Genomic DNA, 57671 nt, shown 5'->3' on the forward strand with positions numbered 1-57671 from the left:
CCACAATTGTATTACTGGCGCGACAGCAATCAAAACGAAGTAGATTTGCTGATGCAAGATGGGCTAAAACTTCACGCAATTGAAATTAAAGCGGGCAAAACAATTAACGGCGAGTTTTTTAAAGGATTAACCTACTTCAAAAAGATAGCACCCGATGCCCAACTACATTTGGTGTATGGTGGTGACGACTATCAAAAGCGTAGTGAAGCCACAGTACTGGGCGTAAACCATCTGGAGCAATTGTTCATAGGAACATCATCTTAATAACAGACTGGTTAAAGTTTCTTGTAACTTGCAATCTTGTGTTCCATTTAACCTATTGATGATGAAAATAGCACCGTATCTATTACTTGCGCTGTTGGCCGTCCAATGCAAAACAGCCTCAACTCCTCCCCAAAATTTGCAAGAAACCCTGGCCGATGTTGAAAAAATCAAAGGCCGTACCGAATACATTGAGTCGCCCTACGTAACAGCGGGCGACCGCGTCTATATGGTGGGTCACCAAGACGGTTCTTTTCCCGATTTGGGGTGGCACATTACGGGCGAAATGGGAGGAATTTGGGACCATCCGATTAAATTGATGGATGGATTTTCGGCCCAATTAACCTTCAACAATTCTACCCTTTGCCTTAGTAAAGCCGACACGTTTTACAATTATCCCTTTGCCAATCAACACGTTTACCTTCTTCCCAAAGAAGGAATGCGGGTAGAACGTTTGCAGTTTGTGCCTGATGGGAAAGAAGCCATTGTGGTTCAGTATGCGTTTCATAACTCCGACGCCAAAGAGAAAAAAATCACGTTTCAGTTCAACGGAAAGTCGGATTTGAGGCCTACTTGGCTTTCGGAACGCACCAACACCCAAGACGGAAACGACCAAGCAACGTTTGATGCGGGCTCTAACGCTTGGGTCGTGAAAGATAGCCTCAATGAATGGTTCGTTACGTTTGGGTCAACGCTTACGCCCGTCAAACACGCAACGGAAACCAACGATTTTACCTTAAAATCAGTAGGCAAAGGCACCAATGCTTCGCTGATCTATGAGCTCACGCTTCCTGCCAACGGTTCGCTTGTGCTACCATTCACCGTGGCGGGGTCGTACGAATCGAAGGCACAGGCACAGGCTACGTTGGAAGAAGTTCAAGGAAAAACGGCGGAATTGTTCCGTGCCAAAAAGAAACGATATGCCGAATTAGCGTCACAAACGCAGATTTCGATTCCCGACAAAGACGTCCAACAAGCCTTTAACTGGCTCAAATACAGCACCGATTGGCTCGTACGCGACGTACCTGCGGTGGGTCGTGGGCTTGCCGCAGGTCTGCCCGATTATCCGTGGTGGTTTGGGGTGGACAATGAGTATTCATTGCAAGGTGCTTTGCTCATCGGCCGCTTTGACATTGTCTATAAAACCATTGAGTTGCTCGTTAAAGAGTCGAATCGGGTCAATAAAAACAGCGGGCGGATTCTCCACGAAATGTCCACCAACGGACAGGTTTTTAACGAAGGAAACATCAATGAAACGCCCCAATTTGCGACGCTTATTTGGACCGTTTATCAATGGACAGGCGATAAGGAGTTTTTGGCCAAGTACTACCCTGTGGTAGTGAAAGGCTTAGATTGGTTGATGAAAGAAAACGACAAAGACGGCAATCTCCTCCCCGACGGCTTTGGCATGATGGAAATTCACGGGCTGAACAGCGAAATGATTGACGTGGCGGCCTACAGCCAAAAAGCATTTGCAGACGCGGCACAAATGGCCAAAGAAATGGGGGATGTAACGCTGGTAGCTAAGTACCAAAACATTGCTCAAAAAATCAAAGACAAAATCAATACGGAGTTTTGGGTACCTGAAAGTCAGTCGTATGCCGATTTTATTGGTACAAAAGAGCAAACCCTCCACCTAATTGACGACGCCATCGTAAGGGCCGATACGCTCAAAAAACCTTGGGCCGTCGCCGAAATGAAAGCTTTGAAGGCAAAGGTCAAATCTTTGCCCGCAGGAACGAAAAAAGGCTTTGTCCTCCACCACAATTGGGTCGTAAATACGCCGATGGAAATGGGCATCGCCGATTCGGACAAAGCCTTAAAAGCCCTTGAAACGGGGCATAAGTTTGTCAATCCTTTTGGGATGTTCGTCACGGGTATCGACCGCGACGAATCGGCGGGCAAAGACGTGAGTTCGGCAGCGAAGGGCAAGAAAACATTTACCTATACGGGTGCCGTGATGACCCTCCCAACGGGTGTTCAGGCCATTTCTGAAAACAACTACGGTCGTCCCGACCAAGCCCTCGACTACCTCAAGCGCATGACGCGGGCTTTTAGCTTTGCGCTCCCTGGGTCGATGTACGAAGTTTCTCCCGATTTTGGCATGTTTGCCCAAGCATGGACACTTTATAGTTTTGGCGTACCGATTGTTCGTCAATTCTTTGGTATTCAACCCAATGCCGCCCATAAAATCATTCGGATTCAACCTCAATTTCCTTCCTCGTGGGACAAAGCAAGCCTAGAAAAATTAACCATTGGCGACAATCAGTTAACGGTTCATTTTGAAAAAAGTGGCAACAAACAGACCATTCGCCTATCACAAACCAAACCTGATTGGAAAATCGTTTTTGCCTTGCCAAAAGGAAAGTATAAATCGTGGGAGGTAAACGGCAAAAAAGTAACGGCGACGCAGGAAGGGGCACTAGATGTGTCGGGAAGTAATGGGGAGAAAATAGTACTCGAAGCCTTTTAATGGCATATAACTTCCCTGCACCTTCCCGAAAGTTCAAAACTTTCGGGAAGGCAAAAAAAATACCTCAACCCCATGAATATAAAGACTTTAACTCGCCTTTTTCCTATTATCTTAGCATTGGGGCTGTTGGGTTTCTTGTCCAATTCCCAACAAACTTTGAATCTAGAAAATGCCTTCCCTCAGCTCACGTTTGAGCGTCCTGTTGAGTTTACCCATGCGGGCGACGGCAGCAATCGTTTGTATGTGATTGAGCAAGAAGGACGGATACGGGTGTTTGAAAATAGCCCTTCGGCAAAGTCAGCCGACGTTTTTTTAGACCTTAAAAACAAAGTTTCCTCGGAAGGTGAAATGGGATTACTGGGGCTTGCTTTTCACCCCAATTTTAAGCAAAACGGCTATTTTTACGTCTATTATACCAAACGTAAACCACTGGAATCCATCATTGCCCGCTACCAAGTGGTTTCCAACAAAGTGGATGTTTCGACGGAAACTATTTTACTGCGGTTTGACCAGCCTTACGACAACCACAACGGCGGCAAAATCGCCTTTGGCCCCGACGGATACCTCTACATCGGAACGGGAGACGGTGGTGCGTGGGGTGACCAGCATAATTATGCCCAAAATCGAAGTTCGTTACTGGGAAAAATCTTACGAATTGACGTCAACCAAACAACCCGAGGCGCTTACGGCATTCCAGCCGACAATCCCTACGTGGGCTCGACGGAAGGTTTTCGGGAAGAAATTTATGCGTATGGACTGCGAAACCCGTGGAGATTCAGCTTCGATACCGCTACTAAACAACTTTGGGTGGGCGATGTGGGTCAAAATGAATTTGAAGAAATAAATATCGTGACTAAAGGAGGGAATTACGGCTGGCGACTCAAAGAAGCCGTGCGTTGTTATAACCCTCGAAAAGATTGTGACCCTGCCCAACAACTCATCGACCCCATTCACCATTACCCTCGTTCCGACGGCGTTTCGGTAACGGGAGGGTTTGTGTATCGAGGTTCGCGTGCGCCTTCCCTGCGGGGAAAATACCTTTTTGCTGATTATAGCAATGGCAAAGTATGGGCACTTCGTTTTCAAGGAAATCAAAAAATGGAGGTTCAACTTCTTACCAACGAAGGTGGGGCGGTTTCTGCCTTTGGCGAAGATGCCCAAGGAGAGCTTTACCTTTTGGATCATTCTAGCGGCAAAATCAACCGATTTTCTCCATCAAACTAACCCAAAATCACCCAACGTATGACAACTCCCACCGTTCTTTTAAATCATTTTTACCTGACCCTCGACCGCGAAACATTTCAGGCAATAGCCCAATGTGAGTTTTTACGCCATCAGTTTGCCCCAAACGAAATCAGAACCACCCATCGAACCGACCGAAGTTATACAGGGCTTTATTTTTACGGAGAGAAAACGTATTTTGAATTTTTTGACGTCACGACAGAAATACATCGGCACATTGGTGATTCTGCCATTGCGTTTGCCCTTGAAAACGAAGGAGATACTACTCTTTTAGAAAGTCATTGGCCTGATTCGCACCGACTCAGCATTACTCGCCCTACGGATACCGAACAAGTACCTTGGTTTGAGATGCTCATTCCAAAAGGATTCACGCTTGAACACCCTCTGACCTTCTGGACGATGGAATACCACCCTACTTTTCTTACAAGCTGGTTTCCAACGGTCACTGCTGCCCCTGCATTGGCGCGCCAAGAGGTTTTAGAACGTTACAAATCCCGAATTGGTGAAGTTGGTCACCCCTATTTCAAAAATATAAGTGGCCTGACCATTGGATTACCCGCAGAGGTCTATCAGGCCGTTGATCATTTTACCCACCAATTTGGGTATGCAAAAAAAGCCACGTCTAGCGGTTTTTTCTTTACCGATGTTGAAGATGTAACATACCACATTCAGCTCTCAGAGAATGAGCACTATGGAATTTCGGAAGTAGTTTTTGAGGTGATGGGCCAACCGAGTCAGGCAGATTGGAAATTGGGCAACTCTGAACTTCGATTTTTTAACGACCAAAATGCCGTTTGGAAGTTTTGGTAAAACATCTTCCCGAAAGTTTTTATCTTCCCGAAAGTTTTGAACTTTCGGGAAGATGGAACTCCTAAACGCCTTTCGCGATTTTATCCAAACGAACAATTGACTGCACCATCGAGCGAACGTCGTGGTAATTGATTTTCCAAGAGTGACTCATGTGTTTCCAAATTGGCACCCCTTGGCGCGTCATCAGCGGCCACCACTCTCCAAGTTCGTGATTAATCATTTTGTCAAACACAAAACGGTGGATGTTTTCGTACGCCTCCAAATACTTTTCATCTTTGAGGTAACGATACGCATCCAACATCCCAATCAACATTTCGGCTTGTTGCCAGAACTCTTTCTCGCGGTCGTACACCTCGCCCGCGTGCGAACCTTCAACAAATACACCGCCAAATTCCCAGTCAACGCCGTATTGTAATGAATGGCTGTACGATTTTTTGATTTGCTCGCCGTACGTATCATAGGGTAAACCTAGTACGTCGAGGGCGTGCATCAACAACCACGCAAACTCCGAATTGTGTCCGTAGCTGGTATTGTCTTCTGCGGCGGCTTTCATTCCGTCTTCGGAGAAGCGATCCCAACCCCATACAATATCAAATTTGATTTGTGGTGCTACCGACCAGTCTGCCCAAAACTGCGGGATGCCAGTGCCGTATTCTGGGTGCATGATTTTAGTCACCAACAACTCAATGATTTCTAACAACTTACGACGGTGCACCTCCAATCCTGTACATTCGTACAAGGTCGTGAAGGCTTCCATTAAGTGCATGTGCGCATCAAGCGTTTTACGATCACCACCTGCTGCACCTGGTCCTTTGAGGGTCCAATCGCGGTGGAACATTTCAAAATATCCCCCAAAGTGGGTATCTGCACCGTATTTTTGGAGGAGGTCAAAACATTTCTCAGCGTACTCCCGACCGCGCGAATCTCCCGTGGCGAGGGTATATTCACTCAATGAATAAATACAAAAACTGAGGCCGTAGATGATTTTTTGGTCGTTGGTAACTTCCCCTTTGCGGTTGGTCATCCAGTAAAACCCACCAAACTCCTCGTCCCACATGTTGTTAATGAGGTAATCAACCCCGTGGCGAGCCATTTCGGCAAATTCACCATTACCATATCCCGCACGGTGCACCGACGAATAGGTAAATACCGACCGAGATTGAGCAATCAGCGATTTTTCATCTTCGCCCGAATCATTTCCAAACTGGTCAAAATGCGTTAAAAAGCCGCCATTTTCTTTATCGACAGTACGCTTTACCCAAAAAGGCAATAGTCCATTGTTAAGATACGTCTCAATTTCCTGACGCAAGGATGCAATTTTTTCAGAAGTCATAGTGAAGCGTTTTTTTTCATAAAAACACAAACGTGTGTAATAACTACTTAAAGTGTGCCGATTTGGGCTATTTCATTGAAAAGACTTGGCAAGGTTATGCATATTCAGGCTAAATTTGTTTTAAAAAATAGCCTCAGCGAGGTTTAATCTTAATAGAAAAAGGCAAAAAACCATCCAAAAGCCCCATCGGGGTGACCTATTTCACCTCAATGGACGGGCTTTTCAAACCTACTCCATTCTTTCTCAAAAGATTTATCTCCTTTGAAGCAAAGAATTGTAACTTTATCCTATTCCCAATATTTTTTTAACAAATAAGTAGCAAGTGATACTCTAACAAGCTAAATTCGCAATAATGAAAAGATACCCCTCATTTAAGTTTTAAAAATCATAATGTAAAATACCTTGGCAGTTACAAAAACTAATATCAACCATATAAACATCAAAGTATAATGGTATCACCAAAAAAAATAAGTTATTCAGAAGCTAAAAGTAATTTTTTACCAATTAATCATTTTAATTTAAGGGTGTTTTGGGATTATTGGAGTGATTCAAATAAAGACTTTAATTTTCTTCTTTATGAAGGCAATATAGCTTTAGATTCTCTAAATTTAGACAACGATAGATATAACAATGATATTATTGGAATAATTATAAACGGAAATTTATTAGTCAATAATATTTACAATTTTGAAACCGACTATGGAATTCATTTAATCGTTTTAGGTAACGTTGTTGCAAAAAATATCATTGTAGGGGGACAAGACATAAACATAAGTGGAAACTTGGATATTTCAGAAGTATTTCTTGGATTTTATAATCATGGGGGTATATTTGTTGAAAACAATGTAAGTTGTCCTACTATTATTATTGAAGATTACGCCTTTGTGACCAATGGAGAGGTAAATGGTTCTGTATTTGGAAGTGAATGTATTTATTTCTTAAATGAGCCAAATGAAAAATCAATATGCCCTAATCCTGACTCGTACTTAGAAAATATTTTTGACGAATCCGCATTTGAGACACATGGCTTAAACTTTATAGCTATTGCTCGTAAAGCCGAATTAAACGAGACTATTTTATCAAAATATGTTTATAACAAACAAACAGATTGTATTAACATAGACACAATTTCACACTGGATAAACTACACCCAAAAACCTAACAATACTATTAGTTTAAAAAAATGGGATACTACCATTATTATTACTAAATATCCTAATCAAGAATTAGAAATTCACAAATACAAAGACATTTATAAATATGTTGTCATTAATGAAAAAGTTGAATTCTATTTAAAACAAAAAGAGGATAAAAATTTTATTCACGTTAATGAAGGAAGTATAGCCTACCGAAGGGCAAAAAGACTTCTTGAATATGAATCAAAAATTATAGATTTATATTTTCAATCTTGACATTAAGCCCATTAATAGCCTTAAAAACTTCACTAAACCCAATAAACCTAAACTCCTAAAATTCAAACACTTACCCCCTCCACATTCAGATTAAACTCTTTTAAAAAGAACCTAAGCGAAGCTAAATCTTAGAAAAAATACTCCATTCTTTCTAAGATTTAGCTCCTCTGGAGCAAAAAAATACAACTTTTTTATATGTATCAGCAACTCTAAAGTACCACAGTCGCTGGTTTTCCCTTTGGAACCGTGAGTGTTTTCGAGTTCTTGCCGTATTTAACAAGGATCGTTCCCCCCATTTTAGAAAATACTTGCGCGTGGGTCAACTTCCCGTCTTTCCATTTCATATCTACGACATAACCACCTCTGGCACAAAGCCCCTTGACTTCCCCTTCTTTCCACGCCGAGGGGAGCGCTGGTAAAAGTTCGATGCTTCCATCGTGGCTTTGAAGAAGCATTTCGGCCAAACCTGCCGTTGCGCCAAAATTCCCATCAATTTGAAAAGGTGGGTGAAGATTAAAGAAATTAGGCGCCGATTTTTGTTTCAAAATAATGTTGAAGTTTTTCAATCCTTCATCACCGTTTCTCAGCCTCGCCCAAAAATTAGTCACCCATGCTGCGCTCCAGCCCGTTTGGCTCGCTCCGCCTCCGTTGGCTAAGCGGTATTCCAGCGATTTTTTGGCCGCTTCCACCAACTGCGGGGTTTGGCTGTAGTTAAACGCATTGCCAGGGTAAAGCGCGTATAAATGCGACATGTGGCGGTGCCCAGGCTCCACTTCTTTGTATTCTTTGGCCCACTCCATCACACGCCCGTCCGAACCAATTTTTACGGGTTGGAGCTTTTTGCGGGCTGTTTTTAACTCTTCGATGAAAGCGTCTTTGTCGTTCAGAACCTCGGCGGCACTGATGACATTGCCAAAAAGCTCGTCGATAATTTCTTGGTCGTGCGCAGGCCCCATGCTTATCGAACCTCGGCTGCCATCGGGTGCGACAAAGGCGTTTTCGGGTGAGGACGCAGGCCCCGACACCAGCAGCCCCGATTCGCGGTCAACAACCAACCAAGCTTTGTAAAAACGGGCGGCATTTTTCAACGTGCCATACACCGACTGCAAATAGTTTTTATCTTTTGTAAAAGCATAATGCTCCCACAAATGTTGGCAAATCCAACCACTCGCCCCCGACGTCAAGCCCCACGAAGGGTGTTCACCTGGCGAAGTAAAACCCCACACATTCACAATCGGATTGACACTCCATCCTGGCAGCCCAAACCGTACGGAAGCCGATTTGGTAGCGGGTTTTTCGATGTCCTTGATAAACTGCGTCATCGACAAGTGCAACTCGCTAAGGTTGGTAACCTCAGCAGGCCAATAATTCATCTGAATGTTGATATTGGTATGGTAATCGCCGTTCCAAGGCGTCTGAATTTTGTTTGCCCAAATGCCTTGTAAGTTGGCAGGAAGGGTGTTTTCGCGGGTCGAAGAAATCAACAAATAGCGCCCAAATTGAAAGTACAGCTGCGATAAATGGTTGTCGTTTTCACCCGTTTTAATCGCCGCCAAACGTTCGTCAGTAGGGGTATTATCAGCCGTTTCGCTCAACGTCAACGCCACTCGATTAAAATATTTTTGGTAATCGGCAAAGTGTTCTTTTTTGGTTTGGGTAAAAGGCTGCGCAAACGCTTTTTTCAAATTGGCCGCCGTAATCCCTTTGTAATCACGGCCTTTGTAAATGGGATAATTGGGCAAATAATCGGTTGAAGCCGTGAGGTATAAAATCACTTCATTGGCATTTTTAACCACCAATTTGTTGTCCAAAAACGACTGCGTTCCTCCGCTCAATTTGGCTTTGAGTCGCGTCATGTACTGCATACCGTCGCTGCCCTGACCATTGTGAAGCGCGCCAAACATGCGCAATTCGCCCTCAGCGGCTTCGGTCGTAAAACGTTCTGGACGATTGAGCGTGGCCGTAAAGCTGATTGCCCCTGCTTTGTTGGCCGTTAGACGCACGACCAACGCGTTCAAAGGCCCACTGACAAAATACTCACGTTTGTAGGTCACGCCGTCTTGGGTATAGCTGACATTGGCAATGGCTTCGTTCAAGTTCAAATCTCGATAATACGACTGATAATCAACCTGTTTACCAAAATCCAACCACAAATCACCCAACGTTTGAAAGCAGCCAAAAGGTACATTGGCTCCATTTCCCTGCCCCGAACCTTTGCCGTTACAAATCTGCGTTTTGTTGGTCAAAGCCGTTGCTTCTTTAAATTTCCCTGCAAAAAGTAAGTTACGTATTTCGTCCAAATACTTGGGTGCATCGGGATTGTCATTGTCAAACGGACTACCGCTCCAGAGTGTTTTTTCGTTAAGCTGAATGCGTTCTTTATTGACATCCCCAAACACCATCGCTCCGATGTTTCCGTTCCCAATTGGCAACGCTTTGAGCCATTCTTGGTCGTCTTTCCAACCTTCTTTACTGTCTGGCGTGGTGGCCGAAGCAGGTTGTTTATACCAAAGTTTCAACGGCTGCTTTTGACCAAAAACAGTTCCGACAATGGCGAGGCAAAGGCCGATTTTTACAAGTATTTTATTCATAGAAAGGGATGTTTAGGGTTCTATTTTTACCGATATTTTGTATTGGGGAATCACCTCTAAGGCGTTGAAGGATGGGCCAGTAGCCTTCATACGTTCTACCACCTCCGACGAAATTCCAGTAATGTTGTCATTCCAAGCCGCCAAACGTACCCTGATTTGCCCGTATGGGAGGTGATTTTTCACCCCCAACAACCAAGGCACCCCATTAAAAAGGTGATCGGTTTTCAATTTTTCGCCTTGCCATAGTTCCGCTTGTCCGCCGCGATAATCCACCTTCACAAACACATCGTTAATATAAGCAGGAATCGCTTCTGCGCTACCGATTTCTACTTCATTTGTTGCTAGTTTTTTTATGCGCAATGCAGGCTTCTTTTGGGAAACATTCACCGTATAATTGTCCCAAATCGACGAAAGTGACTTTTTATGAGGCACTGCCAAAGTGAGTGCATTGGCTGGATATACCTTCAAATCAAACGCATTCTTGTTCAATTGACGCATCTCTAACTGACTGTTTTTTAGGAAAATATCAGCCTCTGAAAGCACCAACACTTGCTTCTCGTTTAGATTTACACGCCACGCATTCTCGGCTTCGGTACGCGTCAAAAACACCAACGTAACTCGTTTCCCTTCCTCATTTTTAAGTTCAATGACACTTGATTTTGAGGAAGACAATACGTCAAAGCCACCTTCGCTACGAAGTGCCCAACCAGCAGATTTCATCACTTGAATGGTGGTTTTATCAAGTGCCACTTGTGGATCAACTCCGTTGAGTTTTTGAAAAAACACCATCAGATTCCCCTCATTTTCAACCTTAGCAAATGGTTGAGCGAGGGCATATTTAACCAAAACTCCGTTTAAATTCAGATTAAAGGGCAAAATCGGCGAGGTTTCTCCTTTCAGCGTAAACGTCGGAAAGTTAATCGTTTCATTGGGGAGTTTTATTTGCAAAGACACCTGTTTATCAGGCATCGGCACCCGTACTTGGGCATTACACAAAAACACAAATCCGTGGTTGTCTTTGACCCGACCTATGTACCTGAGTTTCTCCGTATTTAACTCATCGCGGAGTGGATTGTGGGCTTCTACAACCCGCATTTGTACCAGCTCTTTTCCGAAATCATTGGCAAAATGATGTAAAATTTTCAGGTATTTGTACGAAGGTCGCAAGTAGCCAAATTCGCTAATGGGCGCTTGAAAATCATAATTTTCGGGACAGCCAGGCTCTTTGAGTCCAGGTGATTGGGTACCACCGTGAAACATATAATACCCCATCATGTTCATCCCTCGCCCCATTTGATTTTGAAGGTGTGCTTCTACGATGTGAGGTTCCACCACAAAACGGTTGGCGTAGGTCACCTGACTTCCGCAGCCCTGTTCACACATGCCTTTTGGAAAACGATTGGTATCATAAAATACCTTACCAAGAGCATCGGTCATAATCCATTGGTCGTTGCCGTAGAGGAAATCTTTGGTAGCCTTCCCTCCGTCTTTTTCCCAACCACGGTATGGATACCCACCTTGGAGCGGAATCACTTCTTCCTTGGTATCGTCAAAGACTGTATTGGCCGTCACTGACCAAAAAACAGGTTCAATTTTGCTGGAAAGCGCCATTTTTTTAAGCGTTGAGATATGTTCCGCTTGTCCTGACGCATATTCGTTTTCCAACTGCACCCCAATGATTGGCCCGCCATTTTTGAAGTACAAGCCGCTTGTTTGTGTACCAATCTGTTGGAACAACCGAGAAGATTCCTCTAAATATGCCGAATCATTGGAGCGCTTGCCCTTCATTGAATTTATCCAATCGGGGTGTCCGCCGTACAATTGCTCCCCGTGAGACCACGGCCCAATTCGTAGCCAAACGTAAAGTCCATGGTTTCCGCACAGTTCGACAAACCGCCGTAGGTTCCGTCCTTTTTCCCAGTCCCATGTCCCTTTTGGCGCTTCATGTTCGTTCCAAAATACGTAAGTGGCCACAATCCCCAAACCACCACTTTTCATTTTCAGAAGTGCTTCTTCCCAATCTTGGGGTTGTACCCGATTGTAATGAATTTCGCCCATCAGGGGGTACCACGGTTCACCATTTTTGATAAAATACTGGTTATTAGCCGCCAACGTATTACCCGATGGATTGCTCCCTTGCATTGGCAACCGCGTTGGAGTTGCATTTTGCACTTTTGTCATATCCAAAACGGCTCGTTCTTGGGCATACGTCGAGGAAAACCCTGCCATAAAGGTCAAGGTCAAACCTATTTTTTTTAGGACGTTCATAAAATGCAGTTTTTCTTTTTAGTCAACAATCAATAAAAACCCCTTCGTTGGGGCGATTTCCAAAGCACCCTCTTTGGAAAAAGGCTGGCCTTGTTGGAAGTTTTTGACGGCAGGAATGGTAAACTTTGCCTTAGAAGGGTCGATACCGATGACTTTCCAGTCGATATTTAGTTTCACTTTTACGGTTTCGGACGCCCACGATGCCACCGAAATAAGAGCTTTTCCTTGGTGGACATAAGCCGTTGCCAGCACTTTTTCGTTGTCCGTTTTGACGGGGCAGTTTTCCTCCCAATAGCCACTCATTTTAGCATGGGCAATGTCGAACTCATCCCAAATTTTCCAAATATCACGCGGGTCGCAACTCACCCCTTCCGTAAACCACGGATAGCGAACCGTCATGCCATAAACCATTCCTCGCCACGGATTGCCGCCGCTGTGTAGCATATCGCCCATGTGCCCAAACGGAATCCCTGACACTTCGACCATCCAGTTTTCGGGCGACATGTTGTCGTAGTTAAAACTTTCGCCAAACCACAGTTTATTGAGATACGGAAAATACTCGGTGTATTGGTTGGCGGGGCCTTTGGAAAAGCCTGTGTTGGAATGTAAATCAAGCAAGCAGCCTGGTTTGACGGCGTTCATCACTTTCCGCATTCGTTTCAGCATGGTACGGTCAAAGGCCACGTCGTCGAGGTAAAGCCCGTCGATGTCAACGTTTTTGACCAGCCATTGGAGGCCATTGATGTAATAATTGTACCAACGGGATTTGCCACCCGTCCGAATCGCCGCGTCGCATTCTTCGTAACCGTTGATTTTGTTGAACCATTGCACATCATAATGCTCCACCAAATGTTCGCGTAACCACGGAAAACCGCCTCCTTTGCCATCGGCAAAAATCTCATCGTCCAAGCTCCGCAACGCCCACAGCTCAGGAACCTGATTTGTCAGTTCGCGAATTGTGTAATAAATCTTGACTTTCAAGCCTTTACTGTGCCAATAGTCCACAAAGTTTTTCATACTATCGACCGCGATAAAGGGGTAATTGATGTACGGATTGATTGGGTTTGCGTGGTGTACGTTGGTAATTTTAATGCCCGATGCCAAATCTTTCAGCGACGGAGCAGGCTTATTTCCGTCGTGGTAATAGCGGTTGGTAAACTGGTCGTAGGTATCTTGTTTCTTGACGGGTGTGAGTAATAAACGGAACGAAAAATCAAGGCTTTCCCCTGCTTTCATCGTCCGTTCTCCTGAGTACGTTGTAGCGAGCGTTTGCGCGTCATTGCTCAAAACTCTAAACCCTCCTTTGTTAGTATTGTACCAAGACGACGGTGGCGCAGGATGATAGAGGTTCAATAAGGGTCCTGTGTAATCGGCACCCAGCATCTCGCATTGTAACCCCGCTTTTACAGAACCAACCCAGTACGAGTCCTGCGGGCCTTTCCATTTCCATTGGTATTCCGTGGGACAAAATCCCCCAGGTAACCCCATGCCCATAAAATAGGTTGCATTGGCTTTCTCCACGGGAATCTCCAACCGAGCATCTTTTATGTTCAGGGGTTTTTCCGTTTTTAAGCGAATATTGTAAAGCAATGTACCGTCAAATTCCATGCTTCCGTCGCAACGAAGGCTAAATCCACGGCCTTTTCCCTCGGCTACCCACGAAATTACGCCCGCGCTGTTTTTGGCAAATCGAAGGGAGGAAGGAGTGATTTTTTCCACTCCCGCCTCCGTTTCGACCACAAACACAACGGGGTTACGTAGCAAATTTTGTTGATTGACCTTCATCGACGCTGGAAAACCCGACTCGTTGAGCGACACTTCTCCCATGAAGTACGAAATCTGTTTCCCATTTCTTTTCAAAGCCGTGTAAGGCGCAACGGGTTGGTCGTCCATGCCCAAGGTCGAATTTAGCCAACGCAATCGGGAATGTCGCCACGGCTCGCTATCACCTCGGTCGGGAAGCAACTCGTTGAGTACTTCGAGGGTTACTTTTACCGTTTGTGGTGTCTCGTTTTCGGCGGAAATGGTTACGTCAAACGAATTTTTCCCTGGTTTTTCATTGGGTAAAATGTCCACCCCAAACCAAAGCGTTTGTACCTTTCCTTGGGCTACGTCCACTTTTTTTTCAAACGGGCGACCGTCGGCGTCGATGCCTCCTGTGTTAAAGCAGGTTACTTTTTTATTCCCCAAAAACGTCACTTTGAGGTTTTTCAGCTCCTTTTTGGCCGCAAAAACCGCAATTTGAAACGCATAATATTCATTGCGCAATGCTTTCCCAAGAAACACGTTAGCAGGTTTTTGCTCAATCCACCGATAAGGAATATTTTCCGTCATACGAACAGGGAACGTTCTATCTTCTGGAAAAAGCAGGAAGTTTTTGTTTGCACTTTCGATTAATGTCTTTCTTTCCGCCTGCGTCGCGCCTACTTCCATCGGATAAAAACTGTCAAAAGCCGTCCGCGATTCCATTTTCAGCACGGAGGCTTGCGGAAGTAATTTTGCCTCAAAATCGTTGGCCACAAGTCGATGCTTTTCGAGCCAAGCTTGATGGGGTTTGTTTTCAGGAGTCAAGTACTTTCCTTCCCACCAACCGATGTTCTTTTTCCCCGCAAAAGGCATATAATACACGTAAAAAACGCCTGCGTGGTTCGGTTCAAACACAAACTCTCCAACTTCATTATCAATGTTAATACGATGAATATTTGCCACTTCAACCCCCTTCTCATCGGTGATTAAAAGCCGTTTTTCGTGGGGATTGGCGTCACGACGACGCCAATGGATTTTTGTATAAACCGCCTCGGCTGGTTGCGCCACGGTGATGACCGCACGATGATTGCCCTGTTCTTCCACCCAAGGCGTGGTGGTTACGGCATAGGGGTGTATTTGGGCGTGCAGTGTTCCGACAGCGAAACACAAAAAAGCGAAAAAAGGTATGATTGATTTCATGAAGGTGCGGGGTTAAGAACGCTTTTCCATTAGGAGAGACCTTCCAAGTTTCTAAAACTTGGAAGGTCTATGAAAGGTTTAGAACCTTTTCGGCTGCGCATCCCTTCCAAGGTTCTAAACCTTGGAAGGGATTTCACCAATCCATTTTTACTTCCGACTTTTCCATGTGGGACGTAGTCAGCATCGGCTTGTTGTCGGCGGGAAAAGAATTGTCGGTGAGAGTTACATTCTTACAAGCTTCGATGTGGAACGTGGTTTTATCGGCTGTAAAATTCACGGTTTTTGACGAAATGATTTTGTTTTGACGAAACACCAACCCGTCCACACTTTTTGCCGTCAGCAAGGGTGCTACCGAAGTTTTGAAGGTATTATTTTCAATGAGAATGTTTCGGTGAACGTAAAAACCATTGACTAAGTCGTGGTTTTCGGGTGCAATTGCAATCACATAACTACCTGGTGTTGAATTATATCCACATTCTTCAAACACATTGTTACGAATCACTACATCTTGCACAGGCCCTGATTCAAACCAACTGGCCGCATCGTCGGCAATGAGAATGGCGTGCATTCCTGTTTTGTAAAAGTGGTTGTTTTCAATCACCACTTTACGGCGCGTTGTCATCAAAATTCCGCGCGTATTTGTCCGTTCAAAGCGACAATTTCGTATCGTCACTTCGGGTGTCCAAGTAAGGTTTTCGATACACTGCCCCACTGCCACGTTGGCTGCAAAAGGCTTGTCGGTCTCCAATTCCATTTCTCGGTTATTTTTCAAGACGGCATTTTTAAGTTTGGCATAAGCAATGGGTTGCAACGTTTTTGGATTAACAAAAGCAATGCTATCACCCTTAAAAAATGCCTCGAAACCGTACGTTTGGTGGTGCATAAACCGCACCGTGAGTTTGTTGGAACCCGTTTTGGCTACAATCTGCAAATGCGTTCCGTGCACATTGATAGGGTCATCGTGTGCGCCCGAAGTATAGCAACTGTCAACCAACACTTTGCCCTTACATCCCGAAAAATGAAAACAATCGGCGAAGGCACTGATAATGCGACCTGATTCGGGACGAGGAGCTACGTTGACTTTTCGGATGGTGATATTCTCAGAAAACTGCGAGACTACCCCCAATCCGTGCATAAAGTGCAAATGGAGATTTTGGAGTAATACATTCTGACTCAAGCTAATAAATCCGCCGCAATTGTCGCGGTACGGGTCACGAATCGACAGCTTCTCCCCTGCTTTCAGTTTCGTTTTGGAAAAATCTCCCGTAAATACAACCTCTCCTTTTTGTTTTTCTTCGGCTTTGCTTTCCAAAAACACCTTAAACGAGCTGTATTTTAGGGTTTCATCAATTTCATTGAAAACAATGGTGTGGTGATTGTTGCTTTTCCAACCTTCTCCGTAAAAACCCAATTTGCCATTTTTGATAAAATAACGCGTATCAGGATGCAGCTTGGCTTCGACTTTGGTGGGCGATACCGACGTCAACACCAATTCACTCATCGTGGGTCGTTCGTAGTCAAATGAGAGGTTACGAATCGTGATGTTTGAAGACTTAAAAAGGGCAAACGCCACCATTTTACCGTGTAAAAATACCTGCGTTCCGTTGCCTTCAATAGTTAGGTTTTTAAACTCTTTCAACAAAAAAGCGACGTTTTTAACCTTTGGCAAGGTGTCATTTTCGGTACTGTTTGAAATATAGATTTCTTGTTTATAAGCGCCATCAGGCCACAAATCCAAGCGCCCACCCGGCAATACAAGCGTGGCGTTGGGGAATTTTCGACACTGTTCAATGGCCCTGACGAGTGCGGGGCTTGCGTTTTCGTAACTGTCGGGCTTGGCTCCAAAATTGCTCAAAAGTACGCGTTGTTGGGCAATGGCCATTTTGCAAAAGCACAGCATTAAAAGCAAGCCAAGACACTTCGATTTAAAGTTATTCATGGATTTCAGGAAGGATTTTCGTTTTTCCAATATAGTTTTGAAACATCTTCAAATGTTCAGATGCTTTGGTGACAATGGGCTTTTTACAGCCCCAAAAAACATTGTTTTGAATTGTAACACCCGAGGCACCCGCCACCGAAATGCCGCATTCTGCATTTTCACCTTCTATTAGGTTGCCTTCAATGAGGATGTTTTTGTGAATGCCCGCAACCGAAATATCAGGAGCTTTGACGTTGATAGCAATGGCCGATGCCCCGTCGTTGGTTCCGTCGCCGCGCCCGCAACGTAGGATTCGGTTGTTGCGCACAATCACATTTTCAGACCCCGCACCTTCTCGCCAATCTCCCTCGGCACCAATGTGAATGGCCGTACCTGTGCTTTCTTTGAAGGTGCAATTTTCAATCAACACCTGACGGGTTTTGACCAATACCGCCCGCGCCAAATGACTGCCCACGTACGAATTGACAAACTCCAAACGTGGCAGGCGAGTGACGTCGATGAGGTAATAATTTTCTAAGTCGTCGGGCAAAGGTTTGTGAAGCGTAATGGTTGTGTTCCACTCCTTGGGCTTGGGTTCTGATTGGGTAACGGTGTATTTTCCCACCACGGCCAACGTCTTCCGCGAAACAAGTTCGAGCACGTCGCCTTTATCGGGATAATCGAGCACCATGGCGTGCGTACCCCACGCTTTCTCCATTTCGATGACGTACTTTTGCGACGCTAACTTCTTTTTAATCAACTGATAATAACCATGTACGTTGGTGGCATCGTCACCTTGGCCTTCAAACGTACAGCCATCAAAACGAATCGTACCTTTGCAAGATGTAAAGTGGGTAGCGTCCGTGTTGGTCGATTGGTACAAACCTGGACGCGGGACAATGCGCAGGCCATTCATCAAAATATTTTCGGAACGATGCCCTACAATTCCCATACCAGGCTGGGAATGAATCGTGACTTGATTCAAAACCGTGTTAATGGATTCATTGATAAGAATCGCAGGCCGAAAATGAAACATGTGGTTTATCAACGCTACATGTCCAAGGAGTTTTTGGGAATACGAAGCCCAAATCCGAACCGTTTCGGCATCAATCAGTTCGTTCTTTTTTGGAAAATAAATGCTTTTACCTAAAAGTCGGTTTTTACTCAAATCCCAAAACATCAACCGCAGCATCAGCAGGTTGTTTCTAATCGGAAAGTCCTTGGAAAATCGTACGTCAAAATAGCCCTCCCCTTCGTTTACCACCACTCCTTCGCTATGAGGCATGGTTTCGTAATCAATGGCCAACCCTTTAATGGTGAGGTTTTTGCAATTTTCGATTGATACTGGTTCCATCCACCCGCTGACGGCCAACCTCGCACCGTTGGCATCCACTTCGAGGGAGTTAATTCCCTCAAAATGAATGCCTCGGCTGTACGGGTAATACGGAGTAAATACCACGTCTTGCGGATTGCGCCCCATTTTGCCATCCATCACCTCATTCATAAGCTGAATGGCCTTGGGCTCGCTGATTAGGTACTTCCCAGCGGGAAATACCAGTTTTTTCACCCGATTTACCTTACAATAATCCACGGCCTTTTGAATGGCTTCGCGGTCGTTGAGGGTATCGTCGGGTAAGGCTCCAAATTTCGTCACTGAAACTTGGCTAAATGAAAGAAATGTGTGAATAAAGAAAACTGTAATTAGTATAACGCTTCGTCGGAAAGCCATAAGAAATAAAGTTGAACGCATGAAAATAACACCAATCAGGCCTGAAACTGCCCATAAGTACTCAGTCAATCAAAACTGCTTCTCCAGCACCAAGGGACAACGTAACCGAATTGGCTTCTACCTTTACCTTTTGGGATAGTCTTAGCCCTTCCGTCGTTAGAATAGACACCGAAAGTTGATTTTTTCCCCGAAAAGAAGGGGGAAGTTTCCACGCGCGGTTTTGGTAGCCATTTTTACTGTAAGCAATCACTGAAGGCTTTTTTAGCCACAACGCAGGCACAAAAACATCCTCATTTTCGGCCAAAACAACCTCTCCTGCTACCAGCGAATAGGCGTTTTGTTTGAGCGCTGAGGTGGTATTTTGAGAAAAATGAACCGATTTTTGGGAGGTATTATTGACGACAAACTTTCGTTCGAGGCGGTTCAAATAATACCAAATCAGGGTTTTTGTGCAAAATTGTGGTAAGAATCCCGCCAATTGACGCGAATCTTTTGCCACCACATCTTCCCCGTGCATACTTGTTCCAAACAATTTCCCCCACTCGGAATTATCTTGTCCACCACAGTAATAATTTGCAGGCCACTTCACGTATTTATCCAAGCCCGTAAACCACCAAGCCATTGGCTGATACCCCTCAAACGACGACTCTCGTAAAAAATCGACGCCCTCGCAGGTAACATCAATGCCTTTGGAAGCCCAGTAAAGAAAAATCTTGCGCTGGGCGGCCGTTTCATCTTGCACCGTATTGCCTAAAAACGGACTAATTGGCCCCTTTTCGAGCGTTATTTTGTATTTTCCATCGACCAGCTGAGGCACTGGCGGCCACGTATGAAAGGCGTCAATGTGAATGGTTTTGGCATTTTGAAGTGGCAACATTTGGCACAGTTGATCAATGCGTTTTTGGGCAAAACCCGTTTCCCATTCACGCGCTAAACTAATCGGATACCCCCATTCGCAGGCCCGCAGCGTTCCGTCGGCGTTACGGGCAATAATGTTATTTTTTACGTACGTCTCCCACAAAGGACTGTCTTCGTACGCATCAAACATATTGATGTGGAGGCTCACCACGGTATGGTGCTTAGAAGCCTCCTTCATCAACCATTTTAAACTTTCCAAGGCTGTTTTGTCTTCGGGACGTTTTAGTCGCTCATTGACCTCAAACCACGCGGGGTATTTTGAATCATGACCGTTGTATTGCCAACCCACGAGATAGACAATTTTAGGTATCCCGAGGGTCAACTTATCCATTTTTTTGATAACCTCCAGTGCCTGAGCAAAAGTCAGTGCCACCTCGGAGGCTCCGTTGTCTTTCCGCTTAAATTTCCCGTCGTACAAGGCTTGCGACAAAAACAATTTCATTGTCAAGGTTTGGTCGTAACGATGTTTTGGTTGAATGACGGCTTTCAAATTCGTCGGATAACTGATGTGAATCGTGTCCTTTTGCTGGCCAAAACCCGCCACAACAGCCAATTGGAGCCCCAAAATGACGGCCAAAACTTTAAAATGAGTAAAAGCGAACGTTGTAATCATTGAAAACCTAAACAAGGGTTAGAAATAAGGGAGAAGGAAATATTCCCCCTTCTCCCACTCAGTGAAATCAAAGTTACGGAATCTATGGAACCTTAATTTGTAAAATTACCAATCTTCACTACCCAAATGCGGCTATCGCCATTGGCTGCCGTGATTTTGTACTTACGGGGTTGTGAAAAATCGCCTGGCAAACCTGGCTGCGGCGCTCCTTCCAAAGCCTCCATGGTGGCAGCAGGCGAGATATTGGTCATCAATACCAAGCGATTTTTAGACACTTTGGCTTTTTCTTCGGCCGTAAATGCCCCCGACGCCGCGGGTACCGTAACGTTGAAAATCAACGAATCAAGCGAAGCTCCTGCTGTACTTTCTTTTCGCTTAAATTGCTTCTGGGTAAGCGTCAGCGTTACGTTTCGCACCAAAGGGCTTCCGCCCGAGGTTGCTTTAGAATCCTCGAAGCGGTATTCCATAAAAACCTCCGTGATAAGGGCATCCTTAAATTTTGGCAAATTTTCTTCCAGTCCATATTTGAGGCAGGAAGACAAGCTCAATGCCATTCCAAGAATTAGCAAATACTTCATTTTATGTATTGTTTGCATTGTCTTTCTCATTTATTTGTAAACGTTTACCAGTTAGGATTTTGCGTCATGGCTCCGTGACGTACAATTTGCGAATTTTGAATCGGCAACAAGTAACGGCGAGTTTCGTCAAACAAACGCTGATCATTGAGTTGGAAATTAATCACTTCGATGCGGTAGCCTTTGCGCGTTGCGTTGATTTCCATGTACGTCGGTTTTTCCAAAAATTCGGCAATTTTAGCCCCAGGAGCAGCGCCACCGTTGGCGCTTCCACCGTATTTGCCCCAGCGCAATAGGCTCCAGTAATAGTCTTTTTCCTTGAAAAGCTCCACCCTACGCTCCCGCTTGTAGTCTTTCCAAGCATCTTCGGCGGTTGTAGCTGTCGATGGAGGCAAACCACCGTGGCCTTGGCGAGTGATGTTAAGAGTCGTGACAGCCTCCGCAATTTTGTTTTGCATCAACAACGCCTCCGCTTTGTTCAGATACACCCGTCCCATTCGGAAAATCACCCAATGATAATCCACAGGCGTGTTGTAAAAAGGCCGTGGGGAGACGTTGTAAATCCCCTTGCGGAAGTAGGCATTGGTAATTTGGGTACAACAGCCTGAGTTCAGGCTACCTTTAATCATTCGATTCAGGTTGCCGTTACGGTTGGTTGTCACCAATTCGCCGTACCAAGCCGTTGAATCATACACAATCGACGCCGCCAAACGCTTATCGCGGTTGTTGTAAATGATCGCATTGATGCTTCCTGAGCCCGTTACTACGGCACTGTCGAGGAATGGCGATTGTTTTTTGGTTACATTTTTCAAAAACTGAGACGACTGATCCCATTTTACCGCCTTAGACGGAGCGGCTTCATCAATGACAAGGTACTCGTCGATGATGTTTTGGGTAGGTGAATATTTACCCCAATCTTCAAACACTTTGTCCAATTTGAACAATGGCGTAGCGTTCCGCAATTTCAAATCGTCGTTGTTCACATTGGGGATGGCCTCTTGCATATCAGCAATGTTTGACACGACAGTATTGGACTTGTCGCGGTAAGTAGCGAGCAAGATTTCGGGTGAAAAGCGCGCTTTTTCGTTAAACATTCCTTCATAATCAGCTTCCAACGGCTTGCCCGTTGCAATGACGGCGTTGGCTGCGTCAATGGCTTTTTGGTAATAGGTGTTATCACCCGTGTAAGCCGCTGCTTGCAAAGCTGCTTCGGATTTTAAGGCATAAGCCGAAGCCTTAGACGCAAGCCCCGCTGGCGACGAAGCAGGCAGGCCAGCAATCGCGTCGTCTATATCTTTCATAATCAAGTTATAGGTTTCGGCGATGTTGGCCGTTTGAGGCAACGCGTAATTCGTTTCGTTTTCGGTCAATACTTTTTCCACCCATATTACCCTTCCAAAACGACGCGCAAGCCAATAGTAGGTCATAGCCCGCAAAAATTTGCCATGCGCTACCAGTTCTGCCTTATCTCCGTCGCCCAAGGCAGTTGAAGCCGCTGCTTTTTCAATGATGAGATTACAACTACGAATTCTGCTAAATTGGTTGAATCCGTAATCGTCGTCTCGCGTAATTGACTCTCTTGTAAAAGCGTTTCCATCGCTTTGAATAATATTGCTAGTTCGTACTTCTTCCTCAACGGTATTGGTATATAAACCTAACACTGATGAATATACGCCGTTGACAAAAAGCATGGCGTTGCCCTTCGAGCTCCACACCGCTGTCTCATCAAATTTGTCGAACGGTCGGGTGTCGTCCAATTGCTTACAAGAGTAAATACCAACACAAAGGACTGTTAGTATCAAAACTATTTTTGTGATATATCGTTTCATTGCTTTCAGTTGCTTTGAGTTAAAAACCTAGATTTACCGATAAGGCATACACGCGTTGAGAGGGATAATCGTAGTTGTTGTTACTTCCCGTTTCGGGGTCAAGGCCGTATTGCTTTATCTTCGAAAACGTGAGTAAGTTGGTAGCACTCAGCGTCACCCGCAGGTCTGAAATGAATTTTAAGTCTTTAGAAAGATAATTTTTGAAATTGTAACCTACCTGCAAGGCTTTCAAGCGCAAATAGCCCGCGTTTATCACCCAAAAATCGGAAGTGACGGCATTGTGGCCACCGTTGACCGCAGCCCCCGAAATCAACCGAGGGAATTGCGAATTGCCCGCCCCTGGCTCCCAGTGGTTTTTGGTTTGAAACTCATAGCGAATATTGGTTGAATAATTACTCTGGATGACGTCGCCCAAATAAATACTTCGCTTGCCGCTGCCTTGCCAAAGCATGTTCATAAACCAACCTCCGTACGTTAAATCGGCCGTAAAACCGTACGTTACCCGTGGAAATGCTGACTTTCCTACCCTTCTAAAGTCATCGCCGTCGATTTTTCCGTCGCCGTTTACGTCACGGTAAATAATATCACCAGGAGCAACGATTGACGCCATTCGGCGGGGGCTGTTCATGATGTCGGTAGCATTTTGGTACAAGCCCGCCGACAAATAAGCCGTTTGTAAGAAACCAATTTGGTGATACGATGTCGTATTGGGATTTTTGAGCGTTGTGCTGTCCTCGTTGGGGTTTACTTCCCAGAGTTGGTCAAATTTCACAAAATTTGAGCCTAACGTATATTTCAACTTCCCGATTTTATCGCTGTATTTGACCGTAAAGTCAAAACCTGCTCTTCTAAATGCCCCGTTTGATTTGCGGGTTGGCAAAGCCGTTCCAAGTGGGTCGGTATAGCCAACTCCCGAAGGTGATGCCAAGTAGCCCGTGGTACGCAAGTAAAAATAATCTAGGCTTCCGCTGAGTTTATTTCCCAACGTTCCAAAATCAAAACCAGTGTTGAATGATTGTTGGTCGTACCAACTGATGTCGGGGCTTGGGATACTCGGGGCATTGAGGCTTGGTTGAAGCACACCACCTACCACGTACCCACCACCTGTGGAGTAACCTGGTACGTAGGCAAAGCTATTCACGCCTGAGTTTTGCCCTACTGAGCCGTACGATATTCTGGCTTTCAATAGATTAATGATGTTTTTTTCCATCAAACTTCCCATAAAATTTTCGTGGGAAATGAGCCAACCCAAAGCAGCACCTGGAAAAAATCCTTTTCTTTTCCCTGCGGGAAACAAGTCGCTTCCGTCGTATCGAAAACTTCCTTCAAACAAATATTTTTCTTTGAAATCGTAACGAACGCGTCCTAACCAACCATTTCTAACGTTTTCAAAACTAGAACCGTTGTTGGTAGCCGTTGACTGTGGCCCCGCAAAAATCTGGTCAATCCCAAACACGTATGAGTTACGCCCCGTGCTGAAATTTTCGTTGTAGCCGTAAGCTTCTTCGTAGCCGAACATAGCCGAAACGTTATGGCTGCCAAACTTTCGTTCGTAGTTTCCAAACCCTTGCAATACATAATTATAGCCCGTTGTTGTCGAAACTGCTAAGTTGGGCTGGTTTGAGCTGGCGGGTGTTGAGCTACCAATGGCATATTGGGGCGCTGTGATGTTCCACGATTTGCCAAAAGCCTGCACCTGACTCAAGTTTCCGTTGGCACGAAACGACAAGCCTTCTACGCCTGGCACTTTCCAGTCAAGGTTCAGCAAGGCATTAAGATTGCGGTCTTGGTTACGAACGTAGCCACTGCGGGGATCTATTTCGACAATGGGGTGATCTCCTTTGTTGGCGTATTTTGTACGTTCCAAATCCGCATACGCTTTATCGGTAGGAGGTGCATTTTGGATGTGGCTCCACACCGCAAAATAACCACTTCCATAGCCGCTTGCATTGTCGCGGCGAGTTTCGTCCACCCCGTAAATGGTCATGCTGGTTTTTAAGCCAATTTTGGCAAAATCGCCCGTTAAGCTCAGACGATAATTGTATCTTTTCAGCCAGTTGGTATTAAATTGATACAACGTTCCTTGGTTCAAATAGCCCAATGAAGCATAGTATTTGATTTGTTCATTGCCTCCATTGAGCGACAAATTGTGGTGTTGCTGCGGGGCAAATTCTTTCAACACGAGCTTTTGCCAATCGTTGTTTGGGAAATTGAGCGGGTCGGTTTGGTCGCGGTACTTTTGAACGTCGCTCTCAGCATAACGCCCCTGATTGCCTTCTTTTACATCCACTTGATTTACCAATGACACCAATTCGTAGGAGCTGATTTTACGAGGCAAATACGTAGGTTGCGACAAATCTTGTCCAAAGTTGTAGTTGATGGAAAGTTTTTTGTTGTTTCCTCTTTTGGTCGTCACCAATACCAAGCCATTTCCCGCAGCCACCCCATAAATCGCCGTAGCGGGGCCGTCTTTAAGGAAAGATATGTTTTCAATGTCGTTGACCGCCAAGGTCTGAAACTGAAATTCAGTAGAAATAATGTCGTCGATGACATAAACGGGCGTGCCACCTCCCCTAAGCGAAATCGAAGGTTTTTTTCCTGGCCCACCTCCGCTGTTGGTAACAATAATACCAGGAATACGCCCTCCCAAGGTTTCTCCTACCGAAGAAGCCCCAAGGTTGGTAATTTTTTCGGCTTCTAGGGTCGAAACAGACGTAATATTTTTTTCCTTTTTAATGGTGCCATACCCCACCACTATCACTTCTTCAAGGGCCTTGGTGTCAGTTGCTAGTGTAACCTTGATAGTTGTACGATTATCAATCAAGACTTCTTGGGGTTTGTAACCGATGTATGAAAACACCAACACGCCTTTGCCATCGGTAACGCTTATTTCGTAATCGCCGTTGGCGTTGGTGGTTGTCCCACGGGTAGTACCTTTGATTGTAATGCTGACTCCTGGCAATTTTTCGCCTTTTTCGTCGGTGACGGTTCCTTTTACGCTCCAGTCCACATTCGCAAGAACTTGCGGTTTGGACGATTCTTCACTTTCGTATAAAAAACCCGTTTTGGGGCCAATTTCTTTGCGTAGCACAATTTTCTTGCTCACTACTACATACTTAATACTCAGCGGCTTGAGCATCTTAGTGAGTATTGTAGAAAGCGATTCGTTTTTTTCGATCACACTTACTTTCTGATTGAGATTTAGCGTGCGCGAATTATACGAAAACTTGACGTGGGCTGTTTTTTCAATTTCAGACAACGCACTTTCGAGGCTCACGTTGTTGAGAACAAGCGTCACTTTTGAGTCAAGCATTTCTTGCCCTTTCGCGGGCGTGGCCATTGCGATTCCCACAAAAACAACAGCAAGTATCATTTGAAACACCGATATTTTCACGATCTGAAAAAGGAGCCGTTGGTGAATAAAACTTTTTTCCATACTTTTGATTGTTAATTTTAATACTATTAGACTGGTATTGACATGACGTTCCCGCCCTTTGCAGAGGGTTAAGGAAAACTAGAAGCGTTGGAATGTTGCAGCATTTCGACGCTTTTTTTTGCTACTTTTTTTAGTGCATAGACAAGGGTTTAGGGGTGGTTAGTTACATCCAGATGAAATAATTGTTACCTGATTTCCATTCATTTCGTAGCGCGTATCACTTCCTAAGCTTTCACAAATAATTTTTAGCTTTTCGGGAAGGGGTTCATCACTGAGGGAGGTCGTCATGTAGCAATCTTTCAATTTCTCTTTTGGGTATTCTATCTTCACCAAATAGGCCTGTTCAATGGTCGTAAATATCTGGTGTACAGGTATATCACGAAACTCAAAGCTCAATTGTTCAATGGTATTGGTTGAGGCAATAAGCGGTTTGTCTTGGGTAATGTCCAAGATTTTTTCAAACAAAAGGTTGTTTCGTACAAATCTTGCCGCCTGATTGGGCAAAAGCATGATTCCTTCTTTGGTATCCGTTTGTATTTCTTCGTTGGGCATCACTTTTACTTTTCCCGTACGCACGACCACTTCTACGTTGGGCTGGGAAGGATAAGCGATTACCCGAAAACTCGTCCCATAAACTTTCGTCACGACTTCGTTGGCATATACATAAAATGGCTTATTGGGGTTCTTGCTGATTTCAAAAAAGCCCTCTCCCGAAAGGTAAACTTTCCGTTCGTTGCCACTAAACTCTTTGGGATAGCTAAGTTTACTTTTGGGCTGTAATAAGACCGAACTGGCGTCAGCAAGGGTAATAAGTTGCGGCTTATTGGAATTATTGGTTTGTTCTATCAACCCTTCGGTATCTTTCTCCACCAAGTCTTTATAGGTAATGACAGCCTGAGTTGGATTTTTTTGTACCAAAAAATAAGTCATTGCTGCTGTCCCAACAAGCAACACCGCCGCAGCTACTCGAAACCAACCCATTCTCCAAATTGGCTTCTGAACTTGTTGCGTCTGTATTGCGTCCCAAGTATCCTGCAAGCTTCGCTGGATTTCTTGGGCCGAAAGCTCCGTTTCTTCTATTTTCATTGACAAAACCCATACCCTGGCTTCGGCAACTAATTTGGCCCTTTCAGGACTTTCCAAGGTCCATTCTTCCCAATGTGTATGGTTTTCCTTGAACCTGACCCATCGCTGGAAAGATTCGTCGGAAAGAAAGTCTTCAACTTTGGTGTATAAATCGCGTGGTTGCATCTGAAAATTAATTTCAAATGCAGAGAGGACAGAAGGTTTAAAGAGTACTCACTTGTTTAGATTTTTTTTTGAAAAAATTTCACAAAGCAAGGTAAGCACCGATTAGGAGCAGAGAAATCGAGCCTTTCCACTCCTTCCGAAGATGTAAAATAGCGCGATGAAGCAGGTTTTTGACTGATTGATGATTGATTTCTAATACCTCCGCAATTTGCTCCAGCGATAAACCTTGGTGGTATCGAAGGTATAAAGTTTCTTTTTGGCGAGGTGGCAACGTATTGAGAAGTTGATTGAGCTGGCGAACTTCCAAATCCAACGTTTCATCGTTAATCATGGAATGTTCAATCGAAAACTTGAGCGAAAACTCAAGGTCTTCCAATGGGGTCGTTTGCCGAAAAATGCGGTCTCGTTCGTACAACCGCGCGATGCGTTTGCGCACACTCGAAAATAAATAGGCTTTTACCACCACCTCATCACTGAGTGAATGCCGATACAGCCAAATATCCACAAACACATCCTGAACACAATCTTTGACTTTCTCGTGCGAAGGCATTAAAGTCTTTCCATAATTTACCAAAGGGTTCAAATACTTCTCAAACAGCGCAGAAAAGGCGGCTTTGTCGTCAGCAATCAACTGATTCCAAAGCTTCAAATCGCTTATGATTTCGGTATTTTTTTGAGGAAGAGGCACCTGTAATTATCCTTTTGGTACTTTTATCAGCAAATGTAGCATCTTTTCAATATCAAAAAACAATCTAGCACGATTTTATTTAATATATTTTATTAAACAAAGGCTATATATTATTATATTTTAATTTCTAGTCAGGTTAAACGCATTAAAATTTGGAGTGGCTATTGATTGCTCCAGAGGAGCTACTTCTTAATGCGTTTAATCTGATAGTTTCCGTTTCAACCTTGGAAAGGCTATTTGGGCCGAAACACCTTTATGACGGCTTCGTTGGCTTCCAAAAATGGCCCACCAATCAAGTCAATGCAATACGGAATAGCAGGAAAAACAGCATCTAAACATTGACGAATCGCCGAAGGTTTTCCTGGCAAATTGACAATCAGCGTTTTGCCCCGAATCCCTGCCGTTTGGCGGGATAAAATGGCCGTGGGCACGTACTGCAAACTCACCTGCCGCATCAATTCCCCAAAGCCAGGCATCATTTTATGGCAAACGGCCTCGGTAGCTTCGGGAGTCACATCGCGGGGCGCGGGGCCCGTTCCGCCGCACGTAACCACCAAACAGCAACCTTCTTTGTCGGCCATTTCGACAAGGGCTTGGCTAATCAAATGTTGCTCGTCGGGAATGACCCGATACACGGGTTCCCAAGCACTGGTTAGGTATTCGTTGAGCGTTGACACAATCGCCTTCCCTGGAATGTCTTCATATACACCCGCACTGGCGCGGTCGGAGACGTTAATAATGCCTATTTTAATCATCATGGAACAGTTTGTTTATAGCAACCGTTTAAAAAGAAAGCCCGTTCAGTTCGGTAAATCCGAAGCTAACTTGATAAATTTGGGCAAAAATAACAAGGTCATGAATACTTTCGCCAAAGATACACTGCGATTACACGAATTACGCCATACAAGCTGCCGTGAAGATATTTTAGAAATTTTACAAAACCGCGCTTCTGCGCTTTCGCACGGAGATTTGGAAAATGGCTTAAAAGACCGCTACGACCGCGTTACCATTTACCGTACCCTAAAAACGTTCGTAGATAAAGGCATTATTCATAAAGTGTTGGACGAAGACGGCCTTCGCTACGCTTTGTGCAAAGATGCTTGCCAAGAGCACAATCACCACCACGACCACGTTCATTTTAAATGCCAAATGTGCGGTAAAACCACTTGTTTGGAAGACATTCACGTACCGTCTCTGGCCCTACCCGCAGGTTTCAAATCCAAAGAAGTAAATTTATTGATTCAAGGTACTTGTTCGATTTGTAATAAGTAACTTTTTACCGTTAACTAAAACAAGTTGATTTTCTGAGCATTAGCAGCAATTTTTGTCGTAAAGAATACCCTCACTTCAAATTTCTATACGACAATGAAACAGTTATCCATGCTAACCGCAGCACTTCTTTTTTTGAATGTGCTTTCTCTGAATGCTCAGTCCATTACCCTGACGCCCAATACAAATGGCAATCCCCAAGAAGGCCGATTGTATTATGATAATTCGGCTAAAGAACTTCGGTTCTGGAACGGGTCGGTTTATGTACCAGTTGGTAATTCAGGTAGCCCAACGCCAGGCTGGGTCAATTCGGGAACAAACCTCTTCAATGCCAATACGGGCAACTTGGGCGTAGGCACCGAATCGCCTACCTCAAAGCTTACGATACGTCATAATTTCTCCAATATCCTATCCCTTCAACACCTCAACGCGTTAAGCACGGGTTTAACCAATTCTATTGTATTTGGAGGCAGTAACTACACTACTGGAATTATCTCTACCATCGGCACGTCAAATTCGGCAGCCCGCATGGCTTTTTCTACGGGCTATTCGTTTTCAGGGGGCGTTTTCAACATGCAAGAACGGCTAAGCATTGCCAATGATGGAAAAGTAGGAGTCAATCAGCCCTCGCCCCAAGCAACATTGGATGTGGGTGGAAGCATTCGTTTTTCGGGGAGCAACCCTGCGGCGTTTGTAGTAACGGCAACCTCAGGAGTCAATACCTATTCCGCACTCCCATTTTCGGGTTCACCTTCCTTGATTACGGCCGCTGGGGGTAAATGTTACGCCATCAGAATCGACCACCCGATGTGCAACAATAACGCCAATGCCATCTTGATGGTAACGGCTCAAGTCTCAACCTTCGGTGGGGTTCAATACAATAACGGCTATTGGTACCTGATACCAAGCAGCAACGAACGCTACACGGTAGGTAGGTTCAGCGCCCGACTCGACTGTACCAACACGGCGGCTTGTGTGGATGCCCTTTTTATTGGCGACCGGGAGTCGGAATATTTTTTCAATGGCAATAAATTCAACGTGCTTATTATTCAAAATTAAGTGCTGTCCGTGCTTTCGGTTTCTCAAAACCGAAAGTGAGGTTTCTCAAAACCTCGTTTAAATCGGTCTTTGCTGTTGTGCTGTCGGTTTCTCAAAACCGACAAAGAGGTTTCTCAAAACCGACAAAGAGGTTTCTCAAAACCTCATTTTAATTGGTTTTGAGAAACCTCTCGCGTCAGATTTGGCCCAATAAAGTCGGTTTTGAGAAACCGACTTCACTTGTTTAAAACCGACTTCACCTGTTAGTGTCGGCCTCCTCGACCGCCGCCACTAAACCCACCTCGGAATCCTCCACCTCCATAGCCATAACTTCTTGGTGCCGAAAACGACTGATACGACTGACGAGTTTGGGGTCGTGCTTGATACGTCCGCGCTGATTCGTTGCGGTAGTTTTGGCGCCCTATATTTCCAGCCGACATACGAGGACTAGCAGGACGTGGCATGTTCAAAATTCGGTTTTCGGGAGAAAAACCAGAACGATGAGCGTAATAACCAGCAGGGTAACGACGCACGTAAAAAGAGTTGTTTAACCAAGGACGTCGAATGCCTTGATTAAGCATGACGATATAGGCCGAATTAAGGTTTATCCCAGCATACATACTTGGCAAAAAGGCCGATGAAGCCCAAATACCCGCATTGTTGTACCAAAATAATTGAGACGACAAGTCGTAATACATGCCGTAATCGGGCAAATAATAGTACTGAACACCCGCGACCGCAGCGCCTTGAGGAGCCCAAGTGGGAGGTACGTAGCTTTGGTAAGTAGTACCCGAAGCGATTGTATAGGTATTAGGCGAACAAGAATCGAGGGTAAAAAGGGTAACGAAAGCGACTACCCCTATGCCGATAAATCGACGTACCCCTTGAAACGGAGCGTGCTTTAGCGTTTTCATGACACAGTTTGTTTTAATGGATAATACTTGGTAAACATTTTACGGACACTCGAATTGATTTGGTTTTGGATGCGGTTGATTTTACCGCTCAACGTGCCCTGGGCCACCCCTTCCCAAAGTACTTCTTTGGTTTTGGCATCCAGAATGTCAATGACAAGCGTTCCTTCGGTGTATTGGGTTTGGTAAGGATAACCTCCTCCACCCCAGCCCATCATGCCGTAAGGGTAAAAACCGCCCCAACGCCCCCATCCACCGAAGTAGGGATAAAAACCACCTGAGTAATTGGTGCGGCGTTGTTGCTGGGTGTAAGTATGAAACTGAATGAGTGCATCAGGTGCCTCTTCGTCTTCCTTCATTCCACGGGTGAGCAACTCCGTCCCCACTGACTGCTTGACGGTGGCCGAAAGCAAATCGCTATTATACATCGGATTAGGCCCCGCTTTGACGTCAGGACGTAACCAAGCAAAGGTTTTGTACTTACCCAAATCAGCAGCGGGGTTGATTCCTGCACTTACTTGGGCGAAAGCAGCTGAAACAGTCAGGGCAATCATCCCGAAAACCACTGACCCCATTTTTACGAACTTTTCCATTGTTTTCTAGCTATTAATTGGGTTATTTTCATGACCAAAACAATACCACAATTCTGTAGAAAATCTGTAGAAAACTGCATTTCACCGTATTTTTTTAAGTTTTAATCACTTTTTTATCTCAGTTCATTATTAATTACCCGCAGATGCCGCTGAATAGTACAAACGCAGATTTCCGCTGAAAAAAGACTTTGTCAACCCATTCTTCTGCGGCATTCTGCGGCTCTACATCTGCGCTTATCTGCGGGTAAAACTTTAAACACAGGCTTACACAACACTTCCTCCTCAAAATGCGTAAATGTGTTTGTAAGAAAATTTGGTAGAGATTATGAAAATCTTAATCATTGAAGACGAAGAATCTGTAGAAAACTGCATTTCACCGTATTTTTTTAAGTTTTAATCACTTTTTTATCTCAGTTCATTATTAATTACCCGCAGATGCCGCTGAATAGTACAAACGCAGATTTTCGCTAAAAAAAGACTTTGTCAACCCATTCTTCTGCGGTATTCTGCGGCTCTACATCTGCGCTTATCTGCGGGTAAAACTTTAAACACGGGCTTACACAACACTTCGTCCTCAAAATGCGTAAATGTGTTTGTAAGAAAATTTGGTAGAGATTATGAAAATCTTAATCATTGAAGACGAAGAATCATTGGCACATCCATTGCGCGAATACCTAGCCAGCGAAGGCCACGTGTGTGAGTGGGTTTCGACTTATCAGGCTGCCGAAGAAAAAATTGGCGTGTATGACTACGACTGCGTGTTGGTTGACATCATGCTTCCTGGCGGCTCAGGGCTCGATTTGGTCGATTTGCTCAAAAAAACGCAGTCACAGGCGGGAATTATCATCATTTCGGCCAAAAATGCCCTCGACGATAAAATTTTGGGGCTCGAACTCGGTGCCGACGATTATTTGACCAAACCTTTTCATTTGTCCGAACTGAACGCCCGCATCAAGTCCATCCAGCGACGGCGGCAGTTTGCGGGCAACCGTGAAATCAAATTCGGCGATATTCGCATGGTGCCCGATTCTAAAGAAGTATGGGTACATGATTCGGAAATTGTCCTCACCCGCAAAGAATACGATTTATTAATGTATCTGGTGGCCAATGCCAACCGCGTGCTGAGCAAAGGAGCCATTTCTGAGCATCTTTACGGCGATGAAATTGACCAAGCTAATAGCTTTGATTTCTTATATTCGCACATGAAAAATCTCCGAAAAAAACTATCCGAACATGGCTGCCCCGACTACATTCAAACGGTGTATGGGGTAGGTTATAAATTTGCCGCATGACGCTCATCACCAAAGCCACTCGCTCTTTTTTACTTGCTTGCCTTGTCGCCTTGGCCGTGGGGGGCGTGAGTTGCTTTTGGTTTTTGCACAAAATCATGGACAACGAAGCCTCCGAGCAGTTGCTCCACGAAAAAGAACAAGTGGAAGAGTATGTCAATGAAATTGGGGTTTTGCCCAAACGCTGGTTCTCCATTTCCGACAGCCTTTGGGCCGTTCGCACGCATCCTCCCGTGCCGATGGTGATGGGTGACACCGTTTTGTTTAGTACCATCCAAAAAGAATACCTAGCGTATCGTCAACTTAGTTTTGGGATTGCGACGCTCAACGGCTATTACCAAGTCAACATTCGAAAAGCATTGTACGAAACTCAAGGGCTTAAACAAGCCCTTTTGCTCGCCTTTTCGGGATTGAGTCTCGTCTTAGTCGGGCTGCTGTTTTTTATCAATTACCGTCTTTCAAGAAGCCTGTGGAAACCATTTTACCGCACCCTTGATACCCTCAAAACGTTCCAATTGGCACAAAAAGAGCCTTTAAAGTTTCGGAGAACGAGCATCACTGAATTTCAAACACTCCAGTCTAATCTGACGAAATTGACCAATCAACTTCGACAAGATTACCAAAGCCTTAAAACGTTTACCGAAAACGCCTCGCACGAACTCCAAACGCCGTTGGCCGTCATTGCGTCCAATTTAGACTTACTCATTCAAGCCCCCAACCTGACCGAAGAACAACTCGAACGCATTGGTAATCTGATTGAAACGGTGGGCAATTTATCCAAAATGAACCACAGTTTGTTGTTGTTAACCAAAATAGAAAACGGTCAATTTACCGACTCCGTGGAGCTTGATTTGAGTTCGTTGCTTTCAGAAAAAATCGACCTCTGGGAACCCCTCATTCAAGACAAGGGCTTGACCCTTCACCAACAGATTGCTCCCAATGTACGCCTCAACATCCATAAATTGTTGGTGGATGTGTTGTTGAACAACCTACTTGGAAATGCCCTCAAACACAACCAACCCAACGGCAGCATTCGGGTTGAACTTACCCAAAACACCCTTATTTTAACCAATACAGGCCCCCAACCTACCCTTCCCGTTGACCAACTTTGGGAAAGATTCAGCAAAGGTTCTTCCCGAACCGATTCCGTTGGGTTAGGGCTGGCGCTTGTCAAACAGATTGCTGATACCTACCATTTCCCTATTTCTTACCACTTCCAAGACGGTTGGCACCGCGTCCAACTCTCATTTAACATTTCTTAACACTCGGCCCTTCGTTTCTACAGAATCTCTACAAAATCGCGCCGTAATCTTGTTGCATCAATCGGCCACAAAGGCGTTGACAAACGATTCTTACAACCTAAAAAAAACGAAAAGCCATGAGTCAACATTGGAAACAGCTCGCCTTGGTAGGGTTAATCTCAGGGGGAGTTTCAGTGGGAGCCTTAGAATTGCTCCACCAAACAAATCAAAATGTCATATTGAAAGAAGCACCGTTAGCTTCGTTGGCCAAGCTCACTTCCGCAGGAGGCCCCGCTGGCGTGCCAGGTGATTTTACCTACGCCGCCGACGTTTCGATGCCTGCCGTCGTACACATTACCTCGACCATCAAAACGAGGGGAGAAAGTGCCCAAAATCTTCAGATTCCCGAAGCTTTCCGCGAGTTTTTTGGCGACCGCGCTCCCAATAGCCAGCAAGGCCCTCAAAAGCAGCAGGCGTCTGGTTCGGGCGTCATTATTAGTCCTGACGGCTACATCGTCACCAACAACCACGTGGTTGAAGGCGCTGAGGAACTGGAAGTTGTGTTGAACAACAAACACACGTACAAGGCCAAGGTGATTGGCACCGACCCTTCGACCGACTTGGCGGTGATTCAGATTCCTGCCAAAAACTTGCAGGCATTGACTTTTGCTAATTCTGACGCGGCAAAAATTGGTGAATGGGTGGTAGCGGTTGGGAATCCATTCAATTTGGAATCGACTGTAACGACGGGGATTATTAGTGCCAAAGGCCGTGGATTGGGTATCATTGGTCAAAAACAACAAAACGAATTTAGCGGCCCTGCGCGTAAAGGTGATTCTCCGCTTGAGTCCTTTATCCAAACGGATGCCGTCGTAAACCCTGGCAATTCGGGTGGTGCGTTGGTTAACCTCAAAGGTGAATTGGTAGGTATCAACACCGCAATCGCGAGCCCAACGGGTAGTTATGCAGGGTATTCGTTTGCCGTTCCTTCCAATTTGGTCAAAAAAGTGGCGGGCGACTTGATTAAGTACGGCAACGTACAACGTGGTTACTTGGGCATTATGCTCGACGAATTGGACAGCAAAAAAGCCGACGAATACGGCGTAAAAGAAACCGAAGGGGTGTACGTAAAATCGTTTTCGCCCAACAGTGCCGCCAAAGAAGCGGGTCTAAAACCTGGGGACGTGATTGTGAAAGTCGATGGTAACAACGTAAATACTGTACCTCAATTGCAAGAATTGATTGGTCGGAAACAACCTGGGGAATCGGCAAAACTCACCATTAGCCGCGACGGCAGTGTCAAAGACGTAGCCGTAACGCTTCGTAACCGCGACGGTGGTAATCAATTGTTGAAACCCGATGCCGCCGAAGTTGTCTTAAATGACCTTGGGGTTCAGCTCAACGACTTGTCGCCTCGTGAAAAAACAGTTTTGAAAGAAAATGGCATTGAAGGAGGTGCCAAAGTAGGCAACATCGAAGCTGGAAAGCTTTCAAGAGCAGGCGTACAAGAGGGATTCATCATCACCAAGTTGAACGGCAAAGTGATTCGTTCGGTACAAGAATTCAAAAACGCCATTGAAGGTAAAAAAGGAACAAGGGTTCAAATCGAAGGGATTTATTCCGACGAGCCCACCGACAGTTTTACGTTTGGATTTAACGTTTAAACGTAAATTCATGGCTGTGTTAAGAGAAGTAAACGCACTCGGCAGTTTGTCGAGTGCGTTTCTTTTATGACTATCGAGGACCTTTTTTACCCTCGTTACGTTTGGCATACCAAGGACGTTGTCCACTCTTTGCTTTGGCAGCACCTCCTTGTTCGGGAGCATTGCCCGACGGTTTGGGTCTCGACCTTTGGAAATTGTTTGATTTTTGAGTTGCGGCCTGTGGCTTTGGCTTAGCAACCTCATTTCCAGGCTTCTGACTCTGAGGATACGGATGTTCTTCGACAACAGGAATAACCTTATCAATCAATTTTTGAATATCTTTCAACGACTTACGTTCTTCCGTTTCGCAAAATGAGTAAGCCGTTCCCGAAGCTCCCGCCCGCCCTGTTCGTCCAATTCGGTGAACGTAGGTTTCGGGGATATTCGGTATTTCGTAATTGAATACGTGTGCCAATTCGTCCACGTCGATACCACGCGCGGCAATGTCCGTGGCTACCAAAACACGGGTAGTTTTTGCTTTAAAGTTATTCAACGCATTTTGGCGGGCATTTTGTGATTTATTTCCGTGGATTGATTCAGCTTTGATGTTATGTCGCATCAACACTTTCATCACTTTATCGGCGCCAAATTTGGTACGCGTAAACACCAATGCGTTTTCTATTTTCTTTTCTTCCAACAAATGAATCAACAAATTGGCTTTGTTTTCTTTATCCACAAAATACACCCACTGTTGAATCAAATCGACCGTTGACGATACGGGCGTCACTTCTACTTTTTCGGGTTCATGCAAAATAGTATCGGCCAATTTGACAATCTCGGGTGGCATCGTGGCCGAGAAAAACAGTGATTGACGGCGCGGAGGCAGCACGGCAATAACCTTCCGAACGTCATGAATAAAGCCCATGTCGAGCATTCGGTCGGCTTCATCCAACACAAAGATTTCGAGGTATTTAAGGCTTACAAAACGTTGGGCCATCAAGTCCAGCAAGCGCCCAGGCGTTGCCACCAGAATGTCCACACCGTTGTGAAGGGCATCCGTCTGACGAGCTTGTTTTACCCCGCCAAAAATAACGGTATGTTTCAAACCCGTATAACGGCCATAAGAGGCCAAACTTTCCCCGATTTGAATCGCTAACTCGCGGGTTGGCGTCAGAATGAGCGCTTTAATGGCACGTTGTTTGGAATTTCGATGCAACTGCCGCTCCGACAAAAGTTGAAGAATTGGAATGGCAAAAGCGGCAGTTTTCCCCGTTCCCGTTTGGGCACATCCGAGCAAATCTTTTCCGCTTAAAACAATCGGAATGGCTTCGGCCTGAATCGGGGTTGGAGTTTCGTATCCCTCGGCCGTTAGTGCGCGGCGAATAGGGTCAATTAATTGAAGTGAGTCAAATGTCATGTAATCTTGTATAAATAAAAAGCGTGGAAAGTAGCTACTTCCCACGCGCATCGGGTAACTATACCGCAAAGATAGGTAAATAATTACAACGACTTAATTTTTAAATTCTTCCAGTTCACTTTGATGCCTCCACCGTCGTGAATTTGAAGGGCAATTGACCCGTTTCCAGCGCCAATTTTCTCGTCGTTGATGTCCACCATTTCGTGTCCGTTCAACCACGTACGAACGCGCGGCCCTTCTGCTCTGATTTTAAGGGTATTCCATTCGCCAAATTTCAAAAAGCCTTCTTTCTCATCGGGAATCTGAATCAACCAACCACGGCCGTACGATTCGTAAATTCCGCCCGTATCGTGGTTTGGAGGGGCTACTTCTACCTGCCAGCCGCTAATTTTAGTGCTACCATCAGGAATATTTGAACGAATAAACACACCACTGTTGCCGTTGGCACCTTGTTTGAAATCGACCGAAAGTTCAAAGTTCTTGTAGGTTTTGGTCGTTGCTAAGTACCCATAACCTTTGTCAGGACCACTTTCACAGATCAATTCGCCGTCTTGAACGTACCATTTTTCGGTACCATATACCTTCCAGCCTGTGAGGTCTTTACCGTTAAATAAATTTTCTTTTTTTTGAGCCATGGCCCCCGTTGTCAACGCCAACGAGCAGGCAGCAATTAGAAATGGATTGCGTAGTTTTGAGAGAAACATTGCTTTAAAGGATAAACGGTTCGTGTAAATAATTGTCATTGCAAAACAAGTCTTTTTTAACGTGAAAACCTCATTTTTTCTTACCTCCGCCCTCATTATTGGTAGCTTTTTTTCAATAAAAGCGCAAGATAATGCCCCCATTAGCCTTCAAGAACTTTGGAAATCGGACACGCTCCTTCGCACGCCCGAGTCGGTTTTGTACGACCCCAAAGGAAAACAATTGTTTGTGGCCAACATCAACAAAATGAACGTTGATAACCCCGACGGTGACGGATTTATCTCGATTTTGAGCACCGATGGAAAAATCAAAAACCTCAAATTTACGACAGGGCTTAATGACCCCAAAGGCATGGGTATTGTAAAAAAATCGTTGTTTGTGGCTGATTTAAAAGACCTTGTCGAAATCGACTTAACCTCAGGAGCTATTCTGAAACGTCACGCGGCCGTTGGTTCGGTGATGCTCAATGACGTTAGCGTAAGTCCCAAAGGCGAAATTTTTGTCAGTGATTCGCGGGGTCATAAACTGTACCGATACGCCGATGAAAAATTAGAATTGTTTCTGGATGACCCCAATTTGCAAGGCCCTAACGGCGTTTTTGCCGAAAAAAAGCACCTGATTGTCGCTTCCGCAGGAACAGGCAATTTGTGGAGATTGGATTATGACACCAAAAAATTCAGTTCGTGGGCCATGACCAACAAAACCGCCGATGGGATTCTTCGTCATGGTGATAACTACTTGATTTCGTGCTGGCACGGTGAAATTTATTGCGTCAAACCAGATGGTAAAGTATGGAAACTCATCGACAGCAAAAGTCCGCAAGTGAATACGGCTGATTTTGGGTTTATTCCGAATAAAAAAACGGTTTTAGTCCCTAACTTTTATAAAAATACGGTGACTGCTTACGTGATAAAATAGTATTTTTGAACCATATAAGACATATAAGGGATTATAAGAAAACCTTCTATGCTCTTATATGTCTTATATGGTTCAACACATCCAAAAATGGAAATTTTCCTCAGTCTCTGTTTGGGCGTCGGCTTAGCGGCTTGTTCAGGTTTTCGGGTGTTTGTGCCCCTACTCATCACCAGCTTGGGCATTCATTTTGGCCTCGTCAATGTCGATACAGGCTTTGAATGGATGGGAACGTGGGCGGCCATCGCAGTACTAGCCAGTGCAACCGTACTTGAGATTGGCGGCTATTACATTCCTTGGGTCGATAATTTGCTAGACACCATCGCCACCCCCGCCGCCGTAGCCGCAGGCACGCTATTGACCACTTCTTTCATCGAAATTGACAACCCATTATTACAGTGGGGCTTAGGAATCATTATGGGTGGAGGAACGGCAGGCTTCATCCAAGCAGGAACGAGCCTGGTCCGACTGGCTTCCACCAAATTCAGCGGGGGGCTGGCCAATCCCGTCGTCTCTACCGTCGAAAATATCACCGCCATCGGCTTTTCACTTTTTACCTTTTGGTTGCCCGTGGTCGCTTTTGTATTGGTCGTTTTATTTATCGTTTGGTTATTACAAAAGTTACTAGCTCGAAAAAGTAAAACCACTTAAATCTAGGCTTTTAGCCTTATACGCGTCTCTGCCTGCAAAAAAAGAAACATGAAAACCAACCGTCGCGACTTCGTCAAACAACTTGGAATTGTATCGGCTTCTACGGCCGCTGTTCCTCACTTCAATATTATTAAAAGCCTAAACGACAACAAAATCCGAATTGCTACCATCGGAATGGGGATTCAGGGTTTTCAGGACACCAAAGCCGCCTTACGCACCGATATGTGTGAGCTAGTTGCGGCGGCTGACTTGTACGATGGACGGCTCGCCCACGTAAAAGAAACATTTGGTAATCACGTATTTACCACCCGCGACTACCGCGAAGTGCTCGAACGAAAAGACGTGGATGCGGTTCTCATCGTGACACCCGACCACTGGCACGACCGCATTTCGATGGCCGCCCTCAAGAAAGGCAAACACGTTTACTGCGAGAAACCGATGGTGCAAAACATCGAAGAAGGAGCGGCTGTCATTGCCGCCGCAAAAGCCGCAGGAAAGGTCATGCAAGTTGGTAGTCAACGCATTAGCGGGGCCGCTTTTCAAGAAGCAAAACGATTGGTGGAAGCGGGCGATATTGGAAACATTAACTTTATCGAATCCACCAACGACCGTTTCAACGCCATTGGCGCGTGGCAATATTCCATTCCAACCGATGCCTCTCCCAAAACCATCGATTGGGAAACCTTTCTAGGCGACGCCCCCAAACGTGCATTCGACCCCGTTCGCTTTTTTCGCTGGCGCAACTACCGCGACTACGGCACGGGTGTAGCAGGCGATTTGTTTGTCCACCTCATTACGGGCGTTCACTTTGTGACAGGTTCGTTGGGGCCTAGTCGAATCTATTCCTCAGGACAACTTTCGTACTGGAAAGACGGCCGCGACGTACCTGATGTAATGGTGGCAAGCATGGAATACCCCGCGCAAGGCAAATTTGATGCCTTCCAAATGGTGTTACGGGTTAATTTTGCCAACGCAGGTTCCATCAAAAACGTTACCCGCATCGTTGGCAACGAAGGTGAAATTACGTTTGGCGGTGATTCGCTCACCCTTACCAAGCGTAAATTGCCAGCTGCACCAGGCTATGGCAATGGCGAAAGTTTCGGTACGTTTTCGGACGCCCAACAAAAAGAATATCTAGCGGCCTACGACGCCAAATACCCCGCCGATTCGCGCACACCTGAGCCTGTCAAAGAAGTAAAATTTGACGCTCCCCAAGGCGATGACGCCCATAAAAACCACTTTGCTAACTTTTTTGAAGGCATCAAAGATAATAAACCAGTGATCGAAGGGCCGTTGTTTGGTTTCCGAGCGGCGGCGCCCGTGTTGGCCTGTAACAAAAGCTATTTTGAGAAAAAAGTAGTAAAATGGGATGCCAAAAATCTCAAACTTTTACCGTAGCGAATGCTCTTACTCATTCTAACTACAACGACTTTGGCGATTGGGATTAGGATTTTGGTAAACCCTTTATCCAACGTTTTCCAAAAATACCTAACCCAGCGCCAAGCCAATCCTTTGTTTATTGTCACTTGTACCTACGGGGTTCTCAGTTTGGGTTGTCTCGGTTACTTATTGGCAGCTCCCCCCTCCAACCTACCCAACTCTTTTTGGCAAAACTCCCTTATTTTTAACATGTTAGCAGTAGGAGGCAATTATTTTTTGGTCAAATCCCTCCAACACGGCGATTTATCAGTTTTGGGCCCAGTCAATGCCTACAAGTCGTTAGTCAGCCTAATTTTTGGATTGTTTTTATTGGGAGAAATTCCCAATCGTTGGGGTGTTGTAGGAATGTTATTGATTGTCGCGGGAAGCTATTTTGTCTTGAGTCAATCGGGTTCTACACATGCACTGAGCTGGAAATTATTCCAACAACCCGAAGTACGTTACCGTTTTTTCGCCCTGTTTCTTTCCGCCACGGATGCCTTATTTTTGAAGAAAATCATCATCGCTACCAACCCCACGTTGGCGTATGTTTCATGGTGTATTGGGGGCTTTTTTTTCTCGTTAATTGGGTTGCTTTTTCTACAAAAAAACGAACCACTTTTAGCTCAATTTCAAGCGTTTAAAGCTTATAAATGGCATTTCTTAGCCTTAGCTATTTCAACGGGGTTGATGCAACTTTCGACCAACTTTGCCTTTGAAGGCATTCAAGTAAGTTACGCCTTAGCTTTGTTTCAAATTTCAGCCTTGGTAAGTGTGTTTTTTGGCGTTCATTTTTTTCAAGAAACCCAGTTGTGGAAAAAACTAGCAGGGGCGTCGGTCATGGTGCTAGGTGCTGTGTTGATTATTTTGTTCAAATAGGTCAGACGGTAGTCAGACCGTACCTAGCTAATCGGTCAGACGGTAGTCAGACCGTACAAGCAAGCCAATTTATTCGGTCTGACTATCGTCTGACCTATGATACCGATGATAATCCTAAGCCCGCTTTGTCTGTTAGACTTAATAAGCCATTCTCCAGCACAAAACCACCCGAAACCACGTCTTCGGCGAGGTCAAAACTTCCGTCTAAATCCAAAAAACGGGTAGTGGGGCAGGCAAAAGCAGCGTGCAAAGCCGCCGTAATGCTAACGATGCTTTCGTCGTTACAGCCCCAAAAGAGATCAATAGCTGCGTTTTTGGCAATGGTAGCAATCTCAAAAGCATTGAGGATTCCGCCGCACTTCATGAGTTTAATATTAAAAACGCCAAACGGCTGAGGGTGTTGCGCCAGTGTTAACGCCGCCTTGGCATTTTTGAGCGATTCGTCCGCGACGAGGTTCTTTCTTAATTCGGCATCAAGCGATAAAAGCGAAGCCTCCTCTCCTACCACTAGCGGTTGTTCGATGACCTCAATCCCCACTTTTTCGGTTGCTTTGCTAAATCGTTTCAATTCTTCCAAACTGTAGCCTTGGTTGGCATCCACCCGAATTTTAAATGAAGAACCGTAGTTTTCGTGCAGTCGTAAGACCCGTTCAACATCTTCTTCCACCACCTCTCCCGTCTTGATTTTCAACACTTTAAAGCCTAACCTTCGGTATTCTTCGGCTTCTTTCAGCGTTTCTTCTACCGACATAATCCCGATGGTAACGGAGGTAGGAAGTGAGGTTATTTTTTGACCGTATAACGCCACAACGGGGATTCCAAGGTACTGCCCAAACGCATCGTGAAGCGCAATATCCACCACGGCTTGCGTACCAGGAAGCATTGGAAAAACTTGACAAGTTTCAAATATCAATTGCCTAAAATGACGAATATCCCGACCGACAAACCTTTGAAAAAAATCCGATTGCAATTGGGCAAACGTCTGCGTTCCTGTTTCTCCGACCACTTCTTCCGCTGGGCTGGCGGCTCCAAGCCCGACGATGCCGTTTTCAAGTTCGATTTCCAAGAAAACATTTTCCGCGTCCGTAAACGTATAGCCCGCAATGGCATAAGGTTTACTCAATGCCAATTTCTTGAGGAAAGGTCGGACGCGGGCAATTTTCATAAAGTGTTGATTTTATACCAAAAGTAGTTGAAGCTGCTCCACAATTTCCTGAACCCCTTGTTCCAAAGGCAACACCACAGGAACAGCCAACCGTAAACGGTATTCTTGCTGAAAATCAAGGGCTTCCTTTTCTGTGCAACCTTCCGTATTTAGGGCTAATGCAAGTACTTTTGACCCGAATTTTTCAATGATTTCAATTTCAGACTCCACCGACGGGATTTTACCCCAATGCGCCTCATTGTCAAAATAAATACGTTTTGGGGCGTGTACCAACACCACGTACTTGGCTTGACCCGAAATCAAAAACTCCAGTCCACACGGGCCGCTGGGGTTTCGGAGCGACGATTGGCCTTCTACCAAAATCAGGTCGGCCTGGGTTTCTTTCCAACACGAAACAATGGCGTGTTCGACCTCACCCGACACAAAATCGTTGAGGGTTGAGTCAAAAATAAAACCGTATTTTCCGCCCTGCAACCAACCCGTTTGCCCCGTATAAATCATTTGGGCGTTGATGTTTTGTGATCCACAAGCTTGACGAATCAACCTTGCCGTGGTGCGTTTGCCTAGTGCACAATCCATCCCAATTACCGCTACAATTGGACAACTTACGTCGTAAATTTCTCCCGTCCAAAAATGCAAATCTTTGCGGGCTTTGGGTTTACGAACGTCGATAAGTTGAACATTGTGTTGGGCAGCAAGCACCGCAATTTCAGGTTTTTCCGACAAATATTCGTGCAAACCATTCACAATAGAAAGCCCCTTTTTGATGGCATCCTCTACAATCGTGAGCATATCAGGTGGCAAAACCCCTCCCACTGTCGCTACCCCAATGATTAGATAATCAACTGACGGTAACTGCTTTAAACTCTCCGACAAGCTACTAAAAATGGGGATATTGCGACTTTTGCCGTCCAATACCTCACCTGCATCTTGTCCAGCGGTGGGTGCGTCAATCACTCCCACGATGGTGTATCGCTCCGTGCCACGAATCAGACCGTGAGCCGTTTTGGCGTCGTTGGTACTTAGAAGGCCATTGGTTAAAATGAGCGCATTGTTACTTTTCATTTTATTGCGCTGATTTGATAAATGATTGAAGTTGAGCCGTGTATTCGTCGATTTGCTGCTGTTTTTGTTCCGCCGTCCAGCCCAATTCTTGCGCCATCAAATCGGCCACAACGGGCAGGGCTTCCATAACAGCCTCCCAATCCAGAATTTCCAAACGCGTACGTCGCGCAAACACATCCCGCAAGGTCAAGGCCATTTCTTCCCGAACTTGGTAAATAACCTCCGCTTGAATAAATGGGTATTTGTCCACCAAGCGCTGCGCCCAAAGAATATTTTCTTGCGTCAGACGCGCAACTTTGTGCGCCCGACTTCCGTACTTACGAATGAGATTTTTGGCTATATCTTTGGCCAAACGATATACCGTTTGAATAATTTTCCAATCTTCAAACGCATAATCTTCACCACCAACTAAGAGATGTTGAGCCGTTGTACATTCACGGTCAACGCTCAGCAATTCACAGGCTTTGTCGATGGTATCTTTGGCCATATAACGGTAAGTTGTCCATTTTCCTCCCAACAAACTTACCAAATTCGACGCAGGATCGTGTTCAACTTCGTGGTCACGAACCAGCTTTTTGGTAGAGGCCGACTCACTCGCCGCCAGCAAAGGTCGCAGTCCACCAAAGCCTGCTTTTACCTGAGACTTATCGGGGCGTTTGGCCAAATAACGAGTAAGCGTATCCAACAGGAAATCAACCTCTTTGTCATCCAAAATAGGTTCTTTGTCCAAATCTTTATAATCCGTATCGGTTGTTCCTAACAACAACTGCCCCTCAAACGGAATCGCAAAAACGACACGCCCATCGCTCGTTTTTGGAATCAGCATGGCATCATCACTTTTCAGCACTTCGTACGGCAACACTACGTGCACCCCTTTACTCGGACGAATACGTTTTGATAATTTAGGATTGGCCATCAATCGAACGTGATCCGCCAATGCCCCCGTACAATTGATAAATAATTTTGCTTTTATCCCAAACGTAGCCTCCCCTTCGGTGGGTCTTACTTGCGCTTCGGTCAGCTTGCCATTGGTATCTTTTTTTACCCCCACTAACTCCGTATAATTGGCCACGGCAACCCCTGCTTCTTCGGCTGCGTGGGCCAAGGCAAGGCAATAACGCGCGTCGTCGAGCTGTCCGTCAAAATACAAAACCGCGCTGTGCAATTTTTTAGCATCCAACGAAGGCATTCGCAAGAGGGTTTCTTTTTTGCTCAACCAACGGCTTTTGGGCAACGCATCTCCTTTGGCAAAAAAGTCGTACATCCGCAATCCAATCGTAAAATACAACCCTTCAAACCAGCTAAAAACGGGCGTCAGTAGGGGCAACGGTCGGGCCAAATGCGGGGCATTTTGGAGCACAATTTGGCGTTCTTCTAATCCGTGACGTACCTGTTTTAACTGAGCAAAATCTAAGTTTTTAAACGCTTGTTCAAGGTAACGTACTCCCCCATGAATCAGCTTGGTCGATTTCGACGAAGTTTCGGAGGCAAAATCTTTTTTTTCAATCAATGCCACCTTAAAGCCGCGCAGTGCCGCGTCGAGCGCACAACCTGCCCCGCTGGCCCCGCCTCCAATGATACAAATATCAAACGTTTCATTTTGAAGGCGTTGCAAATTTTTTGAACGATTCATGGGAATGAGTTTTTAGTGTAACGTTATAGCTTTTCTAGTCGGGCAACGCCTTCCGTGATACCCACGACGTGGCAGACCAGTTTTTTGTTAAACTGCGCGCGGTAGGCCACCGTCATCTTTTCGATAAAAGAGTCCACTTGCGCTGTTTCGACGATATTAATGGTACAGCCGCCAAAGCCACCGCCCATCAAACGAGCCCCTAAAACTTCGGTCAGCGCAACCGTTTGTTCTACCAAAAAATCAAGTTCTACGCAACTCACTTCATAATCCTCACTCAATCCCGTATGCGTTTCGTACATTTTTTTACCAAAAGCCACTAAATCACCCCGTTGCAAATCTTCACACGCACTTACCACTCGCTCAATTTCGCCCGTCACGTACCGACAACGACGATAAACATTTTCAGAAAAATCGGCTTTATGCGCTTCCACTTGGGCCAACGTCACATCCCGTAAGCTGGCAATAGTCGGGTAAAATTGCTGTAAAATGGCCACACCTTGCTCACATTCTTGGCGGCGGGTATTGTAGGCTGAATCGGCCAACGTATGTTTTACCCCCGAGTTGCAGAGCACCAACTGATAATTTTCAAAATCGAAGGGAAAATATTCAAACGTCAAATCGCGGCAATCAAGGCGAATGACGGAATTAGCTTTGCCGTGGATAGACGCAAACATGTCCATAATCCCACACTGAAGTCCAGCGAAGTGATGTTCAGCCCGTTGCGCAACAAGAGCGAGTTGTAAACGCGGGATTGCCAACCCAAATAACTCACTTAACGCCCATCCCATTCCACTTTCCACTGCTGCCGACGACGAAAGACCCGCTCCGTTTGGTACATCACCCCCAAAAGCAACCTCAAAACCAGTCGGAATGACATACCCGTCCGTTATCAGTTCGCTCGTCACACCAATGAGGTAATTGGCCCAACTTTTGGGGCATTTATTGAGCGAATCAACGCTAAACTCAAACGTATCGTTCAAATCTGCGGCATATACCTTACAAAGTCGGTCGGTGCGGGGGGCGATGGCGAAGTAAATCGCTTTGTCGATAGCCGCGGGCAGCACAAACCCATTGTTATAATCGGTATGTTCGCCAATAAGATTGATGCGACCAGGGGCACGCACGACGAAAGAAGGAGTTTTTCCAAAAATTTGTTGAAAGTCCTCGACAATTTTTTCTGAATACAAATACACGCTAAATAGTTGGTTTGTGGGTCTTTAGTAAGTCACAAAAATAGGCAGATTCGGGAGGGATACACAATTTTTGGGGAGAATGTTGTTAAAAGTCGCAAAAACATTTATTTTTGCACCCGCGTTCGACAAGAACAGGTCCCGTAGCTCAGCTGGATAGAGCAACAGATTTCTAATCTGTCGGTCTTAGGTTCGAATCCTAACGGGGTCACTCAAACAACAGTTCCCATCGCAAAAGTGCCTTAAATTTATTTTAGGGCACTTTTTGTTTTTCTAACCAGCCTCCTCTTCTCAAATCAAACTGCTCTTTAATTCCAAAATGGTACGATTTAAAGCATGATTACTTAGTAGATCTACTGGATCCTAAAACGTTTCAATTCCAAAATGGTACGATTTAAAGTAACCAGTACGTTTTCCGAGTGCGTCAACGGCATAGGTGTTTCAATTCCAAAATGGTACGATTTAAAGATGCGGTATCCGTAGTCTTTGTCTTCTACAGGGTCGTTTCAATTCCAAAATGGTACGATTTAAAGTGTTGTTTAAGTTCTGCGTAGTGCTTTACGCTTTCGTGTTTCAATTCCAAAATGGTACGATTTAAAGGTCTATGGCGATGTACAAGGTGTTGCATGGTTGCTGTTTCAATTCCAAAATGGTACGATTTAAAGCTCTCCCTCCTTGGTTGACAAATGGGTTGTATGTTAAGTTTCAATTCCAAAATGGTACGATTTAAAGTGGTGATGCCCTCGGAGCGCGGTCGTAAAATCATTACACGTTTCAATTCCAAAATGGTACGATTTAAAGCGGTTATCAATAACGAAGTGAGCTACGAGATTATGTTTCAATTCCAAAATGGTACGATTTAAAGTCTCGAAGGATTCCACGGTGCAGTTTTCGGTATTCTGAAGTTTCAATTCCAAAATGGTACGATTTAAAGCTTCTTTAGCTAACCACGCGGGATGATACTCTTTTAGTTTCAATTCCAAAATGGTACGATTTAAAGATGAAGAAAAAGGCGCAATACGACCACCAAAATATGTTTCAATTCCAAAATGGTACGATTTAAAGTTGTCGGCTAAAATTTCAGGATTGCAACGCGCATTCACGTTTCAATTCCAAAATGGTACGATTTAAAGGGCGCCCCATTCTAGCACTCTAACCGTAGGTTCTAAGTTTCAATTCCAAAATGGTACGATTTAAAGTTTTTTCTTTGGAAGGATTCAGCGCGGTTTATGAATAAGTTTCAATTCCAAAATGGTACGATTTAAAGTACTAAAAGGCTCAAAGGGTGGACGCATCGACTTGTTTCAATTCCAAAATGGTACGATTTAAAGTCTTTGCAATTTTAAAAGGTCGGCGATTCGTATGCCCGTTTCAATTCCAAAATGGTACGATTTAAAGTACGGTCAAGGAGCCAATGGGAAGGGGGGAGTTGTGTTTCAATTCCAAAATGGTACGATTTAAAGGATGAATAAGTTTTGTCGGCAGGTAAAGGCGTTACAGTTTCAATTCCAAAATGGTACGATTTAAAGCTCCTTTACACGAAAACAATGCAGCGACGAGCGCCATGTTTCAATTCCAAAATGGTACGATTTAAAGTCTACCGCGCCCTGCACGATTTGCTTTTCGATTCGCCTGTTTCAATTCCAAAATGGTACGATTTAAAGACGGCTTTTTCTGTTTACAAAAACTGATGGTCGTTACGTTTCAATTCCAAAATGGTACGATTTAAAGCCTCGTCAATACCCTCGACATCGACGAGGTCTTCGTGTTTCAATTCCAAAATGGTACGATTTAAAGTTGAGCCATGCGAAATTACAGAGGCAAAGGATTTGTTTCAATTCCAAAATGGTACGATTTAAAGCAGAGCCGACCAAAACTAACACTCCGTCAATCTAGTTTCAATTCCAAAATGGTACGATTTAAAGAAAAGCCTACGCCTGTAACCCGTCGAAAGAACTGTTGTTTCAATTCCAAAATGGTACGATTTAAAGAATGACCTTTTATGAACGAGACGCCGTACTTTTGCTGTTTCAATTCCAAAATGGTACGATTTAAAGCTAGGTTCGTAAGATTACATCCTTTGACTGTTTTCCCGTTTCAATTCCAAAATGGTACGATTTAAAGAACTCGAAATCGAGGGCATTTTGTACTACCAAGTCGCGTTTCAATTCCAAAATGGTACGATTTAAAGTGGTCGATGGTGACGTATGAAAACTTCGAGGCGTGTTTCAATTCCAAAATGGTACGATTTAAAGATAAATTCAGAAAGGGCGTCGGGTGTTAGTTTTATGTTTCAATTCCAAAATGGTACGATTTAAAGTTGTCAAAGAAGTACAGGATTTTACCCTCTTGCTCTGTTTCAATTCCAAAATGGTACGATTTAAAGATTTGCGGATCGATTTGTCCACGGATACGGTCGGACAGTTTCAATTCCAAAATGGTACGATTTAAAGCCAACAGGGGTGACATTTGATTTAAGAGGCGCAACACGTTTCAATTCCAAAATGGTACGATTTAAAGAACGAGATGCCACGCCCGCGTGTTTGTCGAGACATGTTTCAATTCCAAAATGGTACGATTTAAAGTCTTGCCGCCCCTCGCGTGTGTGTACGTGCGCTGTTGTTTCAATTCCAAAATGGTACGATTTAAAGCCAGTCGCAATTTTTATCTGAGCGGCGAGGATACGCGTTTCAATTCCAAAATGGTACGATTTAAAGCACTCAAAGAGCGCTACGCAACAGAGCTAGTAGGCGTGTTTCAATTCCAAAATGGTACGATTTAAAGTCAGACCATCGTCGAATCCTTTCGTCAGGGAGCTTTGTTTCAATTCCAAAATGGTACGATTTAAAGGGAACGCGATTTATTTTATTGATTTTCAATTATTGTTTCAATTCCAAAATGGTACGATTTAAAGATGCCCCTTTTTCCGTAATCGCCCATGTAGTCAATGTTTCAATTCCAAAATGGTACGATTTAAAGACCCAAACCCCGTACTTTCCTATTCAATCGCCTAGTTTCAATTCCAAAATGGTACGATTTAAAGGGAGGAGGGGAGGCCAAGGGTTTTGCAGGCTTTTTGTTTCAATTCCAAAATGGTACGATTTAAAGACGGTTACTGATTTAGGGTCTTTGATAGACTTCACTGTTTCAATTCCAAAATGGTACGATTTAAAGCAACTAGCGGAACTACTGCAAATGCGCTATTCTCGTTGTTTCAATTCCAAAATGGTACGATTTAAAGGAAAATCTGCCAACAATCAACAGTCTCGAACTGTCGTTTCAATTCCAAAATGGTACGATTTAAAGGTGCAATAGAAAATAACAGGTACTATGTTGGCCTGTTTCAATTCCAAAATGGTACGATTTAAAGAGGGAATTATGTTCGTTCTGGAGAACGAAGGATTGTTTCAATTCCAAAATGGTACGATTTAAAGTGGCGGATGTCCGCCACACCTTTACGATATTTACTCGTTTCAATTCCAAAATGGTACGATTTAAAGATGAATTTAACATTTGATGAATACTTTGGAGAACTCGTGTTTCAATTCCAAAATGGTACGATTTAAAGCGAAAATTGGGCGGACTTATGCAAGGCGCTAGGGATGTTTCAATTCCAAAATGGTACGATTTAAAGCCGTTGGAAAAACGGCTATTTTGGCTCAATTTTAAGGTTTTTTGCGGTATTTTTCAACAAAAAAATCGTCGATGGCCAATGACTCGATTTTACTAGACCATCGACGACTGCTCATTATCAAACACTTACGTCAACTTCAAGGGTTTTTATAGTCAATATGTCAACGAACTTTTGAGCCGTTTTGCGACTTCGACGACTTTGCCCTCAAAGAAAGTTATCAATGGAACTTCGTTCTACCCCAATAATTTCTTTGTCGAGCCACCGCTCGTTCCGACTCTTAAATAGGATGACGCTGTCTTGGTCCTCATTCATAATCGCCCGCGCACCCATCAACATTTCTTTCAACTTCGCCTCCGTGATTTCTCCTTCAAACACCGAATTTTGAATCCAGTTCAGGTACTTGCGGCAGTGTTTCAACATCTTTGCCACTCGTTTTTCTCCAATATCATACACCAATATTACATACATAGCGCTTTCCCCTCCCTACTGGAGAGGGACAGGGTGGGGTTACCACATCATTTTAAAAGGTTTATACACTTCCATGCCCAGCAGATGCTTTTGTAGTTTGTAACACTCTAGTTTTACTAAATGCTTATAACTCACGCTTCTACCCAACGAACGATGTTTAAATGTCTCTTTCAATCGCTCTTCAAACGCTTGTACAAATACCTTTTTTGCCCCTTCTTTCAACACACAGCGGTTTATATCCTGCCGAAAATCGCTGGCTTGTAGCTGTTTTTTGTTCAAAACGGTAAAAATCGTGCGATCGACCAACATCGGTTTGAATATCTCCGACAAATCCAATGCCAACGAATACCGCCTCGCCCCAGGTTCGTGCAAAAAACTGATGGTAGGGTTGAGTTGGGTGTGGTAAATTTGGTCTAAACATACCGTGTAGCACATCATGTTCCCAAACGAAATCAACGCATTTACCTCGTTTTGAGGCGGTTGCTTGCTGCGGTTTCCCATGTCAAAATCGTTGATTATTTCCCCAAATGCCCCGTAATAGGCTTGTCGGATGTTTCCTTCGATGCCCATCAACTCCGCAATGTTTCCCGCATTGGAAATCAAAGGCGTATAACTTTCGATTTGTCCGAGCTGCTTCGCTACGTCTTTACCGCGCCCTTGGTAGTACTTCAGGTTTTTGGACATGTTAAAAGCCGCCCCTTCAACCAACGTCTTGGCTACGACCATCCGTTTTTTGTCGGAGAGATAATGACGCGTTTGTTCTACCTGCATTTTGCCTGCCAACAAATACTCTTTGGCCATAAACGACCCCGTATAATGTTCGTAATAGTCGAAAAAATGAACCGATACGTGGTTTTTGCCCAAAAAATTATACATCGCGCTGTTAGCGTCCAAACTCCCAAAACAATACAGGTTATCGACTCCTTCAATGGGAATGTAGCGCGGCTGTCCTTCGTTACCGTCCTCGTCAACGGGCAAAAAACAGAGCGTGTTGTCTTTACGGCTCAAGCGGCCAGGGTTAAAGAGATAATAGCTTTTTTTCATTTTTTGTCTTCCAATGGTTGTTATTCGTCTCCCACCCAGCAAAATTCAAAATAGCTACACGCCTTACATTTTGAAATCGGCAACTTCGGCGGACACTGTTCTTGTTCGAGCACTTCCCTGATTTTTTCGATATTGGCTTCAATTCGTTGTACATCCTCTTCACCAAGTGTCACCCGTTCAGTTTGGCGTAATTTGGGGTATTCAATGACGCCGTGGCTGGCTTCTACGCCATTTTTTTGCAACAAGTAGAGATAAAACTGCACTTGCGCGACATGCGCCCATTCTTTGGCTACCGATTTTTTGGTTTCGTGAACAATCCCACGTTTGGCGTCAAAAAAGTCGATTTTGGCCGTTAGGACTACCTTTTCGTTCTCAAGGGGGAGCGATATTTCTAGTTCTTCGTTTTTGTCGGCCCGAAAAGGGTAACTCTCCTCCCCTATCAGCTTGCCTTCATACACCACCTCCGAGGTGTGTTCCATTCGGATGGCATGGTAGTGCAGCCACATTTCTCGCTTGCAAATGTGGAAAATGTTCATGAGCGTAGCGTTGATGTTCATAGGAAGAAATTTTCGGTTACGTCGATTGCTTTTTCATTTAATCCACCGCTTAAAGTATAAACAGGCGTTTCCAGGTTCAATGCTTGTTCTGTTATTTTCTTAAATCCCAATTCTTCTTTTAAAAAGCCCTGGCTTTCTAAATTTGGGATAATTTTTGAATGGGCAAACAAAGAAAATGTAAACTTAGACATAATACCCTGCAACGTGCGCAGTTGATTTTCTGCTTTCAAATCGAAACCTTTCCGCTCATTTTTGGCTTTAATTTGGCGAAAAACCAAATTTCGATACAGTTCCCAAACTTCTTTTCCCTCTATTTCTTCCTTCGCTGTGGGTGAAATTTTGAATGAATTTAGGAAACCTAGCTCATGTTCCGAAAAAACTAGCTCCATTTTCTCGTCTTCACTACTATCAACCCTAATAGGAATTGCAAGAGGCACAAACACTGACTCATTTTGCTGGCTAATAATTTTAAAACCGCTATCAACCTCTTCAAATCTCAATTTTTTAACAGCGGGTTCATAGCCATTTGTAAAGTTATCAGCCCAATTGCCTTCATTAATCTTATCAATTTTGGAAAACACCTTTTCGTATAGAAACTTAAAATCTTTGTCTCTCAAAATTGTCTGTTGCTCTTCAATGGGGATTTTTTTTGTCTCTTGAAAACGATGATCTGCTTTGTAAAGAACATCTGCTTCGTCCACATCAAACAAAAAGACCTTACAGCCTTCTTTGCTTGCGTTTCGATTGACACGTCCTGCTAATTGTTCGTCACTATCAAGCAACGAACGGTTTTTAAAACCTAAATCCATGTCAATATCCACCCCAGCCTCCACAACCTGAGTGGTTATTAACAAAATGTTTTCTCCCTGCTTGCTGCGTTTGATTTGGTTAATAATTTGCCTACGTCGGGGCTCTACTATTGTCCCCGACAAAACCAAAAGTGAATCAAAACCATTGTTGGCCCTGTCGCTAATAAGTTGCTGAAAATCAGAAGCAGATTTTTTGTAAATAAACTCTACGATAGTTCGTACACTCCCTTTTTCTTTCGCATAATCTTGTGATTTTTCAATAACAGCGTTTGCTAGTTCCTCCAACTCAATCTTACCTTGCATCAGTTCAAAATCGAACGTAACGCGTTCGGCGAAATTTGGGTTCAAAATGTACTTTCGAGCATTAGGTAACAATTCAACAAAATCAGGTTTTTGAGATAGGCCAATGTCCAAATCACTGATTTTTGGTAAAGTCGCCGACATCAACACAAAACGAATGTTAAAAAACTCAGCATACTGGCTGATAAAATAGAACATCTTATCCCACAATTTTGGGTTATAAGATTGCACTTCGTCAATAATTACTACTGAATTTGCTAGTCGGTGCAATAAATAATTCGTCTCTTTCCTGTTCGTTTTCAGAACTTCAAAAAATTTGACATGCGAAAGAACCGTAATCGGGTAAAGCGCAAACAGATGATCAATAAAGTCCTTTTTATCGTCCCCGTATTCGCCATCTTTTTGTTCCTCTTTCGAAAGTTTACTGTAAAAACCCGCCTTAGAGTGCATTTCAACCAATTCGTCGTCCTTCAAACCGAGCGTCTCTTTCAACGCTTTGTACGTTTGCGTGATAAGCGTTGTGAAAGGGAAAACATAAAATACTTTGTTCAGTTCTGGATTGGCTATCAACAGTTCTGTTAGCGTTATCATCGAAAGGTTCGTCTTTCCGCCTCCTGTCGGTGCTTCTATGTAAAAAAGGCGTTTGTGCGTATTTCTCCGTACCGTTTGAATCAATTCAACTGCCATTTCTTGGCGAAGACAATTCAAATTGTCCTTTGACTTTTCGGTTGGAAAGGTAAAGCAGTAACCTTCCAAGGCATCATAGGCTTGCTTATTATGTCCGTTTGAACGTAAATACTCCGTAAACTCAACTATTCTTTCTCGTTTCAAAACACCAAAATCATTCGTAGGTGCTTCGCTCATGTACTCATGTGTGGCTAAATAGTCCGAGGCGGTTAACAGAGAAAAGCTAAGTTTAATGAGAGCAAATAGGGGGAAAGCGGTAGAACCATTCTTAAAATAATCTTGCCAATAATGCTCAAACTGTTCTCCAAGAAAATAGTCCGACATTTCTTCATCAAAACCCACGCTGTACAACCTTAAATATTTACTTAACTCATTGTACCATTCGTGCAAGGAATAACGTCGAAAATCTTCCAAAGGGTCACTTAACGTAGGCTTATGATGACAAAAAATTGGGTATGACAAGCCATACATACATAAGGCGAGTAGCCCTTCTTCTTCTTGCGATAGTTCTAATTCAACCAGTTTTTCAAGGTGGTACGCTAAAAAAATATAAGTACCCAGAAACGAATGCCCGTAAGGAGGGCTCAATGTCAAAGAAGAGTTTTCAGAAAAATGGACACTATTTTTCATTCTCATTACCTGAAAATTCTCATTTACTTTCCCAAAATCATGAAAAGTAACAACATTATAAAACATCAACTTAATGAAGTTTCTTACCTTTCCTTTTTCATTGGTAGAGTTTACTTGAGATGCTACTCCTTCCACCAGTTCATCTATAATATCCTCCATTTTATGCTCACTGCATAGTGACTTGAAGTAGTCAAATACAAGTTCGCAATGTTCTGAGAGAGTTTCAGGGAGTAAATTACTCACACCATCATTATTGGACGGCAAATGCGCCCAATAATGATGATGCTCTTTCAATGTCAAAGCTATCCTAATACGTTCCTTTTCGTAATTTTCAATTGTCAGCATTTTACACAAACAGTTGAATTAGTTTTTCTTTCAGTTCTTGGTTACTTATTACGTATAAATCGTAAATCGTCGATTCCTTTGAAAATAGCCAATCGGAGTAAGCAAAATCAAAAAGCACATATTGAAACAGTTGCTCATTAAATTTTTGAGGCAAACGTTCAAAGTAAGTAAAACTTCCTTTTCGCTGAATTTCATTTCGAGTTCTAAATGAGGGTTTCAATACGACTCTTTGATTTTTAAGAGGGTCTTCTCTGACAAAAACAGAACTCACTTCAAAATCGACAGAGTAATCAAAGGCTTGAAACTCATACTCCCGAAACGTATTTTCTCCTTCCTCATTGAGCCAAGAAGCTTGAAACTCATTCTTACCCAAATAAGGGATATATTCCGCCTTCCCTTCTTTGAGGTTTCGATAAAGATGTTCTTGCTCGCTCTGTTCTAAATTTAATAACACATAGCATCGGTATGCAGGTCGAATAAGCATCGACTCCTCCACCAACAGATTCCCGTCGAGGTTGGCATAACCTACGGTGTTGGTGTATTTTACAGAGGTTTTTTGAAAATTACCGCGTTCATGGTACCCTTCTAATGGTTCGATGCCCACAGGAATACCTTTTAACTTTTGATAATATTCTGGAAATTCTCCTTTCTTCTGATAACCTGCTAACCCTATAATAGCCCCCAAAATCCCCAATAAAGCTGGTTTATGAATCATGTTGTACGATAACAACAAACCATCGTTATAATCAGGTTTTTTGAAAAATCCAAAATCGGCACGCAGGTCAAACGACACTAATCTTTCAGTACCCATACCTTTATTAGTTCAGTTCGAGTTGCTTCGCATTCTGGGGTGCATTGATAACCGTTGTCACTTCTTTGTTGAAATACAACTCAATGGTTTCTATTTCAGCAGCGATGTGCGGTTTTGACAGTAATGAAGCCACTTTGGCTAAATCTACTTCTCTATTTTGATTGTCACTCACCAATACATTTACCAATTCCACAAAAGATGGCAACACAAGTTTAGAGCCTTCTTTCAACTTTACCCAAAGCAACAACTCATTTTCTACCCCTGCTTTAGAAGCCGAATCATAAAAGGTAGCTCCGCAACGAAGTGCTTCTTTCAATTTGGCAACGTCATCGGTGGTGAGCCCTTCACTCCCTGCGGCTTTATTAAAATCTTCCAGATTACGCGGATTCACTGACAGATGATGTACGTAATGACCTTCTTTAAGTTTGAATTGCGTACCGAGGGTTGTTTGCATGGAATCAGTACTTTTTTCGTTTGAGTTCCGAAAAGGCGATGAAATCTGTTCAGAATAAATAATCCCTTCTACAAACTTATTAACTCCGTGCGTAAACTGAACTGGCCCGTGTAATGAAAGATTAGCATCTTTACTGGCAAAAGTTCCCCCAAACAAACGTATATCAATACAATTTAAAAGATTTCCTAAAATTTGTTTGCGCACTTTTACCGCTCCATCTTTCCCTTTTTCAGCTACAGGAAAAGCCCCAAAATGATTGACATAATTTTGATCAAGGTCACGGGGTTGCATCTCGTCATTGAGGCTTTTAAAATAAAATACTTTTTCATTAGCAAAATGCTTGCTAAGATAATTACGCACTGTGTATTTCAAGGCTTTATCTGTGGCATAAACAGTCCCGTCGGGAAGGGTACGCGGTTGGTGGGTAAAATCCGCGTTGTAATTTGCATTAATGGCTTTTACAATAACACAGCCAAATACTCGGTTGTTGAATGCTGTACTCATTTTGATATATGATTATGTGGTTTATTCTTCTGTTTCGCTTTGAGTTTCTTTAATTTCATTGTTCTCTTTATCGCTAAAAAGCTCATTTTCTGAGAACACCCCTGCCAAAATAGAC

42 protein-coding genes, 1 tRNA gene and 1 CRISPR repeat array (1 of these 44 running past the window's edge) are annotated in these 57671 nt (G+C 44.2%); of the genes, 15 read left to right on the forward strand and 28 right to left on the reverse strand.

Features of this window, described 5'->3' with window-relative positions:
* From AC23N5_RS09410 to AC23N5_RS09425, 4 genes are all read left to right on the forward strand, one after another.
* Positions 1 to 264, forward strand: a 264-nt coding sequence (locus AC23N5_RS09410) for a DUF4143 domain-containing protein (protein WP_487755361.1), incomplete at its 5' end; no start/stop codon positions are given.
* A 58-nt stretch (positions 265 to 322) separates the two neighbouring features.
* Positions 323 to 2734, forward strand: coding sequence for an alpha-L-rhamnosidase-related protein (locus tag AC23N5_RS09415; protein ID WP_487755362.1), 2412 nt, complete (start codon positions 323 to 325; stop codon positions 2732 to 2734).
* Positions 2735 to 2806: 72 nt separating this feature from the next.
* Positions 2807 to 3958 carry a PQQ-dependent sugar dehydrogenase gene (locus tag AC23N5_RS09420; RefSeq protein WP_487755363.1) on the forward strand — a complete coding sequence of 384 codons (1152 nt, stop codon included), beginning with the start codon at positions 2807 to 2809 and terminating at the stop codon, positions 3956 to 3958.
* Between the two features lie 18 nt (positions 3959 to 3976).
* Positions 3977 to 4786: a DUF5829 family protein gene (locus tag AC23N5_RS09425; protein ID WP_487755364.1), complete on the forward strand. Its 810-nt coding sequence runs from the start codon at positions 3977 to 3979 to the stop codon at positions 4784 to 4786.
* A 61-nt stretch (positions 4787 to 4847) separates the two neighbouring features.
* Here the strand turns inward: AC23N5_RS09425 and AC23N5_RS09430 are convergent, their stop codons facing one another.
* A complete protein-coding gene (locus tag AC23N5_RS09430) occupies positions 4848 to 6119 on the reverse strand; it encodes an AGE family epimerase/isomerase (protein WP_183972774.1) in 1272 nt (423 codons plus the stop codon).
* A 449-nt stretch (positions 6120 to 6568) separates the two neighbouring features.
* On the opposite strand from AC23N5_RS09430, the gene AC23N5_RS09435 reads away from it, so the two are divergent.
* The gene (locus AC23N5_RS09435; protein WP_487755365.1) at positions 6569 to 7531 is read left to right on the forward strand and encodes a hypothetical protein; all 963 of its coding nucleotides are present in this window, start codon (positions 6569 to 6571) and stop codon (positions 7529 to 7531) included.
* Between the two features lie 209 nt (positions 7532 to 7740).
* Here AC23N5_RS09435 and AC23N5_RS09440 read toward each other — a convergent pair whose 3' ends face one another.
* The 12 genes from AC23N5_RS09440 to mog form a co-directional block, all read right to left on the reverse strand.
* Positions 7741 to 10122, reverse strand: a complete 2382-nt coding sequence (locus AC23N5_RS09440) for a glycoside hydrolase family 95 protein (protein WP_487755366.1) — start codon at positions 10120 to 10122, stop codon at positions 7741 to 7743.
* Between the two features lie 12 nt (positions 10123 to 10134).
* Positions 10135 to 12390 (reverse strand): beta-galactosidase, encoded by a 2256-nt coding sequence (locus AC23N5_RS09445; RefSeq protein WP_487755367.1) that lies wholly within the window; start codon positions 12388 to 12390, stop codon positions 10135 to 10137.
* Between the two features lie 18 nt (positions 12391 to 12408).
* Positions 12409 to 15336, reverse strand: a complete 2928-nt coding sequence (locus AC23N5_RS09450; RefSeq protein WP_487755368.1) for a glycoside hydrolase domain-containing protein — start codon at positions 15334 to 15336, stop codon at positions 12409 to 12411.
* A 133-nt stretch (positions 15337 to 15469) separates the two neighbouring features.
* Complete coding sequence (locus tag AC23N5_RS09455; protein ID WP_487755369.1) at positions 15470 to 17275, reverse strand: right-handed parallel beta-helix repeat-containing protein; 1806 nt, start codon at positions 17273 to 17275, stop codon at positions 15470 to 15472.
* Positions 17268 to 18908, reverse strand: coding sequence for a right-handed parallel beta-helix repeat-containing protein (locus tag AC23N5_RS09460; RefSeq protein ID WP_487755370.1), 1641 nt, complete (start codon positions 18906 to 18908; stop codon positions 17268 to 17270). The genes AC23N5_RS09455 and AC23N5_RS09460 overlap by 8 nt, the downstream gene beginning before the upstream one ends.
* A 136-nt stretch (positions 18909 to 19044) precedes the next feature.
* Positions 19045 to 20514, reverse strand: a complete 1470-nt coding sequence (locus tag AC23N5_RS09465) for an endo-alpha-N-acetylgalactosaminidase family protein (RefSeq protein WP_487755371.1) — start codon at positions 20512 to 20514, stop codon at positions 19045 to 19047.
* Between the two features lie 92 nt (positions 20515 to 20606).
* Positions 20607 to 21092, reverse strand: a complete 486-nt coding sequence (locus tag AC23N5_RS09470) for a DUF5018-related domain-containing protein (RefSeq protein ID WP_487755372.1) — start codon at positions 21090 to 21092, stop codon at positions 20607 to 20609.
* A gap of 44 nt (positions 21093 to 21136) precedes the next feature.
* Positions 21137 to 22918, reverse strand: a complete 1782-nt coding sequence (locus AC23N5_RS09475) for a RagB/SusD family nutrient uptake outer membrane protein (protein WP_487755373.1) — start codon at positions 22916 to 22918, stop codon at positions 21137 to 21139.
* A gap of 19 nt (positions 22919 to 22937) precedes the next feature.
* Entirely contained in the window at positions 22938 to 26354 is a 3417-nt protein-coding gene (locus tag AC23N5_RS09480; protein WP_487755374.1) for a TonB-dependent receptor, read from the reverse strand.
* 159 nt (positions 26355 to 26513) lie between these two features.
* Positions 26514 to 27605 carry a FecR family protein gene (locus AC23N5_RS09485; RefSeq protein ID WP_487755375.1) on the reverse strand — a complete coding sequence of 364 codons (1092 nt, stop codon included), beginning with the start codon at positions 27603 to 27605 and terminating at the stop codon, positions 26514 to 26516.
* 79 nt (positions 27606 to 27684) lie between these two features.
* Positions 27685 to 28293: an RNA polymerase sigma factor gene (locus AC23N5_RS09490; protein WP_487755376.1), complete on the reverse strand. Its 609-nt coding sequence runs from the start codon at positions 28291 to 28293 to the stop codon at positions 27685 to 27687.
* 233 nt (positions 28294 to 28526) lie between these two features.
* Positions 28527 to 29048: a molybdopterin adenylyltransferase gene (mog, locus tag AC23N5_RS09495; RefSeq protein WP_487755646.1), complete on the reverse strand. Its 522-nt coding sequence runs from the start codon at positions 29046 to 29048 to the stop codon at positions 28527 to 28529.
* Positions 29049 to 29148: 100 nt separating this feature from the next.
* Here mog and AC23N5_RS09500 point away from each other — a divergent pair, with 100 nt between their 5' ends.
* Positions 29149 to 29565 carry a Fur family transcriptional regulator gene (locus tag AC23N5_RS09500; RefSeq protein WP_028525574.1) on the forward strand — a complete coding sequence of 139 codons (417 nt, stop codon included), beginning with the start codon at positions 29149 to 29151 and terminating at the stop codon, positions 29563 to 29565.
* A gap of 93 nt (positions 29566 to 29658) precedes the next feature.
* Positions 29659 to 30621: a hypothetical protein gene (locus tag AC23N5_RS09505; RefSeq protein WP_487755377.1), complete on the forward strand. Its 963-nt coding sequence runs from the start codon at positions 29659 to 29661 to the stop codon at positions 30619 to 30621.
* A gap of 242 nt (positions 30622 to 30863) precedes the next feature.
* Here AC23N5_RS09505 and AC23N5_RS09510 read toward each other — a convergent pair whose 3' ends face one another.
* Complete coding sequence (locus tag AC23N5_RS09510; RefSeq protein WP_183972747.1) at positions 30864 to 31514, reverse strand: hypothetical protein; 651 nt, start codon at positions 31512 to 31514, stop codon at positions 30864 to 30866.
* Entirely contained in the window at positions 31511 to 32104 is a 594-nt protein-coding gene (locus tag AC23N5_RS09515; protein ID WP_487755378.1) for a DUF4136 domain-containing protein, read from the reverse strand. Before AC23N5_RS09515 ends, AC23N5_RS09510 begins: the two co-directional genes overlap by 4 nt.
* A gap of 617 nt (positions 32105 to 32721) precedes the next feature.
* On the opposite strand from AC23N5_RS09515, the gene AC23N5_RS09520 reads away from it, so the two are divergent.
* The 3 genes from AC23N5_RS09520 (at position 32722) to AC23N5_RS09530 (ending at position 36298) form a co-directional block, all read left to right on the forward strand.
* Entirely contained in the window at positions 32722 to 33396 is a 675-nt protein-coding gene (locus tag AC23N5_RS09520; RefSeq protein WP_487755379.1) for a response regulator transcription factor, read from the forward strand.
* Entirely contained in the window at positions 33393 to 34655 is a 1263-nt protein-coding gene (locus AC23N5_RS09525) for a sensor histidine kinase (RefSeq protein WP_487755380.1), read from the forward strand. The genes AC23N5_RS09520 and AC23N5_RS09525 overlap by 4 nt, the downstream gene beginning before the upstream one ends.
* A gap of 116 nt (positions 34656 to 34771) precedes the next feature.
* Positions 34772 to 36298, forward strand: a complete 1527-nt coding sequence (locus AC23N5_RS09530; protein WP_487755381.1) for a Do family serine endopeptidase — start codon at positions 34772 to 34774, stop codon at positions 36296 to 36298.
* 70 nt (positions 36299 to 36368) lie between these two features.
* Here AC23N5_RS09530 and AC23N5_RS09535 read toward each other — a convergent pair whose 3' ends face one another.
* Both AC23N5_RS09535 and AC23N5_RS09540 read right to left on the reverse strand, forming a co-directional pair.
* Positions 36369 to 37694 (reverse strand): DEAD/DEAH box helicase, encoded by a 1326-nt coding sequence (locus tag AC23N5_RS09535; RefSeq protein WP_487755382.1) that lies wholly within the window; start codon positions 37692 to 37694, stop codon positions 36369 to 36371.
* 83 nt (positions 37695 to 37777) lie between these two features.
* Complete coding sequence (locus AC23N5_RS09540; RefSeq protein WP_183972735.1) at positions 37778 to 38398, reverse strand: 3-keto-disaccharide hydrolase; 621 nt, start codon at positions 38396 to 38398, stop codon at positions 37778 to 37780.
* 61 nt (positions 38399 to 38459) lie between these two features.
* Between AC23N5_RS09540 and AC23N5_RS09545 the strand changes: the two genes are divergently transcribed.
* The 4 genes from AC23N5_RS09545 (at position 38460) to AC23N5_RS09560 (ending at position 42260) form a co-directional block, all read left to right on the forward strand.
* The gene (locus AC23N5_RS09545) at positions 38460 to 39314 is read left to right on the forward strand and encodes an SMP-30/gluconolactonase/LRE family protein (protein ID WP_487755383.1); all 855 of its coding nucleotides are present in this window, start codon (positions 38460 to 38462) and stop codon (positions 39312 to 39314) included.
* An 87-nt stretch (positions 39315 to 39401) separates the two neighbouring features.
* On the forward strand, positions 39402 to 39962 hold the full coding sequence (locus AC23N5_RS09550; protein WP_487755384.1) for a DUF4126 domain-containing protein: 561 nt from the start codon (positions 39402 to 39404) through the stop codon (positions 39960 to 39962).
* Positions 39963 to 40010: 48 nt separating this feature from the next.
* Entirely contained in the window at positions 40011 to 41360 is a 1350-nt protein-coding gene (locus AC23N5_RS09555) for a Gfo/Idh/MocA family protein (RefSeq protein ID WP_183972729.1), read from the forward strand.
* Positions 41361 to 41363: 3 nt separating this feature from the next.
* Positions 41364 to 42260 (forward strand): EamA family transporter, encoded by an 897-nt coding sequence (locus AC23N5_RS09560; RefSeq protein ID WP_487755385.1) that lies wholly within the window; start codon positions 41364 to 41366, stop codon positions 42258 to 42260.
* Between the two features lie 94 nt (positions 42261 to 42354).
* On the opposite strand, the gene AC23N5_RS09565 is transcribed toward AC23N5_RS09560, so the two are convergent.
* The 4 genes from AC23N5_RS09565 to galK are packed head-to-tail and all read right to left on the reverse strand — an operon-like array spanning position 42355 to position 47316.
* Entirely contained in the window at positions 42355 to 43425 is a 1071-nt protein-coding gene (locus tag AC23N5_RS09565) for a mandelate racemase/muconate lactonizing enzyme family protein (RefSeq protein WP_487755386.1), read from the reverse strand.
* Between the two features lie 12 nt (positions 43426 to 43437).
* Positions 43438 to 44490 carry an N-acetyltransferase DgcN family protein gene (locus AC23N5_RS09570; protein ID WP_487755387.1) on the reverse strand — a complete coding sequence of 351 codons (1053 nt, stop codon included), beginning with the start codon at positions 44488 to 44490 and terminating at the stop codon, positions 43438 to 43440.
* Position 44491: 1 nt separating this feature from the next.
* A complete protein-coding gene (locus AC23N5_RS09575) occupies positions 44492 to 46123 on the reverse strand; it encodes a glycerol-3-phosphate dehydrogenase/oxidase (RefSeq protein ID WP_487755388.1) in 1632 nt (543 codons plus the stop codon).
* A gap of 23 nt (positions 46124 to 46146) precedes the next feature.
* Positions 46147 to 47316: a galactokinase gene (gene galK, locus AC23N5_RS09580; protein WP_487755389.1), complete on the reverse strand. Its 1170-nt coding sequence runs from the start codon at positions 47314 to 47316 to the stop codon at positions 46147 to 46149.
* A 134-nt stretch (positions 47317 to 47450) separates the two neighbouring features.
* On the opposite strand from galK, the gene AC23N5_RS09585 reads away from it, so the two are divergent.
* A tRNA-Arg gene (locus AC23N5_RS09585) sits at positions 47451 to 47524 on the forward strand.
* A gap of 94 nt (positions 47525 to 47618) precedes the next feature.
* Positions 47619 to 50947: a CRISPR direct-repeat array (repeat unit 30 nt; unit sequence GTTTCAATTCCAAAATGGTACGATTTAAAG).
* A 204-nt stretch (positions 50948 to 51151) separates the two neighbouring features.
* On the opposite strand, the gene cas2 is transcribed toward AC23N5_RS09585, so the two are convergent.
* The 7 genes in view from cas2 to AC23N5_RS09620 are tightly spaced (at most 39 nt apart) and all read right to left on the reverse strand, a layout consistent with a single transcriptional unit that may run on beyond the window.
* Positions 51152 to 51415, reverse strand: a complete 264-nt coding sequence (cas2, locus tag AC23N5_RS09590; protein WP_028525640.1) for a CRISPR-associated endonuclease Cas2 — start codon at positions 51413 to 51415, stop codon at positions 51152 to 51154.
* 39 nt (positions 51416 to 51454) lie between these two features.
* On the reverse strand, positions 51455 to 52459 hold the full coding sequence (cas1b, locus tag AC23N5_RS09595; protein ID WP_487755390.1) for a type I-B CRISPR-associated endonuclease Cas1b: 1005 nt from the start codon (positions 52457 to 52459) through the stop codon (positions 51455 to 51457).
* 20 nt (positions 52460 to 52479) lie between these two features.
* Positions 52480 to 53016 carry a CRISPR-associated protein Cas4 gene (gene cas4, locus AC23N5_RS09600; RefSeq protein ID WP_487755391.1) on the reverse strand — a complete coding sequence of 179 codons (537 nt, stop codon included), beginning with the start codon at positions 53014 to 53016 and terminating at the stop codon, positions 52480 to 52482.
* Positions 53013 to 55787, reverse strand: coding sequence for a CRISPR-associated helicase Cas3' (gene cas3, locus AC23N5_RS09605; protein ID WP_487755392.1), 2775 nt, complete (start codon positions 55785 to 55787; stop codon positions 53013 to 53015). The genes cas4 and cas3 overlap by 4 nt, the downstream gene beginning before the upstream one ends.
* A 1-nt stretch (position 55788) precedes the next feature.
* On the reverse strand, positions 55789 to 56598 hold the full coding sequence (cas5, locus tag AC23N5_RS09610; protein WP_487755393.1) for a CRISPR-associated protein Cas5: 810 nt from the start codon (positions 56596 to 56598) through the stop codon (positions 55789 to 55791).
* 7 nt (positions 56599 to 56605) lie between these two features.
* Positions 56606 to 57556, reverse strand: coding sequence for a type I CRISPR-associated protein Cas7 (locus AC23N5_RS09615; protein ID WP_487755394.1), 951 nt, complete (start codon positions 57554 to 57556; stop codon positions 56606 to 56608).
* Positions 57557 to 57577: 21 nt separating this feature from the next.
* Positions 57578 to 57671, reverse strand: the final stretch of a protein-coding gene (locus AC23N5_RS09620; RefSeq protein WP_487755395.1) for a hypothetical protein. The gene runs 1805 nt beyond the window's last position; 94 of the gene's 1899 nt are visible here — the last part of the coding sequence; its start codon lies off the right edge, out of view — the gene reads right to left on this strand; its stop codon occupies positions 57578 to 57580.

The sequence above is a fragment of the Runella sp. R5_40 genome (assembly GCF_057652295.1).

Coding starts and splice junctions, on each gene's coding strand:
- AC23N5_RS09415 (WP_487755362.1), top strand. CDS start 323: ATGATGAAAATAGCACCGTATCTATTACTTGCGCTGTTGGCCGTCCAA.
- AC23N5_RS09420 (WP_487755363.1), top strand. CDS start 2,807: ATGAATATAAAGACTTTAACTCGCCTTTTTCCTATTATCTTAGCATTG.
- AC23N5_RS09425 (WP_487755364.1), top strand. CDS start 3,977: ATGACAACTCCCACCGTTCTTTTAAATCATTTTTACCTGACCCTCGAC.
- AC23N5_RS09430 (WP_183972774.1), bottom strand. CDS start 6,119: ATGACTTCTGAAAAAATTGCATCCTTGCGTCAGGAAATTGAGACGTAT.
- AC23N5_RS09435 (WP_487755365.1), top strand. CDS start 6,569: ATGGTATCACCAAAAAAAATAAGTTATTCAGAAGCTAAAAGTAATTTT.
- AC23N5_RS09440 (WP_487755366.1), bottom strand. CDS start 10,122: ATGAATAAAATACTTGTAAAAATCGGCCTTTGCCTCGCCATTGTCGGA.
- AC23N5_RS09445 (WP_487755367.1), bottom strand. CDS start 12,390: ATGAACGTCCTAAAAAAAATAGGTTTGACCTTGACCTTTATGGCAGGG.
- AC23N5_RS09450 (WP_487755368.1), bottom strand. CDS start 15,336: ATGAAATCAATCATACCTTTTTTCGCTTTTTTGTGTTTCGCTGTCGGA.
- AC23N5_RS09455 (WP_487755369.1), bottom strand. CDS start 17,275: ATGAATAACTTTAAATCGAAGTGTCTTGGCTTGCTTTTAATGCTGTGC.
- AC23N5_RS09465 (WP_487755371.1), bottom strand. CDS start 20,514: ATGATTACAACGTTCGCTTTTACTCATTTTAAAGTTTTGGCCGTCATT.
- AC23N5_RS09470 (WP_487755372.1), bottom strand. CDS start 21,092: ATGAAGTATTTGCTAATTCTTGGAATGGCATTGAGCTTGTCTTCCTGC.
- AC23N5_RS09475 (WP_487755373.1), bottom strand. CDS start 22,918: ATGAAACGATATATCACAAAAATAGTTTTGATACTAACAGTCCTTTGT.
- AC23N5_RS09480 (WP_487755374.1), bottom strand. CDS start 26,354: ATGGAAAAAAGTTTTATTCACCAACGGCTCCTTTTTCAGATCGTGAAA.
- AC23N5_RS09485 (WP_487755375.1), bottom strand. CDS start 27,605: ATGCAACCACGCGATTTATACACCAAAGTTGAAGACTTTCTTTCCGAC.
- mog (WP_487755646.1), bottom strand. CDS start 29,048: ATGATTAAAATAGGCATTATTAACGTCTCCGACCGCGCCAGTGCGGGT.
- AC23N5_RS09500 (WP_028525574.1), top strand. CDS start 29,149: ATGAATACTTTCGCCAAAGATACACTGCGATTACACGAATTACGCCAT.
- AC23N5_RS09505 (WP_487755377.1), top strand. CDS start 29,659: ATGAAACAGTTATCCATGCTAACCGCAGCACTTCTTTTTTTGAATGTG.
- AC23N5_RS09510 (WP_183972747.1), bottom strand. CDS start 31,514: ATGAAAACGCTAAAGCACGCTCCGTTTCAAGGGGTACGTCGATTTATC.
- AC23N5_RS09515 (WP_487755378.1), bottom strand. CDS start 32,104: ATGGAAAAGTTCGTAAAAATGGGGTCAGTGGTTTTCGGGATGATTGCC.
- AC23N5_RS09520 (WP_487755379.1), top strand. CDS start 32,722: ATGAAAATCTTAATCATTGAAGACGAAGAATCATTGGCACATCCATTG.
- AC23N5_RS09525 (WP_487755380.1), top strand. CDS start 33,393: ATGACGCTCATCACCAAAGCCACTCGCTCTTTTTTACTTGCTTGCCTT.
- AC23N5_RS09530 (WP_487755381.1), top strand. CDS start 34,772: ATGAGTCAACATTGGAAACAGCTCGCCTTGGTAGGGTTAATCTCAGGG.
- AC23N5_RS09535 (WP_487755382.1), bottom strand. CDS start 37,694: ATGACATTTGACTCACTTCAATTAATTGACCCTATTCGCCGCGCACTA.
- AC23N5_RS09540 (WP_183972735.1), bottom strand. CDS start 38,398: ATGTTTCTCTCAAAACTACGCAATCCATTTCTAATTGCTGCCTGCTCG.
- AC23N5_RS09550 (WP_487755384.1), top strand. CDS start 39,402: ATGGAAATTTTCCTCAGTCTCTGTTTGGGCGTCGGCTTAGCGGCTTGT.
- AC23N5_RS09555 (WP_183972729.1), top strand. CDS start 40,011: ATGAAAACCAACCGTCGCGACTTCGTCAAACAACTTGGAATTGTATCG.
- AC23N5_RS09560 (WP_487755385.1), top strand. CDS start 41,364: ATGCTCTTACTCATTCTAACTACAACGACTTTGGCGATTGGGATTAGG.
- AC23N5_RS09565 (WP_487755386.1), bottom strand. CDS start 43,425: ATGAAAATTGCCCGCGTCCGACCTTTCCTCAAGAAATTGGCATTGAGT.
- AC23N5_RS09570 (WP_487755387.1), bottom strand. CDS start 44,490: ATGAAAAGTAACAATGCGCTCATTTTAACCAATGGCCTTCTAAGTACC.
- AC23N5_RS09575 (WP_487755388.1), bottom strand. CDS start 46,123: ATGAATCGTTCAAAAAATTTGCAACGCCTTCAAAATGAAACGTTTGAT.
- cas2 (WP_028525640.1), bottom strand. CDS start 51,415: ATGTATGTAATATTGGTGTATGATATTGGAGAAAAACGAGTGGCAAAG.
- cas1b (WP_487755390.1), bottom strand. CDS start 52,459: ATGAAAAAAAGCTATTATCTCTTTAACCCTGGCCGCTTGAGCCGTAAA.
- cas4 (WP_487755391.1), bottom strand. CDS start 53,016: ATGAACATCAACGCTACGCTCATGAACATTTTCCACATTTGCAAGCGA.
- cas3 (WP_487755392.1), bottom strand. CDS start 55,787: ATGCTGACAATTGAAAATTACGAAAAGGAACGTATTAGGATAGCTTTG.
- cas5 (WP_487755393.1), bottom strand. CDS start 56,598: ATGGGTACTGAAAGATTAGTGTCGTTTGACCTGCGTGCCGATTTTGGA.
- AC23N5_RS09615 (WP_487755394.1), bottom strand. CDS start 57,556: ATGAGTACAGCATTCAACAACCGAGTATTTGGCTGTGTTATTGTAAAA.